The 57,671-nt window shown below is 37.6% G+C and carries 54 protein-coding genes and 1 riboswitch (1 of these 55 running past the window's edge); of the genes, 43 read left to right on the forward strand and 11 right to left on the reverse strand.

Annotated elements, in window-relative coordinates; translation table 11 throughout:
• Window positions 1–199 precede the first annotated feature (199 nt).
• Complete coding sequence (locus ASU02_RS04000) at window positions 200–1,471, reverse strand: BaiN/RdsA family NAD(P)/FAD-dependent oxidoreductase (protein WP_057761732.1); 1,272 nt, start codon at window positions 1,469–1,471, stop codon at window positions 200–202.
• Window positions 1,472–1,753: 282 nt separating this feature from the next.
• On the opposite strand from ASU02_RS04000, the gene ASU02_RS04005 reads away from it, so the two are divergent.
• From ASU02_RS04005 to ASU02_RS04035, 7 genes are all read left to right on the forward strand, one after another.
• On the forward strand, window positions 1,754–1,996 hold the full coding sequence (locus tag ASU02_RS04005) for a sulfurtransferase TusA family protein (protein ID WP_057761254.1): 243 nt from the start codon (window positions 1,754–1,756) through the stop codon (window positions 1,994–1,996).
• 50 nt (window positions 1,997–2,046) lie between these two features.
• The gene (locus tag ASU02_RS04010; RefSeq protein WP_053477373.1) at window positions 2,047–2,409 is read left to right on the forward strand and encodes a DsrE family protein; all 363 of its coding nucleotides are present in this window, start codon (window positions 2,047–2,049) and stop codon (window positions 2,407–2,409) included.
• 17 nt (window positions 2,410–2,426) lie between these two features.
• Complete coding sequence (locus ASU02_RS04015; RefSeq protein WP_057761256.1) at window positions 2,427–3,140, forward strand: sulfurtransferase TusA family protein; 714 nt, start codon at window positions 2,427–2,429, stop codon at window positions 3,138–3,140.
• 11 nt (window positions 3,141–3,151) lie between these two features.
• The gene (locus tag ASU02_RS04020; RefSeq protein WP_057761258.1) at window positions 3,152–4,330 is read left to right on the forward strand and encodes a cobalamin-independent methionine synthase II family protein; all 1,179 of its coding nucleotides are present in this window, start codon (window positions 3,152–3,154) and stop codon (window positions 4,328–4,330) included.
• A 19-nt stretch (window positions 4,331–4,349) separates the two neighbouring features.
• Window positions 4,350–4,790, forward strand: a complete 441-nt coding sequence (locus tag ASU02_RS04025) for an OsmC family protein (protein ID WP_057761260.1) — start codon at window positions 4,350–4,352, stop codon at window positions 4,788–4,790.
• Between the two features lie 291 nt (window positions 4,791–5,081).
• On the forward strand, window positions 5,082–6,695 hold the full coding sequence (locus ASU02_RS04030; protein ID WP_057761263.1) for a putative polysaccharide biosynthesis protein: 1,614 nt from the start codon (window positions 5,082–5,084) through the stop codon (window positions 6,693–6,695).
• A gap of 26 nt (window positions 6,696–6,721) precedes the next feature.
• The gene (locus tag ASU02_RS04035; RefSeq protein WP_057761265.1) at window positions 6,722–7,441 is read left to right on the forward strand and encodes a pseudouridine synthase; all 720 of its coding nucleotides are present in this window, start codon (window positions 6,722–6,724) and stop codon (window positions 7,439–7,441) included.
• A gap of 113 nt (window positions 7,442–7,554) precedes the next feature.
• On the opposite strand, the gene ASU02_RS04040 is transcribed toward ASU02_RS04035, so the two are convergent.
• Window positions 7,555–7,776: a DeoR family transcriptional regulator gene (locus tag ASU02_RS04040; protein ID WP_053477612.1), complete on the reverse strand. Its 222-nt coding sequence runs from the start codon at window positions 7,774–7,776 to the stop codon at window positions 7,555–7,557.
• Between the two features lie 386 nt (window positions 7,777–8,162).
• On the opposite strand from ASU02_RS04040, the gene ASU02_RS04045 reads away from it, so the two are divergent.
• The 9 genes from ASU02_RS04045 to ASU02_RS04085 all read left to right on the forward strand — a co-directional run bounded on the left by ASU02_RS04045 (window position 8,163) and on the right by ASU02_RS04085 (window position 18,397).
• On the forward strand, window positions 8,163–8,876 hold the full coding sequence (locus ASU02_RS04045) for an ABC transporter ATP-binding protein (protein WP_057761267.1): 714 nt from the start codon (window positions 8,163–8,165) through the stop codon (window positions 8,874–8,876).
• Entirely contained in the window at window positions 8,869–10,059 is a 1,191-nt protein-coding gene (locus tag ASU02_RS04050) for an ABC transporter permease (protein ID WP_057761269.1), read from the forward strand. Before ASU02_RS04045 ends, ASU02_RS04050 begins: the two co-directional genes overlap by 8 nt.
• A gap of 108 nt (window positions 10,060–10,167) precedes the next feature.
• Window positions 10,168–11,586, forward strand: coding sequence for a dipeptidase PepV (pepV, locus tag ASU02_RS04055; RefSeq protein ID WP_057761271.1), 1,419 nt, complete (start codon window positions 10,168–10,170; stop codon window positions 11,584–11,586).
• Between the two features lie 29 nt (window positions 11,587–11,615).
• A complete protein-coding gene (gene dat / locus ASU02_RS04060; RefSeq protein WP_057761273.1) occupies window positions 11,616–12,473 on the forward strand; it encodes a D-amino-acid transaminase in 858 nt (285 codons plus the stop codon).
• A gap of 154 nt (window positions 12,474–12,627) precedes the next feature.
• On the forward strand, window positions 12,628–13,197 hold the full coding sequence (thpR, locus tag ASU02_RS04065) for an RNA 2',3'-cyclic phosphodiesterase (protein WP_095396682.1): 570 nt from the start codon (window positions 12,628–12,630) through the stop codon (window positions 13,195–13,197).
• Between the two features lie 38 nt (window positions 13,198–13,235).
• Window positions 13,236–14,225 carry a nuclease-related domain-containing protein gene (locus tag ASU02_RS04070; protein WP_057761277.1) on the forward strand — a complete coding sequence of 330 codons (990 nt, stop codon included), beginning with the start codon at window positions 13,236–13,238 and terminating at the stop codon, window positions 14,223–14,225.
• A gap of 35 nt (window positions 14,226–14,260) precedes the next feature.
• Window positions 14,261–15,208, forward strand: a complete 948-nt coding sequence (locus tag ASU02_RS04075; protein ID WP_057761734.1) for a diacylglycerol/lipid kinase family protein — start codon at window positions 14,261–14,263, stop codon at window positions 15,206–15,208.
• 24 nt (window positions 15,209–15,232) lie between these two features.
• A complete protein-coding gene (gene pulA / locus ASU02_RS04080) occupies window positions 15,233–17,389 on the forward strand; it encodes a type I pullulanase (RefSeq protein ID WP_057761280.1) in 2,157 nt (718 codons plus the stop codon).
• A gap of 219 nt (window positions 17,390–17,608) precedes the next feature.
• Window positions 17,609–18,397, forward strand: coding sequence for a phosphotransferase family protein (locus ASU02_RS04085; RefSeq protein WP_057761281.1), 789 nt, complete (start codon window positions 17,609–17,611; stop codon window positions 18,395–18,397).
• Here ASU02_RS04085 and ASU02_RS04090 read toward each other — a convergent pair.
• Window positions 18,385–18,663: a YtzH-like family protein gene (locus ASU02_RS04090; protein WP_057761283.1), complete on the reverse strand. Its 279-nt coding sequence runs from the start codon at window positions 18,661–18,663 to the stop codon at window positions 18,385–18,387. The genes ASU02_RS04085 and ASU02_RS04090 overlap by 13 nt on opposite strands.
• A 260-nt stretch (window positions 18,664–18,923) precedes the next feature.
• Here ASU02_RS04090 and trmB point away from each other — a divergent pair, with 260 nt between their 5' ends.
• The 4 genes from trmB (at window position 18,924) to ASU02_RS04110 (ending at window position 23,179) form a co-directional block, all read left to right on the forward strand.
• Window positions 18,924–19,568 (forward strand): tRNA (guanosine(46)-N7)-methyltransferase TrmB, encoded by a 645-nt coding sequence (gene trmB, locus ASU02_RS04095; RefSeq protein WP_057761285.1) that lies wholly within the window; start codon window positions 18,924–18,926, stop codon window positions 19,566–19,568.
• Between the two features lie 172 nt (window positions 19,569–19,740).
• On the forward strand, window positions 19,741–20,859 hold the full coding sequence (locus ASU02_RS04100) for an enoyl-CoA hydratase/isomerase family protein (protein ID WP_057761287.1): 1,119 nt from the start codon (window positions 19,741–19,743) through the stop codon (window positions 20,857–20,859).
• A 33-nt stretch (window positions 20,860–20,892) separates the two neighbouring features.
• The gene (locus ASU02_RS04105) at window positions 20,893–22,266 is read left to right on the forward strand and encodes a sigma-54 interaction domain-containing protein (protein ID WP_057761289.1); all 1,374 of its coding nucleotides are present in this window, start codon (window positions 20,893–20,895) and stop codon (window positions 22,264–22,266) included.
• A gap of 109 nt (window positions 22,267–22,375) precedes the next feature.
• Window positions 22,376–23,179 carry an enoyl-CoA hydratase/isomerase family protein gene (locus ASU02_RS04110; protein ID WP_057761291.1) on the forward strand — a complete coding sequence of 268 codons (804 nt, stop codon included), beginning with the start codon at window positions 22,376–22,378 and terminating at the stop codon, window positions 23,177–23,179.
• A gap of 66 nt (window positions 23,180–23,245) precedes the next feature.
• Here the strand turns inward: ASU02_RS04110 and ASU02_RS04115 are convergent, their stop codons facing one another.
• Window positions 23,246–24,067, reverse strand: coding sequence for a hypothetical protein (locus ASU02_RS04115; RefSeq protein ID WP_057761293.1), 822 nt, complete (start codon window positions 24,065–24,067; stop codon window positions 23,246–23,248).
• Between the two features lie 125 nt (window positions 24,068–24,192).
• Window positions 24,193–24,291: riboswitch (SAM riboswitch) on the forward strand.
• Between the two features lie 250 nt (window positions 24,292–24,541).
• On the opposite strand from ASU02_RS04115, the gene ASU02_RS04120 reads away from it, so the two are divergent.
• The 7 genes from ASU02_RS04120 to ASU02_RS04150 all read left to right on the forward strand — a co-directional run bounded on the left by ASU02_RS04120 (window position 24,542) and on the right by ASU02_RS04150 (window position 32,682).
• A complete protein-coding gene (locus ASU02_RS04120; protein WP_057761295.1) occupies window positions 24,542–25,306 on the forward strand; it encodes an enoyl-CoA hydratase/isomerase family protein in 765 nt (254 codons plus the stop codon).
• Between the two features lie 13 nt (window positions 25,307–25,319).
• The gene (locus ASU02_RS04125; protein WP_057761298.1) at window positions 25,320–26,162 is read left to right on the forward strand and encodes a 3-hydroxyacyl-CoA dehydrogenase NAD-binding domain-containing protein; all 843 of its coding nucleotides are present in this window, start codon (window positions 25,320–25,322) and stop codon (window positions 26,160–26,162) included.
• Window positions 26,163–26,220: 58 nt separating this feature from the next.
• A complete protein-coding gene (locus tag ASU02_RS04130) occupies window positions 26,221–27,801 on the forward strand; it encodes a long-chain-fatty-acid--CoA ligase (protein ID WP_057761300.1) in 1,581 nt (526 codons plus the stop codon).
• Window positions 27,798–28,967 (forward strand): acyl-CoA dehydrogenase family protein, encoded by a 1,170-nt coding sequence (locus ASU02_RS04135; RefSeq protein WP_057761302.1) that lies wholly within the window; start codon window positions 27,798–27,800, stop codon window positions 28,965–28,967. The genes ASU02_RS04130 and ASU02_RS04135 overlap by 4 nt, the downstream gene beginning before the upstream one ends.
• Window positions 28,967–29,665, forward strand: coding sequence for an alpha/beta fold hydrolase (locus tag ASU02_RS04140; RefSeq protein ID WP_057761304.1), 699 nt, complete (start codon window positions 28,967–28,969; stop codon window positions 29,663–29,665). The genes ASU02_RS04135 and ASU02_RS04140 overlap by 1 nt, the downstream gene beginning before the upstream one ends.
• Window positions 29,666–29,739: 74 nt before the next feature.
• A complete protein-coding gene (locus ASU02_RS04145; protein WP_057761305.1) occupies window positions 29,740–31,113 on the forward strand; it encodes a hypothetical protein in 1,374 nt (457 codons plus the stop codon).
• Window positions 31,114–31,251: 138 nt separating this feature from the next.
• Window positions 31,252–32,682, forward strand: coding sequence for an NAD-dependent succinate-semialdehyde dehydrogenase (locus tag ASU02_RS04150; RefSeq protein WP_057761307.1), 1,431 nt, complete (start codon window positions 31,252–31,254; stop codon window positions 32,680–32,682).
• 308 nt (window positions 32,683–32,990) lie between these two features.
• Here ASU02_RS04150 and ASU02_RS04155 read toward each other — a convergent pair whose 3' ends face one another.
• Window positions 32,991–33,305 carry a hypothetical protein gene (locus ASU02_RS04155; protein WP_057761309.1) on the reverse strand — a complete coding sequence of 105 codons (315 nt, stop codon included), beginning with the start codon at window positions 33,303–33,305 and terminating at the stop codon, window positions 32,991–32,993.
• A 159-nt stretch (window positions 33,306–33,464) separates the two neighbouring features.
• Here ASU02_RS04155 and ASU02_RS04160 point away from each other — a divergent pair, with 159 nt between their 5' ends.
• The 3 genes from ASU02_RS04160 to ASU02_RS04170 all read left to right on the forward strand — a co-directional run bounded on the left by ASU02_RS04160 (window position 33,465) and on the right by ASU02_RS04170 (window position 35,762).
• Window positions 33,465–34,538 carry a M42 family metallopeptidase gene (locus tag ASU02_RS04160; protein WP_057761311.1) on the forward strand — a complete coding sequence of 358 codons (1,074 nt, stop codon included), beginning with the start codon at window positions 33,465–33,467 and terminating at the stop codon, window positions 34,536–34,538.
• 61 nt (window positions 34,539–34,599) lie between these two features.
• Window positions 34,600–35,115, forward strand: a complete 516-nt coding sequence (locus tag ASU02_RS04165) for a DUF84 family protein (RefSeq protein WP_057761736.1) — start codon at window positions 34,600–34,602, stop codon at window positions 35,113–35,115.
• Window positions 35,116–35,255: 140 nt separating this feature from the next.
• Entirely contained in the window at window positions 35,256–35,762 is a 507-nt protein-coding gene (locus ASU02_RS04170; RefSeq protein WP_057761739.1) for a hypothetical protein, read from the forward strand.
• 91 nt (window positions 35,763–35,853) lie between these two features.
• Here ASU02_RS04170 and ASU02_RS04175 read toward each other — a convergent pair whose 3' ends face one another.
• Window positions 35,854–37,575 (reverse strand): methyl-accepting chemotaxis protein, encoded by a 1,722-nt coding sequence (locus ASU02_RS04175; RefSeq protein WP_057761314.1) that lies wholly within the window; start codon window positions 37,573–37,575, stop codon window positions 35,854–35,856.
• 239 nt (window positions 37,576–37,814) lie between these two features.
• Here ASU02_RS04175 and ASU02_RS04180 point away from each other — a divergent pair, with 239 nt between their 5' ends.
• The 5 genes from ASU02_RS04180 to murC all read left to right on the forward strand — a co-directional run bounded on the left by ASU02_RS04180 (window position 37,815) and on the right by murC (window position 44,313).
• Window positions 37,815–38,129: a thioredoxin family protein gene (locus ASU02_RS04180; RefSeq protein ID WP_057761316.1), complete on the forward strand. Its 315-nt coding sequence runs from the start codon at window positions 37,815–37,817 to the stop codon at window positions 38,127–38,129.
• A 180-nt stretch (window positions 38,130–38,309) separates the two neighbouring features.
• Window positions 38,310–39,110, forward strand: a complete 801-nt coding sequence (locus ASU02_RS04185) for a DUF1444 domain-containing protein (protein WP_057761317.1) — start codon at window positions 38,310–38,312, stop codon at window positions 39,108–39,110.
• A 151-nt stretch (window positions 39,111–39,261) separates the two neighbouring features.
• The gene (locus ASU02_RS04190; protein WP_408607255.1) at window positions 39,262–41,583 is read left to right on the forward strand and encodes a DNA translocase FtsK; all 2,322 of its coding nucleotides are present in this window, start codon (window positions 39,262–39,264) and stop codon (window positions 41,581–41,583) included.
• Between the two features lie 74 nt (window positions 41,584–41,657).
• Window positions 41,658–42,755, forward strand: coding sequence for a nicotinate phosphoribosyltransferase (locus ASU02_RS04195; protein ID WP_057761321.1), 1,098 nt, complete (start codon window positions 41,658–41,660; stop codon window positions 42,753–42,755).
• Window positions 42,756–43,017: 262 nt separating this feature from the next.
• Window positions 43,018–44,313, forward strand: a complete 1,296-nt coding sequence (gene murC, locus ASU02_RS04200) for a UDP-N-acetylmuramate--L-alanine ligase (protein ID WP_057761323.1) — start codon at window positions 43,018–43,020, stop codon at window positions 44,311–44,313.
• Window positions 44,314–44,385: 72 nt separating this feature from the next.
• Here the strand turns inward: murC and ASU02_RS04205 are convergent, their stop codons facing one another.
• Window positions 44,386–45,501: an aminopeptidase gene (locus ASU02_RS04205; protein WP_057761325.1), complete on the reverse strand. Its 1,116-nt coding sequence runs from the start codon at window positions 45,499–45,501 to the stop codon at window positions 44,386–44,388.
• 234 nt (window positions 45,502–45,735) lie between these two features.
• On the opposite strand from ASU02_RS04205, the gene ASU02_RS04210 reads away from it, so the two are divergent.
• From ASU02_RS04210 to ytxJ, 3 genes are all read left to right on the forward strand, one after another.
• On the forward strand, window positions 45,736–46,212 hold the full coding sequence (locus ASU02_RS04210) for a DUF948 domain-containing protein (protein WP_057761327.1): 477 nt from the start codon (window positions 45,736–45,738) through the stop codon (window positions 46,210–46,212).
• A gap of 16 nt (window positions 46,213–46,228) precedes the next feature.
• On the forward strand, window positions 46,229–46,699 hold the full coding sequence (locus ASU02_RS04215) for a YtxH domain-containing protein (protein WP_057761329.1): 471 nt from the start codon (window positions 46,229–46,231) through the stop codon (window positions 46,697–46,699).
• A 77-nt stretch (window positions 46,700–46,776) separates the two neighbouring features.
• Window positions 46,777–47,106 carry a bacillithiol system redox-active protein YtxJ gene (ytxJ, locus tag ASU02_RS04220; protein ID WP_057761330.1) on the forward strand — a complete coding sequence of 110 codons (330 nt, stop codon included), beginning with the start codon at window positions 46,777–46,779 and terminating at the stop codon, window positions 47,104–47,106.
• Window positions 47,107–47,252: 146 nt separating this feature from the next.
• Here ytxJ and ASU02_RS04225 read toward each other — a convergent pair whose 3' ends face one another.
• A complete protein-coding gene (locus tag ASU02_RS04225; RefSeq protein WP_057761333.1) occupies window positions 47,253–49,442 on the reverse strand; it encodes a cell division FtsA domain-containing protein in 2,190 nt (729 codons plus the stop codon).
• A gap of 363 nt (window positions 49,443–49,805) precedes the next feature.
• Here ASU02_RS04225 and ASU02_RS04230 point away from each other — a divergent pair, with 363 nt between their 5' ends.
• The 4 genes from ASU02_RS04230 to motS all read left to right on the forward strand — a co-directional run bounded on the left by ASU02_RS04230 (window position 49,806) and on the right by motS (window position 53,814).
• Window positions 49,806–50,879, forward strand: a complete 1,074-nt coding sequence (locus ASU02_RS04230; protein WP_057761334.1) for a bifunctional 3-deoxy-7-phosphoheptulonate synthase/chorismate mutase — start codon at window positions 49,806–49,808, stop codon at window positions 50,877–50,879.
• A gap of 338 nt (window positions 50,880–51,217) precedes the next feature.
• Window positions 51,218–52,216 (forward strand): catabolite control protein A, encoded by a 999-nt coding sequence (gene ccpA, locus ASU02_RS04235; RefSeq protein ID WP_057761336.1) that lies wholly within the window; start codon window positions 51,218–51,220, stop codon window positions 52,214–52,216.
• 46 nt (window positions 52,217–52,262) lie between these two features.
• On the forward strand, window positions 52,263–53,081 hold the full coding sequence (motP, locus tag ASU02_RS04240; protein ID WP_057761337.1) for a flagellar motor protein MotP: 819 nt from the start codon (window positions 52,263–52,265) through the stop codon (window positions 53,079–53,081).
• A complete protein-coding gene (motS, locus tag ASU02_RS04245) occupies window positions 53,068–53,814 on the forward strand; it encodes a flagellar motor protein MotS (protein WP_408607256.1) in 747 nt (248 codons plus the stop codon). The genes motP and motS overlap by 14 nt, the downstream gene beginning before the upstream one ends.
• A 211-nt stretch (window positions 53,815–54,025) precedes the next feature.
• On the opposite strand, the gene ASU02_RS04250 is transcribed toward motS, so the two are convergent.
• The 3 genes from ASU02_RS04250 to ASU02_RS04260 are packed head-to-tail and all read right to left on the reverse strand — an operon-like array spanning window position 54,026 to window position 56,509.
• Entirely contained in the window at window positions 54,026–55,198 is a 1,173-nt protein-coding gene (locus tag ASU02_RS04250; protein ID WP_057761339.1) for an acetoin utilization protein AcuC, read from the reverse strand.
• Complete coding sequence (locus tag ASU02_RS04255; protein ID WP_057761342.1) at window positions 55,195–55,842, reverse strand: acetoin utilization AcuB family protein; 648 nt, start codon at window positions 55,840–55,842, stop codon at window positions 55,195–55,197. Before ASU02_RS04255 ends, ASU02_RS04250 begins: the two co-directional genes overlap by 4 nt.
• A 34-nt stretch (window positions 55,843–55,876) precedes the next feature.
• Complete coding sequence (locus ASU02_RS04260) at window positions 55,877–56,509, reverse strand: GNAT family N-acetyltransferase (RefSeq protein WP_057761344.1); 633 nt, start codon at window positions 56,507–56,509, stop codon at window positions 55,877–55,879.
• 302 nt (window positions 56,510–56,811) lie between these two features.
• Here ASU02_RS04260 and acsA point away from each other — a divergent pair, with 302 nt between their 5' ends.
• On the forward strand, window positions 56,812–57,671 hold the 5' portion of the coding sequence (acsA, locus tag ASU02_RS04265; protein WP_057761346.1) for an acetate--CoA ligase. Its footprint extends 859 nt past the window's final position; only the first 860 of its 1,719 coding nucleotides appear in the window; it begins with the start codon at window positions 56,812–56,814; its stop codon lies off the right edge, out of view.

Raw genomic sequence — 57,671 nt, forward strand, 5'->3', positions numbered from 1 at the left:
TTATGCACCCAAATATGGTGATTAATCCAAAAATTGGACACATAAAAAGATATACAAACGCGAATCTGGTAATTAATGCAAAAATCGGTCCCATAAAAACTTATACCAGCCCGAATATGTTAATTAATATAAAAAGCGGTCACATAAAACTTTTATGTGACCGCAAAATCGTATTTTTTATATACATCTTTGCAAATTCTTATTTAAGGTTTCGAGCTGTCAGCGCTGCATTTATCCCAGCAAGTCTTCCCGTTACGAGTGCAGAGGTGATATTGTAACCGCCTGTGTAGCCGTGAATATCTAGGATTTCCCCGCAGAAAAACAATCCATCCATAAGTTTAGATGCCATTGTTTGCGGCTCGATCTCTTTGACAGAAACCCCCCCGCCTGTAACAAACGCTTTTTCCAATGGAAGTGTTCCATTCACTTGAAATTGGAATTTTTTGCAGCTATTCACAAAGCTCCGCAGCTTATCATTTGAAATGGTTGCTCCTTGAGAAGAAGGATCGATTTCACTTTGTTCGAGCAGGAATAATAAATATCTTTCAGGTAAATAGCCTTTTAAGAGATTTTTAATACTTTTCTTTGGCTCATCCTTAATGAGTTTATTTATTTCTTGAAGCAGCGGTTCTTCTTTTTTATCAGGCATGACATCGAGACTCATTGTCACTTCACGCAAGTCCCACTTTTTCATTGCCGTGACAACAAACTGGCTGCAGCGTAAAACAGCTGGACCGCTGACACCAAAGTGGGTGAAAATCATATCCATCCTGTGTGTAATCAAAGCCTTCCCTTTCGGATTTAATACACTGAGTGCTACATTTCTTAAAGATAATCCTTGCAAAGCTTTTTCCTTGATAAAAGGCTCTGTCGAAGTGACTGGTACCTCTGTTGGAAATAAATCAGTGATCGTATGGCCAGCTTTTTTCGCCCATGCATAACCATCACCGGTAGAGCCAGTATGCGGAACAGACTTACCTCCGACAGCGATAACGACTGAATCGGTCTCGTATACATGCCCGCCTTTCAGTTCAACAGAATGAACTTTTCCGTCCTTATAATGTACCTTGCTAATCGGACTATTCGTTTTGATGTTCACCTTTAATTCCTTCATTCTTAAAAGCAATGCATCGACTACAGATTGTGCTTTATCAGTAACAGGAAACATTCTTCCATGGTCTTCTTCCTTGAGTTTAATCCCAAGCTTCTCAAAAAATTTGATAATATCCTCATTACTGAAAAGAGAAAATGCACTATACAAAAAGCGGCCATTTCCTGGAATATGCTTAATAATTTCATCAACCGGGAGTCTATTTGTAACATTGCATCTGCCCCCGCCTGAAATGGCAAGCTTTCTTCCAAGCTTGTCCCCTTTATCAATGAGCAGAACCTTTGCTTTGTTTTCAGCTGCGCCAATGGCTGCCATTAAACCTGAAGGTCCTCCGCCAATTACAATTACATCATACTTCAATTTCGTCACCAACTTATTTTCATCCTTAAAATCTTTAATAATTATAAACGATTCGCGATGAAATACATAATATGATCCTTTTATTGAATTTAATCTTACTATAATTAGATTGCTTCTTTAACTATTCGAAAAGGCGATGTATATTCATTGATCCTATCGATAGATTGAATTTATTTTGAAAAATGAATTCATTATAATTGAGGGGAAAGCGCTTTAATTTATTTAAGGTTCCAGTTTATTTTCCTCTTTTTTATTATCAAACCTATAAAAAGGGGGTGTCAAATGCAAAGTCATATGTCAGTGGATGTTACCTATGATGCTGGTCCAACTGGGTGCGGTGAGCTAATAATGAACTTATTTCTTACGATGAGGAAAATGGGTGAGGGGGAAATCATAAAAGTGATTTCGTATGACCCTGGTGCGCGTGAAGATTTGCCTGCTTGGTGCCGAATGCAGCACCATACATTGTTAAGCCGTCTAGATGAGGGAAATATCAGTCATTATTTTATTAAAAAAGGAATGTAGTTTTAGACCTATTAACTATTTCAGTAAACTAAAATTTGGGAGGAATCATCATGTCAGGAAAATTCGCAGTAAGTATTACAAGTGCAAAAAATGATACAGATAAAGCAACGGTTGGGTTTGTAGTTGCCAATGCTGCTGTTGCATCAGGCCAGGAGACAGTTGTCTTTTTAAATGTGGAAGGTGCGTTTCTAGCAGAAAAAGGATATGCAGAAGATATTCACGAAGAAGGCTTCGCGCCATTAAAGCAATTAATGGATCAATTTGTTGAAGCGGGTGGGATTATTTGGGTATGCAGTCCTTGCTACAAAAAGAGAGGGCTATCAGAAGATAATTTAATTGAAGGAGCAACAATTGTTGGCGGTGCTAGATTGGTAGAGTTTTTAACACAAGGTGCAGCTTCAATTACATATTAATATAGGGGGCAGCTTTTATGTTACATCCTCATGCCGTTTGTGATGGTGGAGATCTCGATTGCGGATCAGGTTTGTTATTGATTATTAATAAAAGTATGAATCCTCTTGATCCCGGACAAGTTTTGGAAATTAGAAGCAGAGAAAGAACGGTCGCTGATGATTTACCAGCATGGTGCCGAATGGTCAAGCATGAATTTATCGGGTCAGAACCAGGTGAGAATACGGTTAGATATTTTGTGCGAAAAGGTCAAAGCCAATCAGCATTAGAGAGTGATCTTACAGCTGCGAAAGGGTACAAATGGAATGTTCGGGTGCAAGGGGAGAAGGATTTAAAGGCAAAAGTATTTGCAAGAAACCATCATTTCTATTCCGGACAGCCTGCAGATTTTAGTGCTCGTGTGGACGCGCCAAGTGCAATCGATTATTTCATGGCGTCCCTTGCTTCCTGTCTAACTGTTGGATTTAAAGCGCATGCTTCAAGAAGGAATGTTGTTGTTGACCAAATCGAGCTTTCGCTTAAAGGTTCCATCGAAAATATTTTATCTCATATGGAAATAGAAGAAACGGGAAGTCCGAGTATCCAGCAGATTTCAGGTACATGCTATGTATCGTCCGCTGCGGATGAAGAGTTATTGAAAGAGATTTGGCAAATTACATTGAAAAAGTCACCTATCTATCAAACTTTGAAAAAAGCAGTTGAAATTAAACTGACCTTTTCAATTGTCTATTAGGAGGAAATACGATGGAATCAACATTATTCCCTACATCTGTCATCGGCAGCTGGCCCAGGTCGGTTGAAGTGCAGAAGGCGATGAGAGAAAAAAGAGCAGACAGAATGACAGATGAAGCATTTCAAGCGGTTGCAGATCAAGCGGTTATTGAATGCCTTCGTCTGCAAGAAGAAGCTGGCGTAGATATCGTGTCTGACGGTGAGCAAAGAAGAGATAATTATATTTCGTTTGTTGCTGAGCATTTGAATAATGTGAAAATGCTAACGGTCTCTGAATTGCTAGAATACATAGAGGATAAAGCAAGTTTTGAAGAAATCCTTGGAACACTTGATGTTCCTGCTTTTTCCCTATCAAATCCCGCAGCAGCAGGGAAAATTAGCCGGAAAAAGCCACTTGCATTAAATGACTTTCGATTTCTAAAAAAGCATACAGATAGAAAAATTAAAGTAACGCTTCCAGGCCCGTATTTATTAACAAGATCCATGTGGGTTGAAGGACTATCGGAAGAAGCTTATCCAACGAAAGAAGACTTAGCAATCGATATTGTAAGCGTTTTACGAGAAGAATTGGAAGATTTGATTGCTGAAGGCGTCGATTTTGTTCAATTTGATGAACCTGTGCTGACTGAGCTCGTATTCACACAAAAGAATGCCAATCGAACATTTATGTGTGGAGCTTTGACTGCAAAAGCAGATGCTGAGGTAGAAATTGAATTCGCACTTGGGTTAATGAATCAAGTGATGGAAGGGATGCGGGGAAGAGGAACAAAATTAGGTGTCCATATTTGCCGAGGGAATTGGAGCAGAGAAGACGACATTCTTCTAAGAGGTCCATATTTTCCACTTATCCCTTATTTATCAAGGGTAAATGTTGATCAGCTCGTTCTTGAGTATGCGACACCAAGAGCAGGGGAAATCGAGGCAATAAAGGAGTTCACTCATGCTGAAATTGGTTTTGGCGTTGTGAACCCTCGAACGGAAGAGATTGAAACCGCAGAAGAAATTGTTGAGAAGGTCAATCAATTGTTAAAGTTTATGCCGGCTAATCAAATCTATTTAAATCCAGATTGCGGGTTTGGCACCTTTGCACAAAGACCGATGAATAGTGAACAGATTGCTAGTGCAAAGCTTAAGGTGATGAGTGAAGCCGCAAACTTTTTAAGAGAGCAAATTAAATTAGCAAGTATGTGATTATCAGGAGGGAGATTAGATGAGCCAAAAACTTACATTTAAATTAGATGTGACTGGTTCTGGAATGAGGACAGATGCTACGAATGGCAAACATATAATAAGCATTGATGAACCAGAATCTTTTGGGGGAAAAGATTCTGCGCCTGATCCAATGTCAACCATGTTAGCTGCCCTTGCAGCTTGTGAGAATGTAATGGCACAAATAATTTCAAAAGAAATGAATATCCAAATAGAGGATATTTCTTTTAAAGTCGAAGGTGAACTGGATCCTAGCGGATTAATGGGAAATTTAGATGTAAAGCCATACTTTGAAAAAGTGAAGGTAGAGGCTTTCTTAAAAACCTCAGCCTCTCAAGAGCAAGTGGATGAATTACGTAAAAAAGTGGATCAAAGATGCCCTATTTTCCGAACAATAAAGGATGCTGGAATTCCAATTGAGAATTTATGGGTGAAAAACTGAATAGTATTACTGAAAAAAGCCAATTTTTTCACAGGCTTTTTTTTGTTTAGATGTAATGACTGCCTGCTAAAGCGATTTTTATTAGCTCTAAGTAGAAATCCTGTAAGAAGAGGAGTAGAATACAAATAGTGTGCAAAAAAAAATTGTGATTGTTATTTACATAAATAAATTTTCCTATAGAATTATCTTTTGCTACGAAACTTAATAGTGGGACACAGCATAGCTGAGGCTTCTTTATAAGAGGACTTCACCTGAGTAGGTTCTGCGTTTTTTGAAGGGGAATGGGGTTCTATGTCATCAAAGCTTTTAAGAGGTACTTTTATAATGACTCTAGCTACAATCATTTCAAAAGTGCTCGGGTTATTTTATGTAATTCCTTTTTATCATATTGTAGGGGAAGAAGGAAATGCGCTATACTCCTTCGCATATATTCCTTATACAATCTTCATTAGTTTAGCAACAGCAGGCATACCTGCTGCGGTTTCAAAATTTATTTCGAAGTACAATGCATTAGAGGAATATGCAGTAGGGAGAAAGCTATTTAAATCAGGACTAGTAGTGATGTTATGTACAGGAACGATATCCTTTCTATTCCTATATTTTTTAGCTCCATCGCTGGCTGATTTTATTATTCCAGATAATGTGGATACGAGTGTGAAGGATGTAGCGACGGTTATTAGAGCTGTAAGTTTTGCGCTTATTGTTGTTCCTTTCATGAGTTTAATTCGCGGCTTCTTTCAGGGGCACCAATCGATGGGACCTTCTGCATTATCACAGGTTATTGAACAAATTGTTCGTATTGTGTTTGTTCTTGCAGGTGCCTTTATTGTTTTATATATCATGAAAGGCAGTCTTGTTCAGGCAGTAAGTGTAGCCACTTTTGCCGCGTGTATTGGTGCAATCGGTGGTCTAGCTGCACTATTATGGTATTGGTATAAAAGAAAGCCTTATTTAGATGGTCTTTTATTGAATGACAAAGGCACAATGGAGATTTCTTTAAAGGATATGTACAAAGAAATCGTTGTGTATGCCGCCCCATTTATTTTTGTTGGCTTATCTGGATCGCTTTTCCAATTTATTGATCAGCTGACTTTTATTCGGACGATGGCTGAAATTGGCTTAGCTGATCAGGCAGTATCATCCTTTGCTGTATTAAATTTCCAGACACATAAACTTGTCATTATTCCTGTGTCATTGGCAACAGCTTTTTCTTTAACGCTTGTTCCAAGTATTACTAAAGCTTTTGTTGAAAGCGATCGTACTAGTTTAAATTATCAATTGAACCAAGCATTTCAGGTGCTATTATATCTAACACTTCCAGCAGTTGTAGGTCTTTCCTTATTGGCAGAGCCAATTTTTACATTGTTTTACGATCATAATGAGCTGGGAACAGAGGTGCTTAGAACCTATGCGCCTGTGGCAATTCTTTTTGCTTATTTCTTAGTTACTGCGGCAATTTTGCAAGGAATTAATGAGCAGCGATATACTGTTCTAAGCTTGCTTGTCGGGTTATTGCTTAAATTGAGCTTAAATATCCCTCTTATCAAGCTGATGGAAACACAGGGGGCTGTAGTTGCAACTGCAATAGGCTATACAGCTGCAATTTTGATTAATTTAATTGTGATAAAAACGTATGCTAAGTATCCATTCCGGCTTGTACTCAGAAGAGGAATTTTGATTGTTATTTTTACAGCGATAATGTTTGCAGGTGCGGGAATGACGTATAAGCTTCTTACACTTTTCTTAACACCGACTACTAATTTGCAAGCCTTCCTAATCGTTGTTATTTGTGCAGCTGTTGGCGCAGGAATTTACTTCTATCTAAGCTTTAAAACAAAACTTGTGTATTTCTTATTTGGACAAAAAGTCGAACGCGTAATGAAGAAGTTAAAATTGCGCAGATAAGAGCCCTTACAAAAAGAGGTGATAGTATGAGAATTGATAAAATGCTGGCTAATTTGGGCTTTGGAAGCCGAAAGGATGTAAAACAGCTTTTAAAGAGCGGGGCTGTAGAAGTCAATGAGCAGAAGGTAAAGGATGCCAGTAAGCATGTGGACCCAGATAAGGATAGTGTGACAATCAACGGAGAAGAAGTGGTGTATAGAGAGTTTATCTATTTAATGATGAACAAGCCGCAGGGAGTGATCTCAGCAACTGAGGATTCGCAGCATGAAACGGTTTTAGATATATTGGAGCCGGAAGATTTAGTATTCTCTCCATTCCCGGTTGGACGGCTTGATAAAGATACAGAAGGGCTGCTGCTGTTAACAAATGATGGTCAGCTTGCCCACCGCCTCTTATCCCCGAAAAAGCATGTGCCGAAAACCTATTTTGCTGTTATCAACAGTGAGGTAACAGGAGAGGACATTGCCGCTTTTGAAAAGGGAGTTATATTGGATGATGGGTATGAAACAAAACCTGGGGAATTAAAGATTATTAAATCTGGTATGACATCAGATATTGAACTGACGATCACAGAAGGAAAATTTCATCAAGTGAAAAGAATGTTTGAGGCGGTTGGGAAGCGTGTCATTTATCTGCAAAGGATTTCAATGGGGCCGCTTCAGCTGGATGAAACATTGGAGCTTGGTGAGTATCGTGAATTAACAGAAGAAGAATTTGAAAGCTTAATGGAATATGAGGTCAAATAAAAATCGCCTAGAATGGCGATTTTTTTTATTTTGCTATACTCTTACGATCAAACCAGTTTGAGTTTCCTCTTCAGACATCAGACCTCATATGAGAGCAATGCACGAAAGGGAACCTATGATGACATCTTTACCTTCTTTTTGGTAGTCGTCCATTTTCCTCGACTCGGGCTTTTCACTAAGTCGTTGTAAACAAGAACGTTTAAATCTCTCTGAATGGTGCGAGGAGTAATACCAAATTCCTCTACAAGCTCTCCCGTTGTTACAGTTCCACGCTTATTAATAAACATGTAGACGGATTTGATACGGTTTAACATCCGGTTAGTCGAAGGTTTCAAAAAACCACTCCCTATCCTTTTTTCAAACCAATGGCAAATTCCTGCAACTGACAGTTCATTGAAGAACCTATGTCCTTCAAGCATATGTAGTCTTCTTTTCCTCAGCCAACTCCTTTGCAAATATCAGATGTTTTTTCAATAGATGTCAAACTCATCTTTATTGTACTCTTATTTTTTGATAATTTCTACTTTATTGAGGAATTTCCACCATAATCATGAACTTTTCTCCTTTCATTTTCTATCTTTGTATATCGTATGGTCTTGCCTGCTTGTATTATGTTGGAAAATTCTGATAATAATATTTCTCCTGATTCTTAAAGTTTAGGTTGAAAAATAGTAAACCTTTTAAACCTTTCATTCGTACAGAATAAATAGGAGGAGTTAAGATGACATTATTAAATGTAGACATTCAATCAGCAGGCTATGACAAGGGAAAGGAAATTATCAATAATATTCATTTTAATATTAAAGAAGGAGAGCTGATTGGATTAATCGGCCCTAATGGTGCTGGAAAAAGCACAACCATTAAAACGATTCTTGGGTTATTGGAAAACAAGGAGGGGGAAATTTCTTTTAGGGAGAATACAAAATATTCTTATGTACCGGAAAGACCCGTTTTCTATGATGAGCTGACATTATGGGAGCATCTTGATTTTATCGCAGCAGTTGAGGCTCTCCCTGATAAGGAGTACAAGGAGAAAGCAAAAGATCTACTTGAGCAGTACAAGCTAATGGAACATGCACATGAATATCCCGGCAAGTATTCAAAGGGCATGCAGCAAAAAGCCATGCTAATCTTAGCGATGATTACAAGCCCAAAGGTATACATTATTGATGAGCCATTTATTGGGCTCGATCCGAACGCGATGAAGCTTTTCTTAAAGCTAATTGAGACGGAACAAAAGCGGGGGGCAGGAATATTGATGTCCACGCATGTATTAGATACAGCAGAAAAGGTATGTGATCGGTTCATAATGATCCATAAAGGGCAGCTGAAAGCAACGGGAACACTCAAGGATATTCGAGAACAGTGTAATCTTCCTGATGGGTCCCTGTATGACTGCTTTCATTTAATTGCAGAGGGTAATCCCGATGAGTAGCTGGAAACTTTTTCGTGATCGATACATAAGAGATCGAAAATATCAGTATAGGGTTATCCGATCAATTGCCGATTGGACAATCATTATATATCTTATTATTCCTGCCCTATTATTTATAATCTTTCAGTACCGGTCTTGGTGGATGGAGCTGCCGAGCTGGATTGAATACATTCCGTTTATCTTGATATTCCTGCTTATTTATCTTTTGTCCTGGAATGGAAGCATTCGTACATATGTTGAGGAAGCAGACAAAGTATTTCTAATAAAGATGCAGTCAGTCTTTTTGGGGATGAAAAAATGGGGATATTTATACTCACTCTTTTCCCAATCGGTAGTAACAGCAATTACGTTTCTTATATTGCTGCCATTCTTAAGAAATCATTTCTTTCTTAGCTGGCAGGAAATAGGTGCATTGTTTTTTTTCTTTATTGCATTAAAAGCGCTAATTATGCTCGTAAAATATCATCTGAAGAAAATAGACAAAAGGATTAAAAAGCTAGCACTTAGTATTCTTTTGTTTGTTGCCTTAAGCTGGATGTGTCAGCTAATCTATTACCTTTGGGATAAAGATGCCTTGTTTCTCGTTTGCTTATGCGGAATCGTCTTGCTGCCAGCTTCCATTTATTTCAGCTTAAAGTCTATCCGGAAATTATCTGCAATCGATCACGAAATAGATATGGGCCGAGCCGATAAGACGAAAAATATTGAGCTTATCTTCATACTCTCAAATGAAATTGAAAAACCAATTGTTTCGAAAAGAACAAAACCGCTTCTATTCCGGCGTTCTAAGCGAATGTTTAAAAAGCGAGTACCGGTAAATGGGTTCATTGAATTGTTTTTAAAGGTATTTCTAAGAAACCGCTCGTATGTGATAAGCTATTTTCAAATTATTTCCGTTGGAACCGTTGCAATCGTACTCATTCCACCTCTCTGGATAAAAATAATCATTTTCTTCGGCTTTCTTATTATGATGAATTCATGGCTTTCACTTGTTTGGGATAAGATTGCACCATCCAATCCACTAAGTAAAAAATATAGTGAAACAGATTTCTATTTTAAGGCACGGAAAAGGGCTGTAATCTTTTTATTTACAATAGCGATCATCCTTCTAGCCTTTTTTGTATTATGCTGGCATAGTATACTGTCCCAATTTGGCATGCCATTTGGTTTGTTCAGAAGGTAGGAAAATATTTTTATTTATTTGTGTTAGGTGTATCATGGTGCATAAGGAAAAATGAATTGATATAATTTTAAATAGATTTAATTTTTTTCTTACACTGGAGGATTAGTAATGAACGTGATTGATTGGCAAAAAGAAGTGGAACAAAGAAAAGAAGCACTGATTGACGATGCCAAAAAGCTTCTGCAAATTAAAAGTGTATTGGAAGAAGATCAAGCAACAGAAGATGCTCCACTAGGAGAAGGGGTAAAGGAAGCGTTAGATTTCATGCTTCAGCTTGGCGAGAAAGATGGGTTCACCCCTAAGAATGTTGGAAACCTTGCAGGACATTTAGAATTTGGACAAGGTGAGGAAATTGTCGGGATTCTTTGTCATGTGGATGTTGTACCAGAAGGAGACGGCTGGTCAAGTGATCCATATGGTGCCGAAATCCGTGATGGCAAAATATTTGCAAGAGGAGCCATTGATGATAAAGGCCCAACGATGGCTGCGTATTATGCTATGAAGATTGTGAAGGAGCTAGAACTTCCATTAAATAAGCGTGTCCGCATGATCATTGGAACGGATGAGGAAAGTGATTGGCGTTGTGTAGATCATTACTTTGAAAATGAAGAAATGCCGGCAATGGGTTTCGCACCGGATGCAGATTTCCCTATCATCTATGCAGAAAAAGGGATTGCTGATTTTGACCTTGTTCAAAGTGGAGAAGGTTCTAAGTACGATGGAGAAATAAAGGCAACTGTGCTCTCCTTCGAATCTGGCAGAAGATATAATATGGTTCCAGATTTTGCAAAGGCATCACTTGAAGTGAATAATGAGCCAACAGAGATCGTGCAAATGTATGCTGATTTTCTTAAACAGAATGACCTTCCGGGAAAATACTACATTGAAAACGGTGTATTAATTCTTGAGGCGGAAGGGATTTCAGCCCATGGGATGGAGCCGAATAACGGGAAAAATGCAGGTCTCTACATGGCTAAGTTTTTATCAGAATTGAAAATTGATTCGAAAGCAAGACACTTTTTCCAGTTTGCGACTGCATATTTTTATGATGAGTCAAGAGGTAAAAAGCTGGGTATTGCCTATTCAGATGATATTACTGGAGATTTAACAATCAATGTAGGGAAGCTTGCCTTTACACAGGAAAATGGCGGACGTCTAGGATTAAATGTCCGCTATCCTGTTACAAATAATATGGATGATACGAAAGGCATTCTTGAAGGTTTGCTAAAAGATGAACACTTTATCATTGAAAATTTCACTGACTCGAAGCCGCATCACGTGGCTGAAGATGATTTTCTCATTCAAACACTAAAGAAAGTGTATGAGGAACAAACAGGTGAAAAGGCTGAACTGCTTTCAATTGGTGGAGGAACCTATGCTCGTTCCTTAAAGTCTGGTGTGGCATTCGGTCCGCTTTTCCCTGGAAGAGAGGATATCGCACACCAAAAGGATGAATATATGTATATAGAAGACATGCTAAGAGCAACAGCGATTTATGCACAGGCTATATACGAACTTGCAAAATAAAAATTTCCTAACAGGGGAGTATTGGAGAAATGACATACGTAATTGTAAATGGAGAGTTCATTCATCGTTCGGAAGCAAAGGTAGATATTGAAGATCGAGGATATCAATTTGGGGATGGCGTTTACGAGGTGATCCGTGTTTATAACGGGAAAATGTTTACTGGTACGGAGCATCTTGAACGTCTTATTGATAGCGGCAAGAAGATTGGGATGGAGATTCCCTATACTGTTTTAGAATTAACGAAGCAGCTTAAGCACTTAATTGATAAAAACGGGCTCAATTTAGGAACCTTGTACTTGCAGGTGACACGAGGAATAGCCCCAAGGAATCATGCATTTCCTTCAAGGGATGTTTTGCCAACCTTTGTTGCTTATTCAAAGGAAGTGGAGAGACCTGTTGGAAATATGAAGTCAGGGGTAAAGACGATTCTGAACGAGGATATCCGCTGGCTTCTCTGCGATATTAAAAGTTTGAATCTATTAGGTAATTTAATGGCAAAACAAAAAGCGGTAGAGGCAGGCTGCTTTGAAGCAATCCAGCACCGCGATGGAGTTGTAACTGAAGGAAGCTTGTCCAATATTTCAATTATCAAAAATGGAAAAGTAATCACACACCCGGCCGACAATCTCATCCTTAATGGGATAACAAGACAGAAAGTTTTAGAAATATGCAGGCAAAATGGCATTCCCTTTTCTGAAACTCAATTCACACTTGGTGATCTAAAGGATGCAGATGAAGTTTTTCTTTCAGGAACAACAGTTGAAGTGACACCAATTGTTGAAATCGAAGGAGAAAAAGTAGGGGACGGGAACGCAGGACCTATTACGAAAAATTTACAAGAGTTATTTATTAAAGAAATTGAAAAGGAATGCGGCGCAATTAGCTAAATAATTTAAGGGGAAAAGTAAGCAATGATCATCTGAAATGGTTGCTTACTTTTTTCAATTTAATCGAAAATGTCATCAGCACCGCCGAATAAAGTAGAACCTATTATCAACATCTGCTAAAATAAGTTCAAATATTGCTCATTGGAGGATGAAAATGAACCGTTCAACTCATTTTTTCTTTGCGGTTAGCTTACCAGAGGAAGTTAAAAAGGAGTTACATAAGCAATGCTTAGCGATAAAGGAAAGTTTTCCGTTCCAGCGGTGGGTTCATCAAGAGGATTATCATATCACACTGGCCTTCCTTGGCGCAGCAGCAGAGGACAAGCTTGAAAAGGCAAAAAAGCTCGCATTGACAGAGTTGAATGGGCAAAAGGCATTTCCCCTTCAGATTAATCAGCTTGGCGTGTTTGGAAGAGTGGATTCACCAAGGATATTTTGGGCAGATACTGAGCAAGAGGAACGATTACATACGATTCGAAACATCGTATTTTCTGCTTGCCTGGAGGCTGGATTTAAGCTAGAAACGAGGGCCTTTAAATCACATATTACTTTAGCAAGGAAATGGGCTGGAAGCCATCCATTTGAGGAGGAACATTTAAAAAACAATCCATTTGACAAAGCTCCTCTCACATTTCAAGCGCAAGAAGTTGTTTTGTACCAAACACATATCGATCGAATCCCCAAATACGAAAAAATAGCAGCATTCCCGCTGCTGGAAGAATAAATGAATTACTAGAGAGATGACAAGGCAGGCAAAGATAAATGGGACAGTTAATTAAAATGCAAGATTATGTTTCACGGTATGAACAAAATATTTATTTATATCCATCCCGCTATGTAAGGCTTAAAAAACATCAATGGGAAAAGTTGAAAGCTGCATGGGAAAATAACGATGCTTCTGTCTTCATGAACCAGTCACAGGAAGAAAATCCTGATTGGCTTGAAGAAGAGAAAAAGCCTTTAATAGATAAGCTAAAAGGGCTATGGAAGCTAGGCAAGAAGGATAATGAAGAGGAAGATCTGTTAAAACTAGATCAAATGGATCCTGATAACGAAGATAGTGGAGAGGAAGCCATTCTGCAATTCGAAACAAAATTCACCTATCGTCCTGATTCAGTGGAGGAATTAAAACATCAGTTCCTAGATCAATTATTCCGCTTTCAAATGAAATGGGCGAGCTCTACTTTGACTGAGAAATCGTTTGTGGATAAACGGTTCTATTATGATGAAAAGTTAAAGTTTTTTCTTCAACGTTTTCCTGATACGTTTCTCGTTCTCTATCTACCGCTTTTTTTGCTAAAAAAGGCGCCGGTGGAAGTAGAAACGATTATTTTAAGTCCGACTGGTGTTTGGTGCATTAGTCTTTTAGAGGAAGAGGATTCATCCGTATTTATCGGATCCAAAGAACGCTTTTGGGTGAAACGAGTAAATGGGGAAGAAAAAAAGGTATTGAATCCATTATTAGCATTAAACCGAACAGCGAAAATTGTTCATCAAATATTCCGCATGAATGAGATCGATTTACCGATTCATAAGGTGATTCTTTGTAGAAATGGATATATTGATCACCCTGCAGCTCCCTTTGATGTCCAAATGATAGAAAAGCGAAATTATGAAGAATGGTTTAAAGGCATGAGGAATCTTCGTTCTCCGCTTAAACATGTGCAGTTTAAAGCGGCTCAGGCATTGCTGCAATATTGCCAAACGACATCGATTAGAAGACTTGAGTGGGAGATTTCTGAAGAAGAATAGTAGGAAAAAGTCTATATAGAAGGTAGAAATATGTGATGAAAAAGCTCTATTTTATCATTAATCCTCAGGCGAAAAATGGCCGTTGTCAAAAGGTTTGGCGAAAACTTGAAAAAATACTTAATGAACAAAACATTTTATTTGAGGCTTTTTTTACTGCGTATCATGGCCATGGAAAAGAAATTGTTCATTTGATTTCTGAAAAAGAGGCAGGGAAAAAAATCGTCATCGCCGTTGTTGGAGGAGATGGAACCATGCACGAGGTGGTGAATGGAGCTGTAGCCAACAAGCATATCCAGCTTGCATATATTCCAGGTGGGTCTGGTAATGATTTTTCTAGAGGATATGGCATTCCAAGAAATCCAGTTGCTGCGCTTTACCACCTCTTGAGACAATTAGAGGAAGAAGCCTCACTAATTGATTTAGGGAAAATAACAAACAAAGATGAGGAATGCATTTATTTTGTCAATAATATGGGTGTTGGACTGGATGCTCATATTGCAAGGAAAGTAAATCTTTCAAAAATAAAAAAGCTATTAAACCGTATTACTTTAGGAAAGCTAGTCTATGTTTATTTTTTGCTGAAAAGTGTATTTACCTATCAGCGATCTTCAATTGAATTAATTATAGATGGGAAACGTTTAACGTTTGATTCCACTTGGTTTGTAACCGTTTCAAATCAGCCGTTTTATGGAGGGGGAATGAAGATATCCCCTAATGCCTCCCCCTTTGATGGTCAGCTAAATATTACTATTGTTCATAATTTATCAAGATGGAAGCTCTTATTTGTATTTATTACTGTTTTTTGGGGAGGACATGTTGCATTTAAGGAAGTGGAAACGTTTACTGGTAGTGAGATTAGAATTTCTTCTCCCGGCATGATACAAGCTCATGCAGATGGTGAGGATATCGGATGTACTCCATTAACATCCATTACTTGCCGAAAATTCCTTCCAATCCTTTCGAAGGCAAGTGGACAGGAATGAATACTTGGATTTGGAGGTAGGATCATGAAAGCCATAACTCGAAAATTTTTTGCTTACTTAGATGACATGCAAATCATTACGATCTTACTTCCCAATAATTATTTCGGAGGAAGCTCCTCACACTTTTCTATTAAAAAAATGAATAGGGGGGAGCATGTTCTTCTGACAATTATAAATCGAATACCGCTAGAAAATAGCGTTAAATATATTTGTCAGATAGAAGAAAAACTAGTAATTGGTGAACAATATTGGGTAATTGATGAGCATGGTGAAAAAACAGACTTGCAAATAGGCGCTGTTATACGCACAGCTGCTTTTGATAATGATTTTTTCTATGATGGCCAACTGGGCTATATATATCATTCCGATCACACTTTATTTAAGCTATGGGCTCCTACTGCAACAAAGGTGAAATTAAAATTGCTTCCCACGGATAGGCCTAAGACTGAAATATTTCATTCAATGATGAGAAAAGAGAAAGGGGTATGGCAGGCAGCAGTAACAGGTGATCTTGAGTGCTATTGTTATTCCTTTCTAATCTATGTGAATTTAGAATGGAGAGAGGCAGTTGATCCTTATGCCATTTCAGTTAGCACCAATGGAGAATATGCAGCTGTCATCGATCTGAACAAAACAAGAGTGACTAACCCCCCCCTCCCCCTATTTAAACAACCTACTGATGCAATTATCTACGAAACACACATAAGGGATTTAACTATCCATTCTAATAGCGGAATTAAAAACAAAGGCAAATATCTTGGTGCTGCGGAGCTGCATACTGTTTCGGCAGACGGAACACCAACAGGGATCTCCTATGTAAAGGAACTCGGTATCACGCATATTGAATTTCTTCCATTTAATGATTTTGAGGGGATTGATGAAAGAAGGAATACGGATGAATACAATTGGGGTTATAATCCATTGCATTTTAATGCGCCCGAAGGCAGCTTTTCTACAGACCCTTCTAATCCATATGCAAGAGTAACAGAATTGAAAGCAATGATACATGCGGTCCATAGACAAGGGATAAGGGTAATTATGGATGTTGTTTATAATCATGTGTATATTCGAGAGTCTTCATCTTTTGAAAATATTGTTCCCGGCTACTATTTCCGCCATGATGAATTTGGAATGCCTTCCAATGGAACTGGTGTAGGCAATGATTTTGCTTCAGAACGGCTGATGGGAAGAAAATTTATTATTGATTCGGTTATGTATTGGCTGAAAGAATACCAAATAGATGGCTTTCGATTCGACTTGATGGGGATTTTGGACATTGAAACGATGAATGAAATCCGGAAGGCAGTTGATTCAATTGATCCATCTATTCTTATTATTGGAGAAGGATGGGATTTGGATACACCAATTTCCGCCAATAAGAAGGCTTGTATTCGCAACCAAAAATGTCTTCCGAGAATTGGCCAGTTTAATGATTGGTTCAGGGATACGGTTAAAGGGAGTACATTTCAATTAGAAGATAAAGGCTATGCATTTGGAAATGCCCATTATTATGAGGCTGCTAAACAAGTTCTTGCAGGAAGTATTGGCCTGGATAGGACTGAGGCAGGATTATTTCTTTCACCAGTACAATCGGTCAATTACGTAGAATCACATGATAACCACACACTATGGGATAAATTAGCGGTCAGTTCTAAATCAATAAGTAAAGAAACAAGACAGAAGCAGCACATGCTTGCCACAGCAATGGTGCTGCTTTCACAAGGGATTCCCTTTTTGCATAGCGGGCAGGAGTTCTTCCGAACGAAGAATGGGGAAGGAAATAGTTATCGATCATCCGATAAAATTAATCAGCTGGATTGGAATCGAAAATCTTATTATGAAGAGGAAGTTGCCTATCTGCGTGAACTAATTCGAATTCGAAAGTCACATGGTGCCTTTCGGTTTACTAATCGGAAGCTTATAAGTAAGCATATGTATTTTCTCCCCGCTGAAAAGCCGGTCATCGGATTTCTTTTAAATGATGTCGATGATTATGGGGAGTGGGGAAAGATAATTGTTTTTTTTAATCCAGCTTTTTCACAAAAAATTGTGGAACTTCCTGAAGAGCAATGGCTGGTACTTGCGGATGAACAAACAGCGAATATAAAGCCAAAGAGGATGCTTGAAAAAAATACACTAGAGCTGCCCCCTATATGCTTTTATGTACTTGTTAGCAAGTGAAGAATAAATTAGCTTGACGATAAAAGCATGAAAGAGATAAAATTTATAAAGATAGCTATTGGGTGATCTTAAAGCGATAGCTATCTTTATTTTTTGAAATTGAAAAAGTTATTTTGAAATAGATTGTCTAGCGTAGGCAGTTTGCCCCAAATAAAGAAATTTTATATTTGTTGGGGGAGGCAAGGCGTTTGCGCTTTTCTACTAAGCAGGTGAACAATTTTGGAACATATTTTAGGACAAGAGTGGGAGATTGTTCCCGCGGGCGGGGCGACAGGTGAAGCCTTTTTTGCTAAGCATAAAGGGCAGCAGCTGTTTCTAAAACGGAACACATCTCCATTTCTTGCTGTACTATCCGCTGAGGGAATTGTTCCTAAGCTTATTTGGACAAAGAGACTGGAAAATGGGGACGTAATCACTGCCCAGCAATGGGAAAGTGGCAGAGAATTAAAACAGGCAGACATGAACAATGAACGAGTTGCTAAGCTGCTGAAAAAGATCCATGGCTCAAAGCCTTTACTTAGCATGCTTGAAAGACTAGGTAAATCGCCCTTAACAGCAGAAATTATCCTTCAAATCATTGAAGAAGATTTGGATGAAGACTTAAGGGATAGGGATATAATTGTCCAATCAATCGAGTTTTTAAGGAAGGAAATCGATCATATCCATTGTGAAGAGATGACTGTTTGCCATTGCGATGTTAATCATAACAACTGGCTGCTAGCAGAAAACAACCAGTTGTATTTAATTGATTGGGATGGAGCAATGATAGCTGATCCCGCTATTGATCTTGGCATGCTATTGTACGGGTATATTCCTAAACAAGAATGGGATGAATGGATCAATCGGTACGGATTAACACTTACAGATGATTTACTATTAAGGATGAAATGGTATGTCATCGCACAAACGATTAATTCCATTCAATGGCATAAAAGCAAAAGCCGATTTGAGGAAATGAATAAATGGATCCAGTTCCTTATAGATCTTCATAGATCCTATGAAAATTGATTAATTGAATCTACCCATTCAGATAATTCTTGCTGATGCATTTCGATATGATTGTCCAATTGAGAAGAGTTAATTCCATTCTGACTGTATTTATATATATCTTCTAGAACTGTTTTGGCACTTTGGTCTACATTCGGATTGCTAATTAATGATTTAACTAATCGTTCAAGCTGCTCACATTCTGATACTGAGCCGCAGCAATCTGTTTGATGATTGCTTAATATATCCTTTAATAAATTTAACTGATCCTGCTGATCGATTGGCATGATCGACACCCTTTCAACTATAATAAAAGGAATTCACCTTAGGTTGTGAGTTCCTTTTTCGATTTATACATGATTCAACCGGCAGCTGTCATGTTACCAGTCTTTTTTTGCTAATTAAAAATGTATTTCGATACATTCTGAACATATAAGAAAAATAAGACATTCGCCGAAAAAATAGGCGCTTGTTAAGTTTTTCTAATTGCAACACTGCCGTTTGCATGATAATGTTTGAGCGATATAACTTTTATAGGAGTGTAATTATGAGACAAAGAAATAAACCTTGGGCAAAGGAAAAACTTGCTGAGTATCCGCAATATGTCATTCAATCTCCTGATCAATGGAAGGGAAAATGGCATGAAGTATTTGACAAAAAGCAGCCGCTTCATATTGAAATTGGAACTGGTAAGGGCCGTTTTATAAGCGGAATGGCAAAGGCGAATCCTACGATCAACTATATAGGAATTGAATTACAAGACAGCGTGATTGTGACCGCACTTGACCATATTATTGAAGCTGAATTACCGAATGTGAAACTTATGAATGTAAATGCAAATGACCTTCATGCATTTTTTGAAAAAGGAGAAGTGGACAGGGTTTATTTGAATTTCTCAGATCCTTGGCCGAAATCGCGTCATGCAAAGAGGAGATTAACCTACAAAACCTTCCTTAAAACCTATGAGGAGATCTTAGTTGATCAAGGGGAGATTCATTTTAAAACTGACAATCAAGGATTATTTGAGTATTCACTGACAAGCTTTTCTGAATATGGGCTGCTGTTAAAGTATGTAAGCCTTGACCTTCACAAGAGTAATTTTGAAGGAAATATTATGACTGAATACGAAGAGAAGTTTTCTAATAAAGGTAACCGTATTTATCGTTGCGAAGTTCAATATAGAAAAAGTTAAGCTTATCCAATTGGATAAGCTTATTTTTTTCGAATGATTATGGATTTAAGAAAAAGAGAATGAATAAGTAGTGTATTGAATCCCTTGATAACAGCTAGTTAGTATTAATTGGCAGTTATGTTATAATTGTTAATAATACAGAAAATTATGTATATTTAGCAGAAATATAAAAATGGAAGGAATAATGAATGTTATGATGGTCGAAAATGAAGTTTTGTTTGAAGAGAACCAAGGGACTGGATGGATTATACTAAATCGTCCTAAAGCTTTAAATGCATTATCCCTTCAGATGGTTAAAGATATTTATAAACAGCTAAGAGTGTGGGCCCATAATGAAAGCATTTCATTGGTTTGTATAAAGAGTCAAAGTGAAAAGGCATTTTGTTCAGGTGGAGATGTCCGGGCTATATATGAAAGTGTAAAACTGAATCCTGATAGTATGGTCCCTAAAGAATATTTTATTACTGAGTATAAAATGGACTTGCTCATCCATGAATATAAGAAGCCTGTATTAGTGTTTATGGATGGTATTGTAATGGGAGGAGGAGTAGGTCTCTCTGTCGGCGCCCGATTTAGAATAATCACAGAAAGAACTAAATGGGCAATGCCTGAAATGAATATTGGCTTTTTTCCTGATGTAGGGGCAAATTATTTTCTTAATCAAATGCCCGGCAGGATTGGATTATATCTCGCATTAACAGCAAAGATAATTATGAAAGGGGATATTCTTTCTACAGATATGGCAGATTATTATCTTGATAGCAGCAGGTTGATGGAAGTAGAGGCGTTTATAAAGTCACATGTATGGAAACCAGAAAATATAGAAAGAGAAATGGCTGAATTCTTAAAAAGTGTTTGTGTGAGACCTCATGAATTACCTCATAACTTGAACGTGGAAAAAATTAATCAATATTTTCAATATGAAACGATTGATCAAATAATAAATTCATTAGATGAAGGAGCTAGTAATGGAGATGAATGGGCGTTAGAAACGAAGAAGACTCTTCTTAAGAAATCACCTACATCATTAAAAGTAACTATAGAATTAATGAAGAGAGGGAAAGGAAAAAAACTTAGGGAGAGCTTTGCTATGGATACTGAAGTTGCTCTTAATTTTTTACATACTAAAGATTTTTTCGAAGGAGTCCGGGCAGTATTGGTGGATAAAAATCAGATGCCAAAATGGAATCCGGATTCTTTTAATGAAATTAGTGATGAAAGTATCAACCAATTCTTTCAAGCTGACTGGAAAAATGAAAGTAATCCATTTAATAGCCCCAACGATAATTAGTGGAAATGACGCTGCTAATAAAGGAGAGGTTATATGAAATTAGAAAAACATTTGCTGTCTATTTTGGAATCGCTCCATGACGCAGTTATTGTTATTGTAAAGGATAGTACAATCGTTTTTGTAAATAAAGCTTATTCTGAACAATTTCAAGTTCCTGCTAAAAAAATTATAGGCAGAAAGCTAAAGGAAATTGAAGGGAACTCTCGAATTTTAGAAGTTTTAAAAAGCGGTAAATCCTTAATCAATGACTGCAGTTATGTCCATTCTCTAAAAAAGGATGTATGTGCAAATATCACACCATTAATAGAAAATGGAGAAATGATTGGTGTGGTTACAATCATGAAGGATATTACCGAGTTAACTAAAGTCCAGGATGAATTGACAAAATATAAACGGGATTTGTCCGATCTTCAAGAGCAATTAGATAGAAGATATTTCTATAAGCTTGAAAGCAAATCAAGCGTCATGCAAAAGGCTGTTCAGTTATCAAAGCAAGTTGCCGATACGGATGCATCTGTTATTCTTTATGGGGAAAGTGGAACAGGTAAAGAAATCTTCGCAAATTCAATTCATGAAGCTAGTAAAAGAAATAATAAACCTTATATTGCTATTAATATTGCTTCTATCCCCGATTCTTTATTTGAAAGTGAAATGTTCGGGTATGAAGATGGGTCATTTACCGGGTCCAGGAAAGGTGGAAAAAAGGGCCTTCTTGAAATGGCAAATGGAGGGACACTCCTTTTAGATGAAATTGGAGAAATGTCATTAAATTCGCAAGCGAAGATACTCAGAGTTATCCAAGAGCGAAAATTTCAAAAGGTGGGTGGAACTAAGCTTTATCCGATTGATGTAAGAATCATATGTGCAACCCACCGAAATTTAAAAGATATGATCAAAGCTGGACAGTTTAGAGAGGATTTATACTACAGAATTAATGTTGTTCCAATCTATATCCCACCTCTGCGGAATAGAAAGGAAGATTTGCCTTTTCTATCAAATACAATTCTCAATGAGTTATGTTTGAAATATAGTAAGCATGTCAGAATGAGTGAAGAAGTGTTGCGAATTATGGAACAGTATGAGTGGCCAGGAAATGTTAGAGAATTAGTTAATGTATTAGAAAGAATGCTAGTCGTTTGTACAAAACAATTTTTTGAACCAGAAAATCTCCCAGATTATTTCTGCTTAGATAGACATCCTTCATCAATTAATTCTAATAATAGTATTAGCCCATCAATCGTTTCACCTTTGTTTACAACTAAATTAGATATCCTCATAGAAAAAATGGAGAAAGAACATATTGAGTTTATTTTAAAAAATACTCGAAATCGAACGGAGGCTATTCAGAAACTGGGGATAAGCAGAAAATCTTTTTATACTAAATTAAAAAAATATCAAATTGAATAGGGAATAAATGTTTTTTTCCTTGTTACGTTTTGTGATTAGAAAATTTAATTATGGCATGAAATTTGCATTAATTATTTATAATCTTAAACTCTATAAGGAGGAAAATCAGATGAAAGTTGATATTCAAAGAATGAAAGACGAAAATGCCAAAATTATCTATCAAGAAACTGCTGGATTAGCTATTATCACTATACACCGTCCACAAAAAAGAAATGCCTTAACCGCAAACATGTGGAAATATTTATCTGAAGTAGGACAAAGGATTTTGGATAACCCCAAAAATAAGGTTGTGATCTTAAGGGGAGCAGGGGAACAATTTACAGCTGGTTCAGATATAAAAGAGTTTCATCAAATGTCACTAGAAGAAGCTGAGAACTCTTTTATCGTAATGGAAGAGGCTATATCAACATTTGAGAATTTACCAATTCCGACAATAGGCGTTATTAATGGTCCAGCAATGGGAGCGGGTCTTGAGTTGGCCTTAGCCTGTGATTTACGGATTGGTTCCGGTAAATCGAAATTAGGTATTCCTGTAGGCAAATTAGGAATTACTTTAAATAATAAATTTGCACAGCGCATAGTTAATTTAATTGGTCCTAGTCTAACGAAGGATTTGGTTTATACAGGACGAGTATTAAAGGCGGAAGAAGCATATCGTTTAGGAATGCTGAATTACTTGGTAAATGACGACGTGTTAGATCGTTTTTCAATTAGAATGGGGAAGCTGGTAGCTTCTCAAGCACCTTCTTCATTACTAGCTGTCAAGCAATCTGTAAGTCAATGTGTGAATAGTGTACCAGTCTTATGGAAGGGGTCGCCCCCTTTTATAGATAAATATGATTTTCCGGAAGGGGTAGCTGCGTTTGTCGAAAAACGAATCCCTCGTTTTTCTCGGCGCTCATTACTAAATTAAAGGATTTTTGCAACAGTTTCTTGCTCCGTTAATACCTCATAGAATAATTGACTTTTTAAAGGAAGCTCATCTTCTTAGAGAGCTTCCTTTTTCTATTTTGTTAACTGAAATATTGATTGCGTATAGTTCAATATTCACATGATCAAGAAAATGTTGATAAATTTCCATTTGCAGTGCTGTTAATTCCTCAAAAATATTATTTTGAATAGGAAAACAAATGGACACGCTTAGATTTAGTGTGGGGAGTCCTTGTAAATCGATTGAAACAGATTCGTATTTCACTAATTCTGCAAAGTTTACACAAATATATTTAACAAGTTGTTTAAAAACCTTTTTATGGATTTTAATCGTTCCATGATGAAAATCAGGATAAACGATTGTTGTTTCTCCAATTCTTTCTTCCTTAGTTGAAAAAACCTCCATTCCTTTGTCAATTAATTTCTTAAAGAAATTTTGATCAACTTGCTTATATGGTATAGGTATCACATGCTTTCCCTCTGTATTTCTTATATATTGTGCTATTTTTATTTCACTAGATGAACGTATGTCTTCAACATAATAATAATGATTTATTTTATTTAACTCTAAGCGTGCTGCTATTAAATTTACCATCTTATCGGAAGTTCCTATGACTAGAATCTTGCCGATAAAATGATTGCGAATGGCTTGTTGAACCTCATTCTTATGCTGCTCATCAAAAAAAGTAGCTCTTTTTACTGCTGAAATATAATTCTTTTCGAACTTTGCAGATGAACCTGCAATTTTTTGCCCATTTAATATTAAGAGACCATCATCAATGATTGCCGGGATTCTTTTTTTATACGCAAAAGATAAGGCACTGGTACTTTTCCCTGTCCCGCTTGCCCCGCTTAAGGCATACACTTCCATAATGTTCACTTCCTTATTTATATTCATTTATGGTAAATAATTTAAAGAAATAAAAGTAGTTGACATTCTCTCTTACTCATTATAAAGTAAAGGACAAGTTTAATAAATTGAATATTTAAAATATTTTCTTATCAAGAGAGGTTGAGGGACTGGCCCAATGACACCTCGGCAACGGACTAATTGTACCGTGCCAAATCCAGCAAGCATCGCTTGAGAGATAAGAAGAGGTGTTACTAGTAGTTTTTCCCTCTTCTTTGCTATGAAGGGGGTTTTTTTATTGTTTCTTCCTAATAACAATTGTGCGAAATAGAAACAAAGTTGTTTCATTTTGAAACAGTTATTTCAAACCTTTACATATTGACCACGGAGATAGATGATTTTGTTTCACTCGATTTAAGATAAATAGATATTATTTTTTGGCACGATAATTGCAAGTTTAAATTTGAAGACCAAGAAAAAGTAGGAGTGATAAATATGAAAAAAGTCAGGTATGAAAGGAAAAATAGCATCGGGATTATCACTATTGATTCTCCCCCTGTGAATTCCTTAGACCGAGATGTTTTTAATGATTTAGAGGAAGCTGTTCTCCAAATTGAAGATTGTGTAAGAGTCGTTATTATTGAAGGTGCTGGCTCAAAGGCGTTTGTAGCTGGTGCAGATATTAAAGAATTCCCAGGATTAACATCAGAAGCAGGGGAAGCCCTCTGTTTGAGAGGGCAGGCAGTCTTTAATCGAATAGCTAATCTATCACAGCCTGTGATTGCTGCAATTGATGGATTCACATTAGGTGGAGGGCTAGAGCTTGCACTTGCTTGTGATATTCGAATTGCTTCTAATGACTCACAATTTGGTCTCCCAGAAGTAAAGCTTGGAATTATCCCTGGTTATGGTGGTACACAAAGACTGCCACGACTGATCGGGCAGGGAATGGCGAAGAGGCTAATTTTTTCAGGTGAGTTTATTTCGGCTGATAAAGCATATAAATATGGCCTCATTGAGGAGGTAATAGAGGGCGATGTACTATCTAAAGCAATTGATCTAGCAAATATTATCGCTTCAAGAGGACCGATTGCTATACAGAAGGCGAAGGAAGCAATCAATGTGGGAGCGGAATTGACTTTAAATGAAGGCCAACAAATTGAAGCAAAATTATTTGGAGAAATCTGTTTAACAGATGATAAAGAAGAAGGCGTAGCTGCATTCTTGAAAAAAAGAGAGCCATTATTTACAGGAAATTAAGGAGGAAAATGACATGAAAACAATAGGTGTAATTGGTTTTGGAACAATGGGATCAGGTATTTCACAAGTATGTGTTGAAGCGGGGTACGAAGTAATTGCTATAGAACAGGATAAGGCATATTTTGATCGGGGCTTAAAACAATTAAGCAAAAATTGGAATAGAGCGATTGAAAAAGGAAGAGCCAGTAAAGAAACAATAGAAGAGTACAAAAGTTTATTAAATACTTCTACTGAGTGGGAGAGTGTTGCTGATGCTGATTTTATCATCGAAGCAGTAAGCGAAGACATGGAGCTAAAAAAGCAAATTTTCAAGCGAATTGATCAAATAGTAAATGATGAGGCAATTATTGTTAGTAACACATCAGGATTGAGTATTACAGAAATTGCAAGTGTCATGAGAAATCCACAGAGAGTAATGGGATTCCACTTTTTTAATCCAGTGCCTGTAATGAAATTGGTAGAACTTATAAAAGGATATGACACATCTGAAGAAACCTATCAAAGATCAAAAGAGCTGGTGGAATCCCTTGGGAAGGAAGCTATTGCTGTTAAGGAATCACCATTGTTCGCAGTTAACCGCATTTTGGTTCCAATGATTAATGAAGCAATATTTGTTTTACAGGAAGGCGTAGCAAGTGCTGATGATATTGATAAAGGGATGAGGCTTGGTGCAAATCATCCAATTGGACCGCTTGCCCTAGCCGATTTAATTGGGTTAGACACTCTATTATTTGTTCAGGATTCATTATATGAAGAAACACAGGATTCAAAATATCGAGCAGCGCCTCTGCTTAGAAAATTAGTTCGAGCCGGTCATTTAGGGAGAAAATCTGGAAAAGGATTTTATGAATATTAAGAATGGAAAATGGTAGAGCTAGTTTTAAGGATGACTATTGAATGAAGGAGGAAAAGCGATGACAACTACGGTTGGAGAGATAATAGAATGGTCGGCACAAAACTACCCTGATAAAACAGCACTTATCTATAAAGAGAAAAAGCATCACTTTACATTTAATGAATTAAATAAAAAAATAAATCAATTTGCCAACTCACTAGCAGAATTGGGTGTACAGAAGGGAGATGTTGTTTCTGCATTTCTCTATAATAATAGTGAATTTGTCATTGCATTATTTGCTTCGGCAAAACTTGGAGCAGTCTTTAATCCAATAAATTATCGACTAACAGCAAATGAACTTCAGTATATTTTAAACAATGCTTGTTCGAAAGTGCTTTTGTTTGAAAGGGAAGTGGCTGAAGTTGTAAAAGAGACAATTCAGTTAGGGATAAATGTTGAACAGTTTATATACACGGATGAAGATGTTCCATACGGTTCACTTGATTTTTATAAGGTCCTAGAAAAAAGTAATGGGACAGCGCCAGATGTTCAAGTAACTGAAGATGATACGTATATCATGATGTACACAAGTGGCACAACTGGCCGTCCAAAAGGGGTAATCCATAAACATCGAGATATGATTCACCATAACTTTTTAATGATTGAATGCATGAAGCTTAATAAAAATGATATTGGATTCTCGGTTGCACCGTTAAATCATACAGCGGAGCTTCATACATCATTTCTTCCGAGAGTGATGGTGGGTGCTACTACTATTATTATGCATCATTTTGAAGCGGAAAAGGTATTAAGGACAATTGAAGAAAAAAAAGTAACTCATATCTTTGCGGCACCAACAATGGTGAATATGCTACTAAATGTAAAGGATTTTGAATCATTTGATTTATCCTCTTTGAGATTATTAGGCTACGGGGGAGCTTCCATGGCTCCAGTATTAATCAGGAGATTTCAAGAAAAAACAAATGCAGATCTTGTGCAGATGTTTGGTACAACAGAAATGGGACCTGTGATGAGCGTTTTGTATCCAGACGAACAGCTGGCCAAGGCAGGCTCTGCTGGAAAAGCAATACTTACTCATCAAATAAAGATTAGCCGAATTGAGGAGAATGATAGACCTACTAATCCTGAAAATGAATGTTTAGTTGGAGAAATTGGTGAAATCTTAGTCAAAGGTCCATGTATGATGAAAGAATATTATTGCCGTCCAGAAGCAACCGAAAAGGCACTTGCTTACGGCTGGTATCATACAGGTGATATGGGTTATGTGGATACAGAAGGCTATATCTGGATTAAAGACCGCATGGATTATATGATCAACACTGGTGCTGAGAATGTATACCCGAGAGAAGTGGAGGATCAAATCCTTGAACATCCAGAGGTATTAGAAGTAGCGGTAATTGGTAAAAGCGATCCAATTTGGGGAGAAACTGTTGTTGCGTTCGTTGTCAAAAAAGCAGGCAGTAATATAAAGGAAGAAACAATTGATAGGTTTTTAGTTGAAGGGAAAAAACTAGCAAAATATAAAAGGCCTAGAGAATATTACTTTGTGGAAAGTCTTCCGAAAACGACTAGTGGAAAAATGCAAAAGTTTGTCCTTGCAAAACAGCTTTCGGAATATAGCGAGGAGGGAGTTCAATGAACGCAGAAAAAACAGTTTTTAATAATTTCGATTTATCAGAAGACCATCTTCAAATTAAACAGGAAATTCATCGTCTAGCACAGGGACGGATAAAACCAAGAGCAATTGAAATTGATGAGAAAGCTGAATATCCAATGGATATTTTACATCTTCTTTCGGAGTATGGATATATTGGCGCAAATATGCCGGAAGAACACGGTGGACTAGGACTTGATTTACTTAGTTTTTGCTTGATTGTCGAGGAAATTTCCCGCGTTTGTGCTTCTTCTTCACAGGTAGCTGTTGTACAGGAATTAGGCTCATTGCCAATTATTATCGGTGGAAATGATGCTTTGAAAAAAAGGTTCCTTCCGGATTTAGCGCATGGAAAAAAAATTGCGGCTTACGCTTTGACAGAACCTAATGCAGGATCTGATGTAAAGAGCTTAAAAACTCGCGCTGAGCGAGATGGAGATTCATATATTATAAACGGGCAAAAGATGTTTATTAGCAATGGTGGTGTAGCAGATGTATATTCAGTTTTTGCACAGACCGCTACAGGTATTACTGCTTTTGTAGTAGAGAAGGATACCCCTGGCTTTGTTGTTGGAAAACTGGAAAAAAAGATGGGAATAAAAGGATCACCAACTGCTCAGCTATATTTTGATAATTGCAGAATTCCTATAGAAAATAGGATTGGTGATGAGGGTGATGGCTGGATGATCGCCATGAAAACTTTTGATAAATCTAGACCAACTGTTGCTGCACAAGCTCTAGGAATTGCCCAAGGGGCATACGATATTGCACTAGAATATGTGCAAGAAAGAGAACAGTTCGGGAAAAATATTTCTTCTTTTCAAGCAATTCAATTCATGCTTGCAGATATGGCAACGCAGATAGAAGCTGCACGTGGTTTAGTGTATAAAGCTGCATCGAAGGTAAATGAACTAACTGCTACTGGAAAAAACCCAGAATTGACACAAGCCTCCTCAATGGCAAAAATGTTTGCTGCAGATGTTGCAATGAAGGTGACGACAGATGCTGTTCAACTTTTAGGCGGATATGGATTTATTCAAGAGTACCATGTAGAAAGGATGATGAGAGATGCAAAAATAACGCAGATTTATGAGGGGACAAATCAAATTCAAAGAGTAATTATTGCAAGAACAATTTTAGGAGGGAAATAATGGGGCGTTTAAAACTACTATTTATTCATGGTGCAGGGGGAACAAGGAGCAAATGGAGAACACTTAGAAATTCTTCATCATCATTATATGAAGCAATAGATCTGCCAGCACATGGAGAAAACGAGTATTATATTATTTCATCTATTCAAGATTATGCTGCTTATATTGACCAATCTATTCAAGAAGATACGATCGTGGTCGGGCACTCAATGGGGGGATTAATAGCCCTTGAATTAGCTGCCCGAAACAAAAAAGTGAAAGGATTAGTCCTTGCAGCAAGTTTTTATGAACTGCCAGTACACCCAAAAATACTTGATAAATTAGCAAATGGTGTATTTCCAGATTCTTTATTTCATGCTTCGTATAATAAAGACGTGAGTGAATCTTTATTAGAAGAGGAAAGACAAGAGTTGAATTTAGTGCCAATAGAGATCACTTATGCAGATTTTAAAGCATGTAGTGAGTACGCAGAAGGAAGGTCAGTATTATCATCACTCGATATTCCTATATGTGCCATTTTAGGAAGCCAAGATAAGCTTTTGCCTAAGGGGACAGGAGATTTACTAAGGAATACAAAACCAGATATGCACATTTCAGAAATTGAGGGTTCAGGTCATTATGTAATGCTGGAAAAACAAGAGGAATTTCATAAAGCACTAAATGAGTTTGTACAAATAGTTGAAAAACAAACAGTATAGATAGGAATCAGCATCAAAACGAATAAAGTGGCTGTTTGAAATAATAACGAATTGAAATATGAAGGGGTGGGAAGATGGGTCTATATAAAAAGAGGAAAGATGGCAGTGAACAACCTTCAATGCTAGGACCTTTAAAGTTAAGGCTGCCATTTTTACATTATAAACTAGAATATCCTGATTGGATTCAAGGGGCAATATTATGTGTAGTTCCTATGGGGATAACAGCTGTAATGATGGATGTGTTAGGTATTCCATTTGAACTGGCGATTGCTTTCGTAGTTATTAATAACTTTCTTTATCTCCTCCATACTCATTTCGGTGATCCTTCAATTGCAGGGTGGATCACTGCGGGAATTCCGCTGTATGTTGGGTTTCTTGTTGGCTTTCCAGAAGGAGAAGCAAGAATTCTTGCATTAATAGCATTACAATTAACAGTTGCCCTAATTTTTTTATTAATGGGTCTATTTAAAGGTGCGGACATTTTAGTTAAACGTCTGCCTACTTCACTGAAAGCAGGTATATTGCTGGGTGCAGGCTTTGCTGCCATTTATGGGGAATTTTCCGCTAATGGCCGTGTTTGGACAATGCCTGTTACCATTTTGGTCGGGGCTGCTTTTGGCTTTTTTATGATGTTTTCCAAGACTGCAGCACCCCTTAGGGAAAAATATTCATTCTTTCGGTATGTTGCTCAATTTGGCATAGCTATTCCATTTACAGTATCTTATGTTTTTGGATTGGTTATCGGCGAAGTAGCTGCACCAAGTATTTCTTGGAGTCTCGTACCAATCCCGATCGGAGAAATCATTGCTAATTATAGTATTTTCGGAGTAGGTTTTCCACCATTTGAATATTTTCTGAAAGCGCTGCCATTGGCGATTGCAGCCTATATCATTGCATTCGGTGATATATTAGTTGTCAGTTCTCTTCTAAATAATGCAAACGAAATACGTAAAGATGAAAAAATAGTTTTTAGTGCTAGCAGAAATAGTATTATTGTTTCCATCCGTAATTTTATTGAAGGGATATTTATGCCGTATTTACCTTTATCTGGACCTCAATGGACTGCTGGACAGGTACTAGTTGTAAATCGGTTTATGAGTAATGGCCGCAGTCAGGTAGATAGCTATTGGGGAGGTGCAACAGGGATTTTCTGGGGAATGAGTATTGCACTGATGCTTGGACCAGTTGTATCAATCTTTCAGCCCGGAATCAATATCGGAATGGCGCTGACTATGCTCATACAGGGATATTTATGCGGTTATTTAGCAATGGACGTATTAAAGGAGAAGGGCTCTTTAGAAAAAGGAATTGCAGTTATAATAGGTGCTGTTCTAGCAACACAAGGTGCAGCTTGGGGACTTGGTGTGGGGATTGTACTATGGCTCCTTCTAGAAAGAAATTGGTTTAAGAATGGCGACACGGAGGTAACTGAAACTAAGTCAGCATAAAAATTTGCGAATTAATATTTCAGAATGTTATGATAAATTAAGGGTGTACTCTTTCTTTTTTATATAATTTGAAGAAATAACTTATGAGTTAGAAAAGTTGTCTAGTATTTGTTCTTTTCTCATTAGGAGGTTTTTTATTTGCTTTATATTGATGGTAAATGGACAGAATCAGAATCGAAAAAGAGCTTTACTGTTTTTAATCCGGCAGATGGCCAAAAAATTAATAAAGTGGCAGACGGAAATAGAAATGATACGAAAAAGGCAATTGAAGCGGCTGCGACAAGTTTTCCCAAATGGTCGCGACTTACCGCATATGAACGTTCTAGTTTTTTATACAAAGCATATGAAATCATGATGAATCGTAAAGAAGAACTTGCTCAATTAATGACAATAGAGCAAGGAAAACCATTGAAATTTTCACGTAACGAGGTTCAATATGCTGCTGATTTTCTTTTATGGTATGCAGAAGAGGCAAAACGTATTTATGGTGAAGTGATTCCTTCATCAAGAAGAGACCAGAGATTTATTTCAATCCGAAAGCCTATAGGGGTAGTAGGTGCGATTACGCCATGGAATTATCCAGTCTCTATGATAACACGGAAAATTGCTCCAGCCCTTGCCGCGGGGTGCACAATTGTTTTAAAACCTGCAGAAGAAACACCTTTATGTGCGATGGAAGTTTTTAAAGTTTTTGACGATGCTGGAATTCCAAATGGAGCAGTTAATTTAATTTCAACAACAAATGCTGAAATAGTTGGTGACGAGTTAATAAATAATCCAGCTGTTAAAAAGATTACATTTACTGGATCAACTGAGATAGGGAAGCTTATTGCTGAAAAAGCAGCAAGGAATGTAAAAAGAGTTTCTATGGAACTAGGGGGCCATGCGCCATTTATCGTCTATGGGGATGCTGACCCTGTCCATGCAGCAAAAGGAGCAGCACTTGTTAAGTTTCTAAATACGGGGCAGGCATGCATTAGTCCAAATAGGATATTCGTACATCGTTCAATTGCTGAGAAATTTACAAGTACACTTATCGATAGAGTCAGAAACTTAAGGGCTGGGAATGGCTTGGAGGAAGGTATTAGTATAGGTCCCCTTGTGAATGAAGCGGCGATTGAGAAAGTTGATGGACAAGTAAAGAATGCAGTTGAAAGAGGAGCAACATTAGAATTAGGTGGATATAGACTGAAAGAAAATGGGCTTGATAAAGGAGTTTTTTATGCACCAACGATATTATCGGGGGTTCATAAAGATATGAGGATTTTTCGAGAAGAAACATTCGGTCCAGTAGCTCCGATATGTATTTTTGATAATAATGAAGAAGTAATAGAGATGGCCAATGATACGCATTATGGTCTTGCTGCATATGTCTATACGAAAGATATTTCGAAAGCGATGAGAGCTTTTGAGGAATTAAATTTTGGTATAATTGGCATCAATGACATTAACCCAACCTCTGCTTCCGCACCTTTCGGGGGGATGAATGAAAGTGGTTTGGGCAGGGAAGGAGGGAAGGAAGGGATCGCAGAGTATCTTGAAACAAAACTAGGAGGATTTTCGATCTAAATATACTTGTCAAATAAAACTTACAAAGTTGAATGAAGTGAAATAAAAAAATATAGAATAGTTTTCTTTAAAAAAGGAATGATCATGAAAATTACATCTCGTGGAGCAAGGATATTTTTTCTGCGAGATGTGATTTCTGAAAGTAAAAATGAAGAAAATATTACAGTTGAATAATCTGAAAAAAATTATGATGTAATGCAAAAAAGCGAAATAGACCTCGATAATCCAAGGGACTGCTTTCGCTTGATAATACTTTTTTGGTTTTATATTAATATATGGATTTAGATGAAACTTGCGGTAACTCCCTTTCAGCTGAGCTTGTAGGCATCCAATATTATTCCAGTTCCAGCATCCGCAATAAATTCAAATTGCTCTTGCGTTTCTCCGATTTTTCTTGTAATGCCCCCACGGTAAATATCGTATGCTAAATGCCCTTTTTTATAGGGTTCCTTCGTCATTTGGATCCATGACCCGCTAATTGGTCCGTCCTTCTTGAATGTTTCCTTTGCATTGTATAGTGCTCTTTCAGGAGAGACAGATGTTTTTTGTGCTAGCAGCTCTCGTGCTGCATATCCACCTGCTAATCCGACTCCAACACCTAATATAAATGATTTCCAGTTCATTTGACCACCTCCAAAAAAATTATCGCGCCAATCTTATTAAGCTCTTATCCATCTTATCAAAAAATACAGGAAGTTAAAAACTCAATTAGTGGCAAGTGCTGTGAAAGTTCTGTAAAATAAAAGAATACATAATATTATTCTAATTCAAGGAGAAAAAAGATGAACGAAAAAACATTGCAGCTCTTCAAAACATTAACCGAACTGCCTGGTGCTCCGGGAAATGAGCATTTTGTCCGTAATTTTATGCGTGAGCAGCTTAGCCAATATGCGGATGAAGTAGTTCAGGATAAGCTAGGCGGTATTTTTGGCGTGAAAAAAGGGGACGAAAATGGACCAACAATAATGGTGGCAGGCCATATGGATGAAGTTGGTTTTATGGTTACTTCCATTACAGAGAACGGGATGATTCGTTTTCAAACACTTGGTGGATGGTGGAGCCAAGTGCTGTTAGCACAAAGAGTTCAAATTATGACAGATAATGGACCAGTGGTAGGCGTAATTGGTTCCATACCACCGCATCTCTTAGATGAAGCAAAGCGCTCAAAGCCGATGGAAATAAATAATATGCTAATTGATATTGGTGCGGACGATCGAGAGGATGCGAAAAAAATAGGCATTAAACCCGGACAGCAAATTGTCCCTATTTGTCCATTTACACCAATGGCAAACGAGAAGAAAATTCTCGCAAAAGCTTGGGATAACCGTTATGGCTGTGGCCTAGCAATCGAATTACTAGAAGAAGTGAAAGATGCTAAACTTCCGAACATCCTTTATTCTGGAGCAACAGTTCAAGAAGAGGTTGGACTAAGAGGAGCGCAAACAGCAGCTAATATGATCAATCCTGATCTCTTTTTTGCGATGGATGCGAGCCCTGCGAATGATATGTCGGGAGATAAAAATGAGTTTGGCCAGTTAGGAAAAGGAACGCTTCTAAGAATTCTTGACCGTTCAATGGTCACTCATCGCGGTATGAGAGAATTTGTCTTAGATACAGCAGAATCAAATAAGATTCCTTACCAATACTTTGTTTCCCAAGGCGGTACAGATGCGGGCCGTGTACACATTTCTAATGAAGGAGTCCCTAGTGCAGTAATAGGGATTTGCTCCCGTTATATTCATACACATGCTTCCATCATCCATATTGATGATTATGCGGCTGCTAAAGAATTAATTGTGAAGCTAGTAAAAGCATGTGACCGTACAACAGTTGAAACCATTCGACAAAACAGCTAAGCTTTTGGGAGGCAACATGATGTTGCCTCTTTTTTATTTTTCTAAAAGGGAGTTAAATTTCATGAAAATCATTATTGGATCAAAAAATCCTGCGAAGATAAAGGCAGTCAAAGATGTATTTCAAAAGTATGATGCAGAGTATTCAACTATAGACATACCATCTGGGGTAAATGATCAGCCGTTTTCGGATGAAGAAACCATTAAGGGTGCGATTAATCGGGCTTATCGTGCATTAGAGGCAGGGGATGGTGAAATCGGTATTGGCCTGGAAGGAGGCGTGCAAGATACAGAATATGGCTTGTTTTTATGTAACTGGGGCGCACTAGCTGAGAAAGGGAAGACGCCAATTATAGCTGGGGGAGCAAGGATCCCGCTGCCTGAAGCGGTTGCAGCACAACTTAAGGCAGGGAAAGAACTCGGACCTGTGATGGATGCTTTTACAAATAAAAATGATATTAGGAAAAAAGAAGGAGCAATCGGTGTTTTTACTGATGAGGAGATTAGCCGCTCTGACATGTTCTCGCACGTAATGAAGCTATTGATTGGGCAGTATGAATATCGGAAAAAAAATCAGTAGAATAAGGATTATGTTTCCAACTTTTTTCTTATGGTAATTATGGAGCAGCCTAATTATTTAAAATGAAGGGTTGTCAGATTATTAGGAAGAAATGTATGATAGAAAAGGATGATGGAATTCCCAGCAAGGAGGAAAATAGTATGAGAAACATATCAAAAGCTGCCTTGCTCTTATTTACTGTTGTGTTACTGCTAAGTGCTTGTTCTGCTTCTTTAAAAGAAGAGCAAAAAGCTGCTAAGGATGCTGTAAATGAGGCATTCAAGGGTACACCAAAAGAAGCTAACAACAAAAATGAAGATATTGCGTTTTATCTGCCTTTTGGTGTAGAAGTGAAAGAAACATCGCCTAATAATATCATTTTAAAAAATGGCTCCAAAACATACATTCTTTTTTATAACCAGCATGAAGGTCCAGAAAGTAAAGTGGTATATGAAGCGACAATGAAGCAAAAAAAGTATGATTTAAATGAAATATTTGAAAAAGATCAGCATTTTGGGTTTTTATTAATTAAAAATACGGATAAGAATATGAATGAAATGACTATTGGTGCAGGCGGTGTAAAAATAACATCTCAGTCAAAAACGAAACAATTGTCATCGGATGCTGCAATTATGAGTGAAATTGTTCATTCTGTTACGATGAAATAAAATAAGCGAAAGGAGTCGAACTCCTTTCGTTTATTTTATTTCCTTGTCTAATTAATAAGTGTGCCAGGTGAAAATGGTGCTTCTATCCCTGCTATCGTTCGTTCTTCTCCCTTTTTATCGTAAATTGACTCACTTCTAGATGAAGATCGTTTGCTATTTGGCTTAGCTCAGCTGCAGCTATATTTACTTTTGATATCGCATCAAGCTGTGTCTCACTTGATGCAGCAACTTCTTCCGATGCAGCAACCGAAATCTGAGAGATGGAAAAAATACCATGCATGCGCTCAGTTAATGATTCATTTGACGTTTCTACTTTTTTTACAGCAGTTTCAATTATTCCTATTTTATTATGAATGCTTTTTACGTGATGAACGATGTTTAAAAAAGCTTTTTTTGTCAACGTAACTGATTCACTTTGAAGATGCTTATATTCATTGAAATGCTCTGATTCCGTTATTAATTGTCCCATTATATGATTCATAGAAGAAACAAGCGTATGTATTTCCTGTGCCTCTTGTTTTGAACGTTCAGCCAATTTTCTAACTTCACCTGCAACAACTGCAAACCCTTTCCCTGCTTCTCCTGCCCGAGCTGCTTCAATGGCAGCATTTAATGCTAATAAATTCGTGTTCTCGGCAATGTTTTCTAACGTAGAAACGATAATGGAAATATTGTTTGACTGGTTAGCTGCCTTGCTTACCTTCTCAGTTAAAAGATCAGAAAAATGCAGAAATTGATCTGAAATCTTTTGCAGGTCTTGAATGATTTCAAAACCTTTATACCCCTCCTTTTCAGTTAGAGCAGCTTCAGAGGATATTTCAGCGCTTAATTGCTCGGTATGAAAAATAGCATTTGAGACTTGTTCGATCTCTGCCTTGCTTAATTCTAATTGTTTTGCTTGTTCATCTGCTCCGCCAGCGATTTGCTTTAATGCTGAATTCACTTCATATGCTTGTACAGATGTTTCTTCAGAAATGGCGGTAAGCTGATGTGAGGAAGCTTGAAGCTGATTAGCTGAATCAAGAATGTGAAGGAAAGCTGCTTGTACTTTTTCAGCCATTTGATTAAATGTATGAGCGAGTGCTCCCATTTCATCTTTAGAAATGGATGGTACGCGATAAGCTAAATTCCCGTTTCCAATTTTCTCTGCTCCAAATTTCAAAGAGGTTATTGATTTTGAAATAGTAGAAAGAAGAAAAACACCAACTAATGATAAAGAAAGGATGAGGATGAAACTAATTGCATAAATGATAACCGTATATGTTTTGTTTTGTCGTTCAAGCTCACGATACAGCATGGATTGGTTTGCAGTCACTGTTTTTTCAACCTCTGCAGCTGCACGTTCAATTGAACTTGCCTGTTCATCGAATTGCACGATAAACTTTTCCGTTAGTTCTTGCAGTTCTTGTCCTTCGATAAAATCCTTTTGCTGATATATTTTCAAAAGAGTATTAAATTGCTCCATATAAGATTCTGTACTTACAACCACTTTATTAAGCTGTTCTGTTATAACCTGATTATCTAATATCTCACTTAAACGGCTTGTTTCTGATTTCACTCTTAAAATATTTTGTACGACTAGATCAGCACCTATTTGGTCGGGTGATCTTAGAAATTGCTGTTCAAATTTCCTAGTCATGGCCATATTGTATTTAATATCTTTACTTCTATCTATAATAGACAGAAAGGATGCCTCCTTTTCTGCGCTATTTTTTTGTATCAAATGAAGTAAAAAGTTAAAAGATAATAATAAAAGCAGGCATCCGATTGTCATACACAAAATGAGAATAAGTTTGTTACGAATAGTTTTCAAGCAGTACACCCCATTATATTGAAGTAATATTCTAAAAATTTAAAATTATATTTAATTATAGAACTTATTTCCTATTTTTACAATATTTCACGAATAATAATCTGGGTGTAGAAATACTGATAATTAAACTATTGCATTTCAGTGGACCTAGTTTCATATGCTTGTTATTATCAAAATAGACGAGAAAAAGTAGCAGGAAGTAATTTAGTAAATGATTAGTCACACAGGAGGAGACAAATATGAAAAAGCTTGAATCAATGGAGCAGTTTGAACAATTTAAAAACAACGGGAAACATATCTTTATGTTCTCCGCAGATTGGTGCCCAGATTGCCGCATTATTGAACCGATTTTGCCAGAAGTTGAAGCAAAATATCAAGAATACACGTTTGTTTATGTTGACCGGGATCAGTTTATTGATTTATGTGTTCAGCTTGAGGTATTTGGGATTCCAAGCTTTATCGGCTTTAAAGAAGGCCAGGAAACAGGCCGTTTTGTTAGCAAAGATCGTAAAACGCAAGAAGAAATCGAGAATTTTATTGACGGCCTAAACTAATAGATACTCCCATCCTTTCAGATGGGAGCTTTTCAAAATGGTCTAATTTATGCAGTTGAAAATTATATAGTATATTAATTTTAATAACACCATTGTCTTCGCCTTTTCAAGGCTCGCCAATCGGCGAGTTTTCTTTATGTACAATAAAAGTTGGGATAGCTCCTTTAAGGAGGGACTTATATGAAAATGGATAGTATAAAAATGAAAAAGGAATTAGAAAAACGATTAACAAATTCGAATCGTTCCTTTTCTTTCAACAAGAAGAAAGATGAACTGAGGATTGAACATAAACAAACAGGTAAAGGGATTACGATATCTCTGCCAGGAATCATCGCCAAATGGGAGCTGCAAAGGGAAAAGGCGATTGATGAAGTGGTTTACTATGTAGAAGAAGGGCTTCAAGCAATGGAAGGAGATATTCAGCTTTCAGGGCAGGAGAAAAACATTTTTCCGGTTATCCGATCAACCTCCTTTCCATCAGAATCTGAAGAAGGGGTATCCTTTTTATTTGATGAACATACTGCGGAAACTAGAATCTATTATGCGCTTGATTTAGGCACAACTTACCGGTTAATTGATACAAAACTCATAGAAAAAGAAGGCTGGGTTCCCGAAAGAATCAAGGAAACGGCTTTATTTAATGTGCGCTCTCTTTCTACTGAAATGAAAAGTGATGAGGTTGCTGGAAATACATATTACTTTCTAAATAAAAATGATGGCTACGATGCGAGCAGAATATTAAATGAACCATTTATTAAGAAGATGGAGCAGAAAATAGAAGGTTCCATGGCGGTAGCGGTCCCCCATCAGGATGTATTAATCATTGCCGATATTAGGAATGAGACTGGGTATGATATACTCGCTGAGCTAACAATGAGCTTTTTCGCTAGCGGGCGTGTACCAATTACCGCTTTATCCTTTCTCTATGAAAATGGAGAATTCGAACCAATTTTTATTCTTGGGAAAAATCAAAAAAAATAAATACAAATACTTATAAGAGGATCACTCTAAGTGGTCCTTTTTGTCTTATTTCTTTTTTTTCTCCAAATTTCACGAAATACTGCTAAAATAAGAAAGATAGAATGAAAGAAAGAGTTGGTATACATTGAGTTTGTTTAAGAAGTTTTTTCAATTGTTTAGAAATGATGAAGAGGATTATAAAGAAGAAGATCATCAGGAATACATAGAGCATAAGCCTGTAGACAGACAATATGAAACGTCAAAAGAGATTGATGCAAAAATTGTGTATCAATACCCAAAAGGTCAATTTCGATTCCCATTAATTCCTGATGAGCCCAATAATAGAGAGCCAAGAGCGCGGCAGGCAACTAAAAGAGAGCCGCGTGAAAATCGAACGGCTGCTCAATCTTTCTCCCCTATTAATCAACCGTCTAAAAAGACGATCGAGAAGGAAGAATCGGTAAAAAAGAGAGTCCCATTTCGACCAACTGAAATTCCTTCTCCTATATATGGATTTGACCGTCCGAAAGCGAATACTAGAATGGAAGAACATAAGGAACTTGAACCGATTGAGTACGAATTAAATAATGATATTAAAATAGAAGAAGCATTTGCTGATGAAGAAATAGATGTAGGTGAAATTGATGATCGGCTAATCCATCCACAGGATATAGCTGAAAATGATAAAGAGCATTTTTTAAATGTTGAGGAAATTCATCCTGAACCATTAGTGGAAATACCAGAACTGACTAAGGAAGAGTTCTATCCCATTTCTATAGAATCTGAGTTCACAGAAGAAGTGGAGGAAGTGACAGACGATAATAGTCAATCCTTCGAAAGTCAAGAGAGCATTGACGAAGAATCTAAATCAGCTGCGTCAGGAAGAAAGCATATTCCATTTAATGTGATCATGTTAAACCAAGATAAAAAAAATCTAACCGAGAGAATGATTCCTTTCCAATCTGGTTTAGAAGCTAAGCCATCTTCTGTAACTGAGGAAGCGCCAGTTCTGCCTGTGAATAAACAAATTATTCAGGATAAACCAATCAGTCAGAATGAAGAAGTTTCTTATTATCAATTTCCATCAAGAACACTCCTTACTTCTGCTATCTATCAGGAGGAATCATCTGAGTGGATACAAGAACAGGAGCAGTTATTGAATTCTACTTTAAAAAACTTTAATGTGCATGCGAAAGTAGTAAATATTACGCAGGGCCCCTCTGTAACGAGGTATGAAGTTCAGCCTGAGCCAGGAGTAAAGGTAAATAAAATCACAAATCTTTCAGATGATATTAAGCTAAGCCTTGCTGCAAGGGATATTAGGATTGAGGCCCCAATTCCCGGAAAACATACAATTGGAATTGAAGTACCAAATAAGAAAAGCAGACCTGTATATATAAGTGAAATCATCAATAGTCCTGAATTTCGTGATAGTGCATCTCCATTAACAGCAGTACTTGGTTTAGATATTGCCGGCAATCCGATTGTAACAGACTTGCGGAAAATGCCTCATGGGCTAATTGCAGGAGCAACAGGGTCAGGAAAAAGTGTTTGTATCAACTCAATTCTAGTCAGTTTATTATATAAGGCAACGCCTGATGAATTAAAGTTAATCCTAATCGATCCTAAAATGGTTGAATTAGCACCGTATAACCGCATTCCCCATTTAGTCAGTCCAGTGATTACAGATGTGAAGGCTGCAACTGCCGCTTTAAAATGGGCTGTCGAAGAAATGGAACGGCGCTATGAGTTATTTGCCCATGCAGGTGTAAGGGATATCAACCGTTTTAATGAACTGGCAATGGAGCATAAACGCTATGCTGATAAGCTTCCATTCATGGTTATTATTATAGATGAGCTTGCTGACTTAATGATGATGTCACCAGCAGATGTAGAAGAAGCCATTTGCCGAATAGCTCAGAAAGCAAGGGCATGCGGTATACACTTGATCATTGCTACACAAAGGCCATCAGTTGACGTTATTACCGGCTTAATCAAAGCAAATGTTCCAACTAGAATTGCTTTTTCTGTATCCTCCCAAATTGATTCACGGACAATTATTGATATTAGCGGAGCTGAAAAATTACTTGGCCGTGGAGATATGTTATTTTTGGAAAATGGCAGCTCTAAACCGGTTCGTCTGCAAGGTACTTTTGTGTCTGATAATGAAATCGACGATGTTGTTGCACATGTAAGAAAAGAAAGAGAGCCTGAGTATTTATTTGAACAGGAAGAATTATTGAAAAAAGCACAAGTGATTGAGGAAGAGGATGAGCTATTTTATGAAGCCTGTGAATTCGTTGTAGATCAAGGATCAGCATCAACCTCTAGCTTACAAAGAAGGTTTAAAATTGGCTATAACCGTGCAGCGCGATTAATCGATATGATGGAGCAGCAAGGGATGATATCTGAGACACGCGGAAGCAGACCGCGGGATGTTCTAATTACTGAAGCTGATCTGGAATCAGTCCAAGGTACTAGTACAATAAATTAATACATGGTATTCTTTACTTGCATGTTTAAAATAATAAGAATAAATATTTGTTATTTACTGAGGAGCTTTTAGAAATGAAAGAAATTGAATTAAAACTTCAAGGGAAAATCAAACGTCTGACAAACCAGACATTTAAATTCGATGAACGAGTGAAAGACGGTTGGTTTTCCGCTGTATATTTTTTAAAAACGAGAGATATCGTGAATAAATATAAGAAGGATAACATTGTCACGATGCAGTTTTTCCAAAAAAACCATGCAGTATTATGTGGAACAGATGAAGTGATCGCACTTCTTAAAACTTTTGCTGATAATCCGGATGAACTTGAAATATATTCTTTAAAGGATGGCGACAAAATATCCCCATTCGAAACGGTATTAACGATTACAGGCCAATACCAGACGTTTGGCTATCTAGAGGGTGTCATTGACGGGATTCTTTCGAGACGGACATCAGTCGCAACAAACGTATATAACGTTGTTAAGGCGGCAAGTGCTTCAGGAAAGCAGAAACAAGTGATTTTCATGGGCGATCGCGACGATCACTATATTACTCAGGCAGGGGATGGATATGCAGCCCATATTGGCGGGGCAACAGCACAAGCTACCCATGCTATGAATGAGTGGTGGGGAAAACAAGGCATGGGAACAATGCCTCATGCACTTATCCAACTATTTAATGGAGATATCGTCGCTGCTACTAAAGCCTATCAAGAAACCTTCCCTGAAGATGACTTAGTTGCTTTAGTTGATTACAATAATGATGTGATTACGGACTCTCTCAAGGTTGCAAGAACATATGGCAAGGATTTAAAGGGAGTGCGTTTAGATACTTCACGGACATTGATCGACCAATACTTCTTACGAAATCAGCATCTTCTAGGTACATTTGACCCTAGAGGAGTAAATGCAGAATTAGTATTCGCCCTTAGAAATGCATTGGATGAAGAAGGATTTACCCATGTGAAGATTGTTGTAAGTGGCGGATTTAATGAATCACGGATTCAGGAATTTGAAGAATATGGCGTCCCAGTTGACACTTATGGTGTTGGCAGCAGCCTGTTGAAAATTAATATTGGATTTACAGGGGATAATGTGTTAATTAATGGAAAACATGCAGCTAAAGCAGGAAGACGCTATCGTCCAAACCCAAGACTAGAAAAAGTTGAATAAATAAGCAGTCACAGGAACAATCACTAAGGATTGTTCCTGGCTTCTGCTTTACAGTAAAAAGGGCTTACTTTTCATCCTTTTTATTACATAGTTATTAACGATAAATAATGGTATAATGATTGAATATGAATTTTAATTGGATAATTAATTATTCTTTTAAATTTGTTCAGCTTAAAAAGCACGTCCTATATTGGGATGTGCGCAAAAATAGATAAATGTCATATACTGTTTTACAGATATACGATGGTTGGAGGTTCTTTATATGACTATTTACCATTTCGTAGGTATTAAGGGGTCTGGAATGAGTGCCTTGGCTCAAGTTCTCCATGATATGAATTTTCAGGTGCAAGGCTCAGATTATGAAAAACATTTCTTTACTCAACTTGCCCTTGAGCAATCTGGAATAAAGATCCTTCCCTTTCAAAAGGAGAATATACAGCCAGGAATGACGATTATTGCCGGGAATGCGTTTCCGGATACTCATGAAGAAATACAAGAAGCGATGAAGCTTGGCTTGCCAATTATACGTTACCATCGCTTTCTAGGTGACTTTATGAATAACTTTACGAGTATCGGTATTACTGGTGCTCATGGGAAAACGTCAACTACAGGCTTGCTTGCACATGTAATGAAAGGTGCTAAGCCCACTTCATTCCTTATTGGAGACGGTACGGGAAGAGGAGAAGAGAATGCAGAGTATTTCGTTTTCGAAGCATGCGAATATAGAAGACATTTCTTGTCATATTTCCCTGATTACGCAATCATGACAAATATTGATTTTGATCACCCAGATTACTTTGCTAATATTGACGATGTATTTTCGGCTTTCCAGGAAATGTCATGGCAAGTAAATAAGGGTATTTTTGCATGTGGAGATGATGAACATCTTCAAAAAATCCAAGCAAAAGTTCCCGTCCTTTTTTATGGATTTGGTGAGCAAAATGATTTTCAAGCGCGAAACATTGTTAAAACAACAGAAGGAACAACATTTGATGTTTTTGTCAGAAATACTTTTTTTGAAACGTTCTCCATTCGTTCCTTTGGGGATCATAATATATTAAATTCACTAGCAGTTATTGCTATTTGCCATTATGAGGAAATCGATTCACACGTCGTTCAAGAATATCTTCAATCCTTTGAAGGGGTAAAAAGAAGGTTTTCTGAAAAAGAGATTGGAACGCAAATTATCATTGATGATTATGCACACCATCCGACAGAAATTAAAGCGACAGTCGATGCGGCAAGACAAAAGTATCCTGAACGTGAGATTGTTTGTGTTTTTCAGCCGCATACATTTACAAGAACACAAACCTTCCTTGATGATTTTGCCGAAAGCTTAAATTTAGCGGATAAAGTTTATTTATGCGAAATCTTTGGGTCTGCACGGGAAGTTCATGGACAGCTTTCCATTGAGGACTTAAAAGCAAAAATTCCTGATGCTGAAATTTTGCTTGAAGAAGAAACAGTTATTTTAAAAGCACATGATAATGCCGTTATTATTTTTATGGGGGCAGGAGATATTCAGAAGTTTCAGGAAGCTTATGAAAAACAGCTATAAAAAATGATGCAGCTAAATTAGCTGCATCATTTTTTTTGTTAGAGAAATCACTAGATCAAGTGCTTCCGCTTATTATTTTAAATTCTCAGGATTAAGTGCCTCTAGCTCAGGGATAACGAAACGGCCGTCCTTACGGATAAGGCGATCGTCAAAATAGATTTCACCGCCGCCATAATCAGGACGCTGAATATTGACCATATCCCAGTGAATATTTGATTTGTTGCCATTATATGCATCATCATACGCTTGGCCAGGAGTAAAATGGAAGCTGCCATCGATTTTTTCATCGAAAAGGATATCCTGCATCGGATGCTGGATAAAAGGATTTACGCCAATGGCGAATTCGCCGATATAACGGGCACCTTCATCTGTATTGAATATTTTATTAATTCTTTCGCTATCATTTGCTGTTGCTTCAACAATTTTTCCATCTTTAAAGGTTAATTTTACATTTTCAAATGTGAAGCCTTGATATGGAGAAGGAGTATTATATGTGATCACTCCATTCACCGAATCACGGACAGGAGCTGTATAAACTTCTCCATCAGGGATATTCATTTGCCCTGAGCATTTAATAGCTGGAATATCTTTGATTGAGAATGTTAAGTCTGTTCCAGGGCCAGTGATTTTAACTTTGTCCGTTTTATTCATTAATTCAACGAGATTGTCCATTGCTTGATCCATTTTGCCATAGTCAAGATTACATACTTTAAAGTAGAAATCTTCGAAAGCTTCTGTACTCATTTTTGCCAGCTGTGCCATTGAAGAATTTGGATATCTAAGAACAACCCATTTCGTTTTTGGTACGCGAATGTCACTATGGACCTTTCTGCCAATCGTTGAACCTTGTATTCTCATTTTTTCATCTGGCACATCCGCATGTTCATTAATGTTATCACCTGATCTAAGACCTATGTATGCATCCATTTTACTCATGACATTTGCTTCGAAATCTGCCATCATATTAAATTGCTTTTCCTGCGCTCCCATTAATAGAGCACGGTCTACTTGATGATCTTTCAGTGAAACAAATGGATAGCCGCCAGCCGCATATGCTTCTTTAACTAGCGCTGTTACAAGCTCTCTTTGCAGCCCGAAGTTCTCTATAAGAACCTTTTCTCCCTTTTGCAGGCGCACTGAATAGTTTATTAAATTTTTTGCGAGTGTTGCAATTCGAGGATCTTTCATTTTTACCCCTCCGAATAAATAATTAATATGTCACCATACTATTGTACCCGAAATAACCATTTTTGTTTATTTAAACCTACTAAATATGATAAATTTATATTTGTAATGGAAAATGTCGAAAGCAAAAGAAGGTATGTGCAGGGCAGTATGGAAATGTAATAAGGAAATGAAGGTTTATGTCGAACGAAATAGGGTAGAAAGATAGTAGTAATATTCCATTTGGAGGTGCTTTTATTGCAGATTATATTATATTTAAGTATAGCGGTTATTGCGATTGCATTTTTGATTCTTGTTATTTATTTATCTAAAACATTAAAATCTTTACAGGTAACATTAGATAGTGTATCGAAGACATTAGTTGGGTTGGAAAAACAACTAGATGGGGTAACAAGAGAAACAACCGAACTTTTACATAAAACCAATGCACTTGCAGAAGATATACAGCATAAATCTGAAAACTTGAATAGTGTAGTTGTTGCGGTTAAAGATGTAGGAGATACCGTTCGCAGTTTTAATGGTTCGATCCAAAAGGTTACTGCCTCAGTGAATAATCAATTTGAAGAAAATAAGGACAAGATTGCTGCAGTGGTTCAGTGGAGTCAGATTTTTCTTGAAATGAAAGATAAATGGAAAATGAGAAAACAAAACGAAAAGTCTATAGTGGAGGGGGAACAAGTCCTTCAGAAAAAAAGGATCAGAGGAAGAAACTAAAGGAGGAGTAATGAGTATGGGTAGTCAAGAACGAATCCAAAATGATCAAAATCAGTCGAAATCAGATGAAAGTATCAACACAAAGGATTTTTTGATTGGCGCTTTAATCGGTGGGATCGTTGGTGCTGCAACAGCTCTTTTCCTAGCGCCTAAATCCGGTAAAGAATTAAGAAGTAATATGAATGAGCAGGCTATTGTTCTAAAAGAAAAAACTGGTCAATTCCGTGAAACTGCAGTTGCAAAGGGAACAGTATTGGCTAGTGCAGCTAAGGAAAAGACAAATGCACTTACAAATACAGTCTCCAAGCAGAGTTCAGAAATCATGAATAAGGTGAAGAGCTTAAAAGCTGGTGATGAATCTCAAGCACGTACAGAGGTAACCAGTACAGGACATATTGCTTTGCCGGCACATGACTCTGAGATTCAAAAAAGACTGGAAGAAACGAAGAGGGCTTTTGATGAAACAGAGGAAAAAGTTCGTCAATAATTGATTAAATTGTATTAGAAACGGTGAAGTGATAAAATGGCTTCACCGTTATTTCTAACTAGGGGGATTGGATTACAATGCAAAGAATAAGTGAAAATGTAGCATTTGATAAGAAAGTAGAAGAAGGTAGTTTGTTTCTTTTCCTCAAGCATAGTTCAACTTGTCCGATCAGCCAGGCTGCTTATGAGGAATATGAAAAATTTGTAAATGAAAATGAGAGTGTAAAGTCATTCTATCTTGTCGTACAAGAGGATCGTCCACTATCCAATCATATTGCTGAAAACTTTCAAATTAAACATGAATCACCACAAGCGATTCTTTTTAATAATGGCAAACCGGTTTGGCATGCCTCTCATTGGAAAATTACTTATGATTCATTAGCGAAAGCATTGAAGGAAAATGAATAAGAAAAAAACATCCATTTTAAAATGGATGTTTTTTTGTGCTCTAAGAAATTATTTAAGTTGATCTAGGTTCAGACCCAGCACTTACTCCTCTTTGGTGTAAGCTAATCCTTCCAGAAGGGTACAGAACGCTTTTCTGTGAGGCTTGCTTATGCTTGCCCGGGGAGGTCAAGGCGCTTCTTCATTTCTTCTTTCGAAGGCCAGACAATTGTAAGGTCATCACCCGCCTCTAGTCTGCTATGAAAGGTTGCCTGTTCTCCATTTCTCAATAAAACAAAATTTCCGTTCGCCTGTGCGGGCATTTCAATATCAACATGACCAAATAAGTCCTGAAAAAGAAAAGGTTCTAGCTTTCGATGCTCAATGGAAATATGGTCCCCGTCCTTGATCTGATCGTTTTCTGACAGAACCGTATTTTTTCTCCTAATGATTGATATTGGCTTGTGAAGATGGATGTTTTCCCCATTAAATGAGATGGGGATTGTATGTGATAGCATAACTTGTTTCACTTCAGCTATTTCCTTAGTCGTTGGCATCTTTTTTTTCTCTATGATTATATGGTCCTTATGCTCATAGCTGTTATGTAGCTTAACCTCTATTCCATTTCGATAAACCTTGCCTGAGAATGATGGAATAAATGTTTCTTTTCCGTTTATATTCACTCTGAATGGCCGAGACTCGATTATATACTCATGCAAATTTAGGGAGATAAGCAGATCTTCAATTGTCTCTGGAATTTTGCATTCAATTACATCTCGATCTTCAACAGCATCTTCAGCTGAAACGACCTTTCCGTTACAAGTAATAATCGCTTCGATCGAATAAACTTTATCGTCTATTGTTACTTCTTTTTTGGGAATTTCATCGATTAGATCTTTTATTTGTAAATCTGCCCGCAGTCCATCCTTCCCTTTTTCAATGTGGAGCTGATCTCCATTTTCAATTTCGCTATCTAATGAACTTGCTAGTCCATTGCGCAGGATGACAGGCGCATCGCCATGACCGCCAGGAATGGTAACATTTTGACCATTTAAAGTAACAATAAGTGCTAGACCTGGCTTTCCATATAGCTTATTCATTTTTATTCCGGCAGCAAGCAAACATTCGCCAACAGTCAGTTTCTTGACTTCGAATAATCTGACAGGCTGTTCATTCACATAAACCGTTTTGTATTGCACAGGTGAGTGATGTGCGGCAATGGCAATCCCAATTGGTGTAACAAGTTCTGGTCCTTGTGTTATATGATTAGCGATTGTTAATGAACGAATAGCATCGATTCCCCTAATTGCAACCCTGTTTTCAGGGAGATTTAGTTTCTCAGCAACTCTTTTTGGCAATTCGGGCGTGAGACTGCCACCGCCGACAAGCATAACTGCTTTAGGCGGTTTATTATTATTCAGCTCCATTATTTCATTGCAAATCGATGAAGCAAGCCGATCAAGAACAGGAGAAATTTGTGACACGAGATCTTCTTTTCTCACATCAGTCTCAAATCCTAGTATATCTGTAACTGTTATTGTATCATTCTTATATAATTCCCTTTTTGCCTCTTCTGCAAAGGGGAAATCTAAAAGTAATTGATCGCTAATTGCTTCAGTTATTTCGTCACCAGCGACAGGAACCATTCCATAAGCAATGACAGTTCCTAGGTCTGTTATGGCAATATCAGATGTCCCTGCACCGATATCAACTAATGCAACATTTAGTCGGCGCATTGAGGGAGGAATTAATACATGTATGGCTGCGATTGGTTCAAGTGTTAATGCTTCCATTTCAAGACCAGCTCTGTGAAGGGCAGATAGCAGCGATTCAACAACTACCTTTGGCAAGAATGTAGCTATAATTTCAACTGAAGCTTCTTTTCCTTGCTGATCAATTAAATTGCCAATCTCTTCTCCGTCGAGACGGTAATAAAGAACAGAGTAGCCAACACAATAATAATAAAAGCTCTGCTCGGATTCATGTTTCTCTGCGACAAAAGATTGCGCTTGCTGGACTGCTGAAAGTTCGAGGTGGAGAATATCCTGGTTTTTAATGAGCGGTTTGCCATTTATATCGATCGTTACTTTTGAACGTTCGGTTTTTAACGCTCTCCCGGCAGCAGCTACACAAACCTTTTTCAGTGGACCATGTTTTTCCTCGAGCTTTTGTTTAATTTCAGTAATAATTTTCGATACGGATAAGACATCATGTATTTGTCCGTCAAGCATTGCACGCTCAGTATGCTCTTTAACTAGACTATCTATAACATGGTAGTGTCCATCTTGTTCTTCTAGAATAATACCGATTACAGAACGTGTGCCAATATCTAAGGCAAATAGCTTTTTATGTTCTAGCAAAGGAAACACCTTCTTCATAGTTCATTAGTCACTTTATCGCTTAAAAGCGTTTAATTAATAAAGAAAATATTAGTGACATACTCAGATAATTCATATATAATAACTCTAATTATTTAAAATGTAACACATAATATCGGGTCGATAAAGAAGAAAAGCGCAAGTGCCTTATTCGTCGCTGTACAAACTGGAAGGGGATCTTCCTTTCGATAAAGGTAACATGGTGAGCGTGAGCAAACTAATGTTTGGCTTTAGCGCAGGGCGAAGACCTGAAGTCTGATAGGCGATAGGCTCTAACGCTAGACAATATCAGAGGAACACTCTTTTTCTGACTCAACATTTAAAAATGGAAAGGAAGGGATTGTAATGAGTAAGGAACTTGATCAGCTACGTAATCGTGTCGATGAACTAAACCTACAGCTTTTATCACTAATTAATGAAAGAGCTAAGCTTGTTCAGGAAATTGGAAAGGCGAAGGAAACACAGGGGGTTTATCGTTATGATCCTGTCCGTGAGAGAAAAATGCTTGATCAGATTAAGGAACATAATGATGGGCCATTTGAAAACTCGACCATTGAGCATGTGTTTAAAGAAATTTTCAAAGCTGGCTTAGAGCTTCAGGAAGATGATCATCGCAAGGCTCTATTAGTTTCTAGGAAAAAGAAACCGGAAAACACAATTGTTGAACTTAAAGGAGAAAGAATAGGGGATGGGAAGCCGCATTTAGTTTTTGGGCCATGTGCGGTGGAATCCTATGAGCAAGTAGCGACTGTTGCTGATGCTGTAAGAGGAAAAGGGCTTAAGCTGCTGCGTGGAGGGGCCTTTAAACCAAGGACTTCTCCTTATGATTTTCAAGGTCTTGGCTTAGAAGGACTAAAAATCTTGAAAAGAATAGGCGATGAATTTGATCTTGCTGTTATTAGTGAAATTGTCAGCCCAGCTGATATTGAAGTAGCAGTGGACTATCTTGACGTCATTCAAATTGGCGCAAGAAATATGCAAAACTTTGAACTGTTGAAGGCAGCCGGAGCAGTAAATAAACCAATCCTTTTAAAACGAGGAATTTCGGCAACAATTGAAGAATTCATAAATGCAGCTGAGTATATTATGGCTCAAGGTAACGGGCAAATTATTCTATGTGAACGTGGAATACGGACGTATGAACGAGCAACAAGAAATACGCTTGATATTTCCGCTGTTCCAATTTTGAAGCAAGAAACCCATTTACCAGTATTAGTTGATGTTACACATTCGACTGGAAGACGTGACTTGCTTCTCCCAGCAGCTAAGGCAGCTCTTGCGATTGGTGCTGACGGGGTAATGGCTGAAGTTCACCCAGATCCAGCTGTTGCGTTATCAGATAATGCACAGCAAATGGATTTAAAGCAATTTGATGAATTTATGAACGAACTACGATCATTTGCATTTGCCAGAGTTTAAATATTGAAAGCCTTCTGCATCGTGTAGAAGGCTTTTTCTATTGAGAATAAGAAATATAATATGTTTCGAATTGGAAAACGGACTAGTGCAAGCGGCTACAGCCAGATTCAAAGATCCTCCAATACGGGAATGTTCATGGGGCGTACGCTTTTCTTATTATGTATTTTTTATAAAAAAACAAGTCTTTACATTGCGGCTTGTCAATTACTGTCGTATGATTGAATACATAATTATACATATATTTTTAATCAGATTCGAAGAGAATGACTAGGCTGCTGCAGCTTGCAGTAAACTATGATAAACCATATGGATCGTTATTAGAATAAGGAGTGGGAAATATGAATGTAACAATATATGATGTGGCAAGAGAAGCCAATGTATCCATGGCAACGGTTTCAAGGGTTGTTAATGGAAATCCTAATGTGAAGCCAGCAACCCGAAAGAAAGTATTAGAGGTAATTGAAAACCTAGGCTATCGTCCAAATGCTGTTGCCCGCGGTCTTGCTAGTAAAAAAACAACAACTGTTGGCGTAATTATTCCTGATATATCTAGTACATTTTTTGCTGAGCTAGCCAGAGGAATTGAAGATATCGCGACGATGTACAAATATAATATTATTCTTAGCAATTCAGATCAAAACTTGGATAAAGAACTGCGTTTATTAAACACAATGCTTGGAAAACAAGTGGATGGAATTGTATTTATGGGAGGAAATATTACATCAGAACTAGTTGAGGAATTTGAAAAATCTCCAGTACCGATCGTACTTGCTGGTTCTATTGAAGAAAGCGAGAAAATCCCGTCAGTAAATATTGACTATGAACAAGCAGTATATGATGCGATTCATTCGTTTATCGAAAAGGGTCATAAGGAAATAGCGATTGCAATTGGACCTTTAGCAGAGCCAATTAACCGGGATAAAAAATTGGCAGGATACAAACGAGCACTTGATGAAGCAGGAATTAAATACAAAGAAGACTTTGTCGTAGAAGGGGATTATACTTATGATTCCGGGATAGAAGTATTTGAAAAGCTACTGGAACAAAATACAAAGCCAACTGCGATCTTTTCAGGATCAGATGAAATGGCCATAGGAGTTGTTCATGGTGCAGAGGATAGAGGTTTCAAAATTCCCGATGACTTCGAAGTGATTAGTTCGGATAATACTCGTTTATCATTAATGGTAAGGCCACAGCTCACTACTGTTGTGCAGCCTTTATATGATATTGGTGCAGTTGCAATGAGACTCCTTACAAAATTAATGAATAAAGAAGAAATCTCCGATCATATTATTGTTCTTCCTCATCGAATCGAACAACGAAACTCAACTAAATAATAGAAAAACAGATAAAACATATTTTTAAATGATCGGGAGAGGGAATATGAAAAGGTTTGATGCGTTAACACCCATTGGATTACTCGTTGGTTTTGGAATGCTTATTTTTGGAGTTATCACAAACGGAGGGATTAGTGGATTTCTTTCGTTTGTTGATCCTGCCTCTATGTTAATAGTTGTTGGCGGTCTTCTCGCTGGATTGCTTGTAAGCTTCCCGCTAAAAGATATGAAGCATATGTTCACAGTGATTAGGCATGGATTTTCACATAATGAGCAAAATTTAAGCGGCTTAATTAAGACATTTGTTCATCTATCTGACCGTGCACGACGAGAAGGATTATTATCGTTAGAAACACAATTGGATGGGATTGATGATCCTTTCATACGAAAGGGCATATTACTTGCAGTTGATGGAATTGAGCCAGATGTGATTAACGATATTATGAATGCAGAAATAGTAGCAATGGAAGAAAGGCATAGAAAGGGCAGAAGTATTCTAGAAAAGGCTGGAGAATATGCTCCGGCATGGGGGATGATCGGTACCCTGATCGGATTAGTTCTTATGTTAAAAAGTCTGAATGATCCATCCTCTTTAGGTCCTAATATGGCAATAGCTTTATTAACTACCTTATATGGAACGCTGTTAGCCAATTTATTTTTCCTGCCGTTAGCTTCAAAGCTTGCCCTAAAGACAGAACAAGAAGTGTTTTTTAAGCAAATCATTATTGAGGGTGTTATCGGTGTGCAATCTGGTCAGAACCCGAAACTATTAGAGGAGAAATTAAGTGCTTTTCTATCCTCTAAAGAGCGAAAAGAAGCGATTCATGTGATGAATTCAGGGGAGGCTCTGGATGATGAAGCTTAAGAGAAGACCGGCCGGGCAAGCGAAAGGAGCCCCTGGATGGATGGTCACATTCTCTGATCTGGTTACACTTATATTAGTTTTTTTTATTTTACTATTTTCAATGTCCCAAATTGATATGATTAAATTTAAAGCAATAACGGAATCATTTCAGGAGCATTTTTTTGATTTCTATCCTTCAATGGTCCCGTTAGATAACCCTGCTGTGGGAGAGACGGATTCGCCTGAGAAAGATAGTGGGAATGATATGTCTGAGGAATCCTTACAGAATTTATTAACCGAAGTACAAAGTTTCTTAGACAAAAATGGCTTAGATGATGTAATAATTGCCAATCGGACGGAACGTGGAGTCGTTCTTGTACTGCAAGAGCAGGTTCTATTTGATCCAGGGCAAGCGACCCTTCTGGGGGATTCACATGCCTTTTTAAATAAAGTAGGCGAGCTTTTGGTGAAACTGCCTAATTTAGTTAAGGTGGAAGGACATACAGATGATATTCCAATGAGTTCCTTTAGATACCCATCCAATTGGGAGCTTTCAGCTGCAAGGGCTAGCAGTGTAATAAATTATCTGATGGCTAATCACCAGCTTGACAGCCGAAGGTTTATCGCAGTAGGTTATGCAGATACAAGACCAATTGTATCCAACGATAGCCCGGAGAATCGTCAGAAAAACCGCCGGGTAGAAATTATTATTTCAGATCCAAAATATAGTGAAGATGATCTAGTTTCAAAATAAAAAGGACCCATTCGGTCCTTTTTATTATTATTAGAAAATACACCTGAGGAAACAGAGAATTGCCTTGTATAAGCGTCCTATCGCCTACCAAACATCTGGTCCACTCCAAGCGATAAGTCAATATCTATTCGCTTCTCACTTGGTGTCTCCTTCATTGAAAGAACCGTCCCTTCTGCGATTGTAGGTGATGATCAAGGTGCTTTCGCTTTTCTTATATTGATTCAGTTTTTTTCTGATTCCTAATTGGGTACAGTGCTTTTTCTAATGTTTGCTTATTTTTTTCGGTTATTTCTAATTTACGTGGGATTGGCTTGTACATATCTTCCGGATCATCCCACTTAACAGGCAGCGGGATTGGTGCTTGATCCTTCCATCTATTGGTCCATCCGGACGGCAAACTGCCATAACAATTTGAGTTTTCAGTCATTTCCAGCCAGATTAATGCCCAAGCTCGGGGAACAACACGCCAGATGTCATAGCCGCCGCCTCCAACAGCTATCCATTTTCCATCGCAATACTGATGGGCAATTTCGTGTGCGAGTTTTGGAATTTCACGATAAATGTTCATAGTTGCTGATAAATGAGTAAGGGGATCATGAAAATGTGAGTCAGCACCGTTTTGAGTAAGGATGACATCGGGTTTGAAAAATTCAGCTACCTCTCTAATGGATGTGCGATATACATCAAGCCAAGATTCATCTTCAGTAAACGCATCAAGCGGAATATTAAAAGAATATCCGTATCCGTTTCCCTGACCTCTTTCATTTACATTTCCGGTCCCTGGAAATAAATATCTGCCCGTTTCATGAATGGAAAGTGTACAAACATTCGGGTCATCATAAAAGGACCACTGCACACCATCTCCATGATGGGCATCTGTATCAATATAGAGTACTCTTGCTTTATATTTTTCTTGAATATACTTAATAGCAACTGAACTGTCATTGTACACACAAAAGCCGGATGCCTTCCCCCGGAAACCATGGTGTAATCCCCCGCCTAAATGAAGGGCATGTCTGGCTTTTCCGCTCATGACCAAGTCAACCGCTGTTAGTGTTCCTCCTACGAGTAATGAACTCGCTTCATGCATATTTTGAAAGATCGGAACATCCTCTGTGCCAAGTCCATAATTATCTGCTTGTTCAGCAGACAGCTGGCCGATTCCCGCGAGCTTGACTGCATGAATATATCTAGGGTCATGAATTAATTGCAGCTCATCGTCTGACGCAGGACGCGGAGGAATGAGCTGATCATCCCGAATCGCCTGCAAATCTTGAAGTAATTCAAGTGTTAATTTGATTCTTATTTGATTAAAGGGATGATTTGTATTGAATTTGTAGCTCAGCAAATCCTCTGAATAAATGAAAACTGAATCCTTCATCATGATGACATCCCTGGATAATTGGGCCATAGAACTTGAAGACCAGCATTTTTTAAATCCTCTATTAATGAAAGAGGGTTCATCGTTTGAAGCCTTATGACAATAATTTTATATTTTTCATCACTTTTATCAGGATAGACGAGGACACTTTGAATATTCGCATTTTTATTTCTAATTACAGATGAAATTTCATGGAGCATTCCTGTTTTGTTTGGAACTCTTACCTCAATTTGAGAGCCTGGCTGGTGTGCACCAGTTAATTCAACTAACGTTCGAAGCAAATCTGTTTCTGTTACTATCCCAATTAATTTTTTATTGTTTACAATAGGCAGGCAGCCAATCCGATGCTCATATAAAATAGCGGAGATTTCTTCAACAAAGTCAAGCGGATGCCCTGTAATTACATCTGTTTTCATAATCATTTTCAGTGGGTTTTGTAATCCGGCTTTAAACTTCTCCGTATCAAATATGGACGGTGTTGCATCACGGATATCTCTATCTGTGACTAGGCCAACTAAATGCTGTTCGATATTTACTATAGGAAGATGACGAATTTTCTTTTCACCCATTAATCGAATAGCATCTGCTATACTATCATTCTCAAATAATGTAATAACGTTCTTCTTCATAATTTCTTCAACAATCACTTACGACCCCTCCATTCTAAAAATGATGGCAATTCTAGTACATAAATCTGTTCATGAAGCGGAGACGGTCAAACCTCTGAACGGATTCTAAATCGACGCTTTTGCCAATTTTGGCCATTAAACAATTAGCAGGATGTGAACTGATTTCAGGATCATCTGTCGCATACCAGACAAGACCGCCAGCATTCATCATTTTCTCCATTATTTTTCGGTATTCCCATACATTTAATCCTGTGCCCTTTAGGTCCCAGTGCCAATAATATTCCGTAGTGATGGTGATATAATCTTCCATTGCGTCATCCATCATTGAAACCTTCAATAAGTTCTTGCCTGTTCCAGATCCTCTGAATTCAGGTATTACCTCAATTGCCCCTAGTTCAATTAAGTTTTCCATTTTTCCCTCAGACCATCTTTCTAGTGGATCAGGATACACATAGGTAACGTAACCGATAATCATATCTCTGCTTCGAGCAACAATAATTCTTCCTTCAGGAAGACCGGCAATTTCGATGAGCGCTTTTTTTTGCTGTTCTGATGGACGAAAGGCTGTTAAATCTTTATGAAACTCGTATCCCATTAATTTTTCCGGTGAGATAGGACCTTCGATAAGCACTGGTCCCCTAGGAGTCTTGATTTCTTTCGCATTATACGTTTTTCGATGTTCCATTTATACACCGCCTATAAATATGATTATGAGTAATTCTATTATACATAATAACTTGCATTTTTAAGCGCTTTCAATTGATTTTCCATCGTATTCAGATTTTTTTGTGACAATTATGGATCTATTCTACTAAGTAATTAAAAAAATGACGAGAGAATTTTTTTAAAATTGAGAATTGATTGAACTTATACTATAATAGTAAACAATTAAGAAATGCAAGAGGGCCCTGCTTACTCTTGAATAATCTTTCTTACATAGGAAATGGGAAGGGCTGAAGTTATTTTTTATTTAAAGGGGGATTTTTTATGAAAGTGGAAGCGCTGCCAGCAACTAAAGGGGACTATAATCTTAAAAATTATGATGAATTGTACAACAACTTCGATTGGAAGGATGTTGAGAAAGAATTTTCTTGGCATAAAACGGGCCTTGTGAATATGGCCTATGAGGCAATTGACCGGCATGCTGAAACCTACAGAAAAAATAAGATTGCTCTTTATTTCAGGGACGGCTTAAGGAAAGAAAAGTATACGTTTAAAGAGATGAAGGAGTTTTCGAACAAAGCGGGAAATGCTTTGAAAGCATATGGAGATGTTGAAAAAGGTGATAGGGTATTTATCTTTATGCCACGCTCTCCAGAGCTGTATTTCGCTGCTTTAGGTGCAATAAAGCTTGGTGCAATTGTTGGGCCATTATTTGAAGCGTTCATGGAGGGAGCCGTACGTGATCGATTAGAGGATAGTGAAGCAAAGGTTCTGATTACAACACCAGATCTATTAAAACGTGTTCCTGTCGATGAGCTTCCATCATTAAAAACTATTTTCCTAGTAGGAGAAAATATTGTTGAGGACGGACCATATGTAGATTTTAATAAACGATCTGCGGAAGCAAGCAATAAGCTTTCAATCGAGTGGGTTGAGCGGACAGATGGTCTTATTCTTCATTATACTTCTGGCTCCACAGGTAAGCCCAAAGGGGTTCTTCATGTTCATAATGCAATGATTCAGCATTATCAAACAGCCAAATGGGTGCTTGATTTACAAGAGGATGATATTTACTGGTGCACAGCCGATCCGGGTTGGGTTACAGGCACATCCTATGGGATGTTTGGGCCATGGTTAGCGGGAGCATCAAATGTAATTATCGGAGGAAGATTTAACCCGGAATC

The sequence above is a fragment of the Cytobacillus praedii genome (genome assembly GCF_001439605.1).
Lineage (GTDB): Bacteria > Bacillota > Bacilli > Bacillales > Cytobacillaceae > Cytobacillus > Cytobacillus praedii.

Coding starts and splice junctions, on each gene's coding strand:
- ASU02_RS04005 (WP_057761254.1), top strand. CDS start 1,754: ATGCAAAGTCATATGTCAGTGGATGTTACCTATGATGCTGGTCCAACT.
- ASU02_RS04010 (WP_053477373.1), top strand. CDS start 2,047: ATGTCAGGAAAATTCGCAGTAAGTATTACAAGTGCAAAAAATGATACA.
- ASU02_RS04015 (WP_057761256.1), top strand. CDS start 2,427: ATGTTACATCCTCATGCCGTTTGTGATGGTGGAGATCTCGATTGCGGA.
- ASU02_RS04020 (WP_057761258.1), top strand. CDS start 3,152: ATGGAATCAACATTATTCCCTACATCTGTCATCGGCAGCTGGCCCAGG.
- ASU02_RS04025 (WP_057761260.1), top strand. CDS start 4,350: ATGAGCCAAAAACTTACATTTAAATTAGATGTGACTGGTTCTGGAATG.
- ASU02_RS04030 (WP_057761263.1), top strand. CDS start 5,082: ATGTCATCAAAGCTTTTAAGAGGTACTTTTATAATGACTCTAGCTACA.
- ASU02_RS04035 (WP_057761265.1), top strand. CDS start 6,722: ATGAGAATTGATAAAATGCTGGCTAATTTGGGCTTTGGAAGCCGAAAG.
- ASU02_RS04045 (WP_057761267.1), top strand. CDS start 8,163: ATGACATTATTAAATGTAGACATTCAATCAGCAGGCTATGACAAGGGA.
- ASU02_RS04050 (WP_057761269.1), top strand. CDS start 8,869: ATGAGTAGCTGGAAACTTTTTCGTGATCGATACATAAGAGATCGAAAA.
- pepV (WP_057761271.1), top strand. CDS start 10,168: ATGAACGTGATTGATTGGCAAAAAGAAGTGGAACAAAGAAAAGAAGCA.
- dat (WP_057761273.1), top strand. CDS start 11,616: ATGACATACGTAATTGTAAATGGAGAGTTCATTCATCGTTCGGAAGCA.
- thpR (WP_095396682.1), top strand. CDS start 12,628: ATGAACCGTTCAACTCATTTTTTCTTTGCGGTTAGCTTACCAGAGGAA.
- ASU02_RS04070 (WP_057761277.1), top strand. CDS start 13,236: ATGGGACAGTTAATTAAAATGCAAGATTATGTTTCACGGTATGAACAA.
- ASU02_RS04075 (WP_057761734.1), top strand. CDS start 14,261: ATGAAAAAGCTCTATTTTATCATTAATCCTCAGGCGAAAAATGGCCGT.
- pulA (WP_057761280.1), top strand. CDS start 15,233: ATGAAAGCCATAACTCGAAAATTTTTTGCTTACTTAGATGACATGCAA.
- ASU02_RS04090 (WP_057761283.1), bottom strand. CDS start 18,663: ATGCCAATCGATCAGCAGGATCAGTTAAATTTATTAAAGGATATATTA.
- trmB (WP_057761285.1), top strand. CDS start 18,924: ATGAGACAAAGAAATAAACCTTGGGCAAAGGAAAAACTTGCTGAGTAT.
- ASU02_RS04100 (WP_057761287.1), top strand. CDS start 19,741: ATGGAAGGAATAATGAATGTTATGATGGTCGAAAATGAAGTTTTGTTT.
- ASU02_RS04105 (WP_057761289.1), top strand. CDS start 20,893: ATGAAATTAGAAAAACATTTGCTGTCTATTTTGGAATCGCTCCATGAC.
- ASU02_RS04110 (WP_057761291.1), top strand. CDS start 22,376: ATGAAAGTTGATATTCAAAGAATGAAAGACGAAAATGCCAAAATTATC.
- ASU02_RS04115 (WP_057761293.1), bottom strand. CDS start 24,067: ATGGAAGTGTATGCCTTAAGCGGGGCAAGCGGGACAGGGAAAAGTACC.
- ASU02_RS04120 (WP_057761295.1), top strand. CDS start 24,542: ATGAAAAAAGTCAGGTATGAAAGGAAAAATAGCATCGGGATTATCACT.
- ASU02_RS04125 (WP_057761298.1), top strand. CDS start 25,320: ATGAAAACAATAGGTGTAATTGGTTTTGGAACAATGGGATCAGGTATT.
- ASU02_RS04130 (WP_057761300.1), top strand. CDS start 26,221: ATGACAACTACGGTTGGAGAGATAATAGAATGGTCGGCACAAAACTAC.
- ASU02_RS04135 (WP_057761302.1), top strand. CDS start 27,798: ATGAACGCAGAAAAAACAGTTTTTAATAATTTCGATTTATCAGAAGAC.
- ASU02_RS04140 (WP_057761304.1), top strand. CDS start 28,967: ATGGGGCGTTTAAAACTACTATTTATTCATGGTGCAGGGGGAACAAGG.
- ASU02_RS04145 (WP_057761305.1), top strand. CDS start 29,740: ATGGGTCTATATAAAAAGAGGAAAGATGGCAGTGAACAACCTTCAATG.
- ASU02_RS04155 (WP_057761309.1), bottom strand. CDS start 33,305: ATGAACTGGAAATCATTTATATTAGGTGTTGGAGTCGGATTAGCAGGT.
- ASU02_RS04160 (WP_057761311.1), top strand. CDS start 33,465: ATGAACGAAAAAACATTGCAGCTCTTCAAAACATTAACCGAACTGCCT.
- ASU02_RS04165 (WP_057761736.1), top strand. CDS start 34,600: ATGAAAATCATTATTGGATCAAAAAATCCTGCGAAGATAAAGGCAGTC.
- ASU02_RS04170 (WP_057761739.1), top strand. CDS start 35,256: ATGAGAAACATATCAAAAGCTGCCTTGCTCTTATTTACTGTTGTGTTA.
- ASU02_RS04180 (WP_057761316.1), top strand. CDS start 37,815: ATGAAAAAGCTTGAATCAATGGAGCAGTTTGAACAATTTAAAAACAAC.
- ASU02_RS04185 (WP_057761317.1), top strand. CDS start 38,310: ATGAAAATGGATAGTATAAAAATGAAAAAGGAATTAGAAAAACGATTA.
- ASU02_RS04195 (WP_057761321.1), top strand. CDS start 41,658: ATGAAAGAAATTGAATTAAAACTTCAAGGGAAAATCAAACGTCTGACA.
- murC (WP_057761323.1), top strand. CDS start 43,018: ATGACTATTTACCATTTCGTAGGTATTAAGGGGTCTGGAATGAGTGCC.
- ASU02_RS04205 (WP_057761325.1), bottom strand. CDS start 45,501: ATGAAAGATCCTCGAATTGCAACACTCGCAAAAAATTTAATAAACTAT.
- ASU02_RS04215 (WP_057761329.1), top strand. CDS start 46,229: ATGGGTAGTCAAGAACGAATCCAAAATGATCAAAATCAGTCGAAATCA.
- ytxJ (WP_057761330.1), top strand. CDS start 46,777: ATGCAAAGAATAAGTGAAAATGTAGCATTTGATAAGAAAGTAGAAGAA.
- ASU02_RS04230 (WP_057761334.1), top strand. CDS start 49,806: ATGAGTAAGGAACTTGATCAGCTACGTAATCGTGTCGATGAACTAAAC.
- ccpA (WP_057761336.1), top strand. CDS start 51,218: ATGAATGTAACAATATATGATGTGGCAAGAGAAGCCAATGTATCCATG.
- motP (WP_057761337.1), top strand. CDS start 52,263: ATGAAAAGGTTTGATGCGTTAACACCCATTGGATTACTCGTTGGTTTT.
- motS (WP_408607256.1), top strand. CDS start 53,068: ATGATGAAGCTTAAGAGAAGACCGGCCGGGCAAGCGAAAGGAGCCCCT.
- ASU02_RS04250 (WP_057761339.1), bottom strand. CDS start 55,198: ATGATGAAGGATTCAGTTTTCATTTATTCAGAGGATTTGCTGAGCTAC.
- ASU02_RS04260 (WP_057761344.1), bottom strand. CDS start 56,509: ATGGAACATCGAAAAACGTATAATGCGAAAGAAATCAAGACTCCTAGG.